This is a genomic window from Pseudomonas sp. P1.8 (assembly GCF_001269805.1).
Taxonomy (GTDB): domain Bacteria; phylum Pseudomonadota; class Gammaproteobacteria; order Pseudomonadales; family Pseudomonadaceae; genus Aquipseudomonas.
Genome location: NZ_LHVM01000010.1, coordinates 229,774 through 287,444, shown reverse-complemented (window position 1 = coordinate 287,444; position 57,671 = coordinate 229,774). Strand labels below are relative to the sequence as shown.

Sequence of the window (57,671 nt, the reverse complement as noted above, 5' to 3'; positions counted from 1 at the left end):
TCCCGTTGAAAGGCATACATCGGGTCGTAGTACTCACTCAGCAACCCTTCGATCCAGCCCCGGTGCAAATCCACCGCACCGCTGCGCCCCTGCTCGGCCAACGCCTCTTCCATCAAGATCAACATCCGTCGATGACGCTCACCGCCGAGGCGCTTCTGCACGTTGTTCAGGCTCTCCAGCAAGCGCTCAGAGAACAGCGCAAAGCCTTGATCGCCATGCACACTTATGAATTCGGCGCACAAGTCCACCACGTAATCGCGCAAGATCCGCTCGACCCGCCCTTCAAGGCTGTCTTCCAGCCAGACCATCGGAAATTGCTGCATGCCCTGATACAGCGGCAACGGCAACGCACAACTGCCGACGGCGCGGCTCTCGTCTTCGAGCACGAACTGCTCGATGCCCTGGGCACGCTTTTTCAGCACGTCCACGGCGAGGCGGTTCTCAAAATCGATGTTGGAAGGCTGTCCGGTGGCGCGCTTGCCGAAACTGGAGCCGCGGTGATTGGCGTGGCCTTCAAGGTCCAACCCGTTGCACAGTTGCGTCAGAACCTCGGTCTTGCCGGTGCCGGTCATGCCGCCCAGCAGGACGAAATCGCACTGGGCAACGGCTTGATCCAGCGTGTCGAGCAGGAACGTACGCATGGCCTTGTAGCCGCCACCAATGCGCGGATAATCGATACCCGCCTCGTCCCTGAGCCATTGCTGGACAATCTGCGAGCGCAGCCCGCCGCGAAAACAGTACAAATAGCCATCCGGATGCACCCGGGCAAATTCGGTCCAGGCCTGGAGGCGTTCGGCCTTGATTTCGCCGGACACCAATTGATGCCCCAGCGCAATGGCCGCCTGTTGACCGTGTTGCTTGTAGCAGGTGCCGATGCGTTGCCGCTCGTGATCGTTCATCAGCGGCAGGTTGACCACGCCGGGAAACGACCCCTTGGAAAACTCGACCGGCGCACGGGCGTCCATCATCGGCCGGTCGTTGAGAAAGATGTCGCGGTAATCGGTGTAGTCGGCAAACATCAAAACACCTCGACCGCGTTACTCTGTCGCTCGACCAGTTCGCCGATGGGCTCCAGGTTCAGGCCCTGTTCGGCAGCCACCGCGAGGAACTGCTCGTTGCCCTCGGGGGTTACGGCAATCAGCAAGCCACCGCTGGTCTGCGGATCGCAGAGCACGCGCTTGTGCAGCTCCTGAAGACGGCCGAGCTTGCTGGCATAACTGTCGTAATTACGCAGCGTCCCGCCTGGCACACAGCCTTGTTCGAGGTAGTACTCGACCCCCGGCAGGCGTGGCACGCGGTCATATTCGATACGTGCGGTGAGCTGGCTGCCGTCCGCCATTTCCACCAAATGGCCAAGCAGGCCGAACCCGGTGACATCGGTCATGGCGGTCACTCCGTCGAGTTTGCCGAAGCGGCTGCCGGGCTTGTTCAGGGTGCACATCCAGTCACGGGCCAGGCCGATGTCGGCATTGCGCAACTTGCCCTTCTTCTCGGCGGTGGTGAGGATGCCGATGCCCAGGGGTTTGGTGAGATAGAGCAGGCAACCGGCAGTGGCCGTGTCGTTGCGCTTCATGTGGCGCTTTTCCACCAGGCCGGTCACGGCGAGGCCAAAGATCGGCTCCGGTGCGTCGATCGAGTGTCCACCCGCCAACGGGATGCCCGCTGCGTCGCACACCGAACGCCCGCCGCGAATCACTTCCCGGGCAATTTCCGGTGCCAGCACGTTCACCGGCCAGCCCAGAATCGCAATCGCCATCAACGGATCACCGCCCATGGCGTAGATGTCGCTGATAGCGTTGGTGGCGGCAATACGGCCGAAATCGAAGGGATCGTCGACGATCGGCATGAAAAAGTCGGTGGTCGAGACCACGCCGCGCTCTTCATCGATGGAGTAGACCGCGGCGTCATCACGCGAGGCGTTGCCGACCCAGAGTTTCGGGTCCAGGTTCTGCGCCCCGCTGCCGGCCAGAATCACTTCCAGCACCTGTGGGGAAATCTTGCAACCGCATCCAGCGCCGTGGCTGTATTGCGTCAGGCGAATCGGCTCGCTCATCAGGGGTGCCTCATTGGGTCAATGAGGCCGATTCTAGCAGAGCGAGGCACGCCAAGGCGTTGCTCGCCCGCGCCATCTTGTGGGAGCGATCCTGCTCGCGAATGCGGTACCAGCATCGATGTGCCTGATACACCGCTTTCGCGAGCAGGCTCGCTCCCACAGGGTTCAAATCAGGGCAGCAGAATCACCTTGTCCCCGCGTCCCTGATTCACCTCGGCATAACGTTCCAGCCCTTCTGCCAATGGCGACTCCAGCAATCCTTGCGGCAACGGCAACAAGCCCTCATCGAAGAACTGGCCGAACTGATCAAGCATCGCCGCGCAAGCCTGCACGCCATACAACAATGTGTTGGTCCCGACTACCGAACCGCCCTTGCGATACAACCCCAGTGCCGGCAGTTGCACGTACCCGTCCACCGGCGCGGCGATGATCGCGATGCGGCCGAAGGTTGCCAGGGCCGCGACCGATGCGGGCAGCCAGAAACCGGTGGTGTCGAAAATCACCTCGGCGCCACCGGCATACACGGCGTTGACCTGCGCGCCAAGGTCTTCAGGCTTGTCCAGCTGGATCGTCTGGTAGCCCTGATCCTGCAAGTCTTTGACCTGCTCCGGTCGCCGCGCCGCTGCCAACACCGTGGCTCCCCGTACTTTAGCCAGCGCCAGTGCGGCACTGCCGACTGCCCCGCCGCCAATCACCAACAACTTCGTCCCGGTCGTTACCAGGCTGCGTTCCAGCGCATCCCATGCCGTGGTGTAAGGCACGCCAAGGCTGGCGGCCTGGGCGAAACTCAGCTGCGCAGGCTTGAGTGCGACGCCATTGGCCGGCAGTTTGACGAACTGCGCATGGGAGCCGTCGGCAAAAAAGCCCAGCTCCCGGCCCGTGCCCCAAACTTCCTGACCCAGTAACGCCTGCGGGCCTGCCACGACTACACCGGCAAAGTCACGCCCGGGAATGCGTGGCAACGTGGTGTAGGGAAAACGCCCCAGCACATTCTTTACATCGCTGGGATTGAGGCCCGCCGCCTTGATCTCGACCAATACTTCATCGGCGCCAGGAACGGGCGTGGCTACTTCAACGTAGCGCAAGGCCGAGAGGTCGCCGGTTTTGTCGAACTGCAATGCTTTCATGGCTATTTCCATCAAACAGGGATGCGCCGAGTCTAGAGACTGGCGCTGGCGTGCATCGGCCAAGTACTTCTGGATGTCGGCCAAAGCAGCCTGCCGGCACCTTCAGCCCTGGCGTTGCGCCGAGGAAAACTGCGAAGGCGCGACCCCCAGTTCGCGGCGGAACATGTCGCTGAAGCTGCTTGGCGAGTAGCCCAGCTCCCGGGCAATCACACTGACCGGCACGCCCTGAATCAGCTCGGCCACCGCTGTCACCAATTGCACCTGTCGCCGCCACTCGGCGAAGCCCATGCCCAGGCCGTCCTTGAACAATCGCGCCAGGGTGCGCACGCTGGCCCCGGCATTTTGCGCGTGTTGCTCAAAGGGTATGTCCAGCGACGGTGCGGCCATGACGGCCTGGCAAAGATTCATCAGCCGTCGGTCGGAATCGTCCGGCAGCGGGATGTTCAGCTGTGAGCGCTTCGCCCGCTTGAGCTCCAGCAGCGCCAGGCCAACCAACGCCTCGTAATACTCCGGTGAACCGTCATCGCCCTGCTCTACCAGCCCGACGATCAGCTCGCGCAGCAAGCCGCCGACCTCGATGACCTGAACACTGTCATCGAGCGTCGCCGCCAGTGTCGGGCGCAGGTAGATATTGCGCATCTGCAGGTCCGACACCACGCGAATGCCGTGGGCAATACCGGGTGGCAACCAGACGGCTCGCTGGGGCGGGACCACAAACGCTTCCTGCGGCGTCTCGACCCACATCACGCCGCTCATGGCATACAGTAACTGTCCCCAGACATGTTCATGGGGCTCGATGAACAACCCTCGCGGATAGGTGCGCGCCAGCGGTTGCACGGGCACGTCGGTGTCACTCAGGTCGGGTGGCGTGGCAAGGGCCATGGTCAATAATCATTGGGGCTGAAGGAGTCTGCATGGTAACGATGCACCCCGCTTGCCGCCAGCGACCGACACCGCCTGAAAATCCGAATGAATTTTCCGAGTGGCAAACGATCCTTCTATGTACAACAGGGAGGAACAGGGGCTTTATGAACAGCGCAAAACTTTTCGTCATTGAATACACCCTTCATGGCACGCCCAAGTCGTTCATTATCCGACTGGATAAAATGGACAACGCGGACGCCTGGCATTGGGCGAGCTGTGATGCGGGTGTGGGGCGCATCCCTCGCTTTGGCCGTGAAAAGGTGCAAAAGACCAGCAAGCCAATGGCGGAGAAATTCGGCGTGGAGAACGTCAAGTGGCGTCCGGCTAACTAGTGCCCGGCAGTCGTCGAAAAGTGGAACCTGAACAGGCTCCACTTTCATTCAGGCGGTCAGTGAGCACACTTGCATCCTTGATGGACACATTCCTCACCGTGCTCATGATGTTTGGCACAAGCTTCACAGCAATAGTGCTTGCCATGTCGCACGATCGGATGCTCACCGAGCTTGCAGTTGCATTTCGGACAGTCACAGGTGCGGTCATCGGTCATGGAGTCGACTCCTCTGGGTGGTGGTCGTCGGGGTCTCGACAATGCGACCCGTAGTACCAGTGTAGAAGTCAGGCGCCAACTCACACTTGGCGCACACTGCTGCGATACATGAACACCAAGGCCAGGCCAAGGCACACCATTGCAAGCATCCGACTGCCGGACAATTCAATCGGCGGGTTGCCCAGCCAACCAAAGTTGTCAATCAGCATACCCATTCCCAACTGCCCGACGATCACCGCGACGGTCGCCACCGCTGTACCCACTCGCGGTACCGCCCCGACCATTACCATCATGTAAACCACGCCGAACAGCGCCCCGCCGAGTTGCCATTTCGGCACATCCAACAGGCTCACCGCATGGGCCGGTTCGACAAACAGGATCAGCAACCCGGTGCTCACGGCGCCCACCACAAAGGTCAGCAAACTGCTTCGCAATACACCGACCGTTTCACCCAGTCGCCCATTGATCGCCGCCTGCACACTCAACACCGCACCGGCCGCAACCACCACAGCCAACAAAATAATCAGGTTCATCATCAACCCCGAGCAATCAGGACAAGAGCCGCGACAATCAGCAGCAAGGCTAGCCAACGTTCAGCGTTGACCTTTTTCCGGGGGGCGCCGAACCAGCCGAAGTGGTCGATCAACACACTTTTGCCGACTTGCCCGGACAGGATCGCAATCATGGTCATCGCGATGCCGATATGGGGCGTGGCCAAGGTCAGCACCACCACGTACATCGGCCCGAGGAATCCGCCAATCAATTGCCAGCGCGGCAATTCACTGAAGGCTGGACCGCGCTGCGGACCGCTGAACAGCAACAGTAAAAACAGAATCGCCGAGCCAACACCAAAAATGCTCAACGTGGCCCATAGATGCCCAACCTGAACCCCAAGAGGCCCGAGCAACCCGGCCTCTACCGACAACCCCATGCCGGCGAGGATCACCAGTGGCAACAGCAATAAGCGCAGACCGGGTTTGACGGCCGTTGCGGGCAACGTGTCGACCTCAATGGATGAAGAAGACTGCATGGGAAATTCCTGAGGAAGTGAACAATGGCGCGCATTATCGATTGGCATAGCTGTGCGATAAATGGGAGCATCCTGACAACACTTTTGCGTAACTCGCACAGCAGGAATGTTTATGCACGGCTTCAATGAACTGGGATTCAAGGCACTTCGGCTGTTCGTCGCGGTGCTCGATCAGGGCAGTTTTTCCGAAGTGGCGCGCCGCGAGGGCCTGGCGCCCTCTTCGATCTCTCGACAAATCCAGTTGATGGAACAGGCCCTGAACCAGCAATTGCTCTACCGCCACACCCGCGCCGTGACCCCCACCGAAGCGGGGCGCGTGCTCGGTCAACATGCACGACTGGTGCTGGTGCAATTAGAGGAAGCCGAACAGGCGCTGCAAGAGCAGCAAAGCGAACCCAGCGGACTGGTGCGCATTAATGCGCCGGTGGTTTTCGGCCAACGGCACCTGACACCGTGGCTGGGCCAGTTGTGTGAGCGCTACCCGAAACTGCAGCTGGATATCCAACAGACCGACCATTACGTTGACCCACTGCAAGAAGGCGCCGACCTGTTGTTTCGCATCGGTCCGCTGCACGACTCGAGCATGCAGGCGCGGATTCTGGCCCCCCATCGTTTTCAGGTGGCGGCAAGCCCCGCGTACCTTGAACGTCACGGCACGCCACAACACCCCAGCGACCTCCTCGCTCACCATTGCCTGGCCTACAAAGGCGCGACCGGGCAGCAACGCTGGTTTTTCCGCCAGGCTCAGGAATGGACGGCGTATTCGGTAAAAGGCCCGATCACCGGCAACCACGCCGACACACTGACCCAAGCCGCCGAACAAGGCCTGGGGCTGGTGATGTTTCCGTCATGGCTGATTGGCGAGGCGGTACGAGACGGCACGTTGGTACCGGTGCTGGAGGACTATCAGGTATCCAACAGTCTTGAACCGCAACAGATCGCCGTGCTCTGGCCGGGCAGCCGACGCTTGTCGGTGAAGGTCAGGACGGTGATCGATTTTTTTGTGGCGTGTTTTGGAGACATTCCGTATTGGGACAGACCCTGACGGCTATGCACATACCTGTAGGAGCGAGCTTGCTCGCGATTGCGGTCTGTCAGCGAATTAGCTGCTGACGGTTTCACCGCCATCGCGAGCAAGCTCGCTCCTGCAAGGTGGAACCGGGTTACAGGACCATCGCGGCCACCCAGCCGAACGCCAGCAATGGCAGGTTGTAGTGCAGGAATGTCGGGACCACGGTGTCCCAGATGTGGTGGTGCTGACCGTCGATGTTCAGGCCGGAGGTCGGGCCGAGGGTCGAATCCGAAGCGGGCGAACCGGCATCGCCCAGCGCGCCGGCGGTGCCGACAATGCACACGATCGCCAACGGACTGAAGCCCAGTTGCACGCACAGTGGCACGAAGATCGCTGCCAGAATCGGCACGGTGGAGAACGACGAGCCGATGCCCATGGTCACCAGCAAACCCACCAGCAACATCAACAAGGCACCCATGCCTTTGCTGTGATCAATGTACGAAGCCGACGACTCGACCAGCGTCTGAACGTCACCTGTGGCTTTCATCACTTCGGCAAACCCCGAGGCGGCGATCATGATGAAACCGATCATCGCCATCATCTTCATGCCTTCGGTGAACAGATCGTCGGTGTCGCGCCACCTCACGATGCCCGAGACCGAGAAAATCAGGAACCCGGCCAGCGCGCCGATGATCATCGAGTCCAGCAGCAGCTGAATGATGAACGCCGCGGCGATAGCCACGCCGGCGACAATCAGGCTCAGCGGGTTGTACTGCACCGCCACCTGTTCGACCTGCTCGATTTTCGCCAGGTCATAAACGCGTTTTTTGCGGTAGCTGATGAAAGCGATCAACAGGCCCGCCACCATGCCCAGTGCCGGGATGCCCATGGCGTGAGTCACGTTGATCCCGCTGATGTCGACACCGCTGCGGGCGACGTTGGCCAGCAGGATTTCATTGAGAAAGATGTTGCCGAAGCCAACCGGCAGGAACATGTAAGGCGTAATCAGACCGAAGGTCATGACGCAGGCGATCAGGCGACGGTCCAGTTGCAGCTTGGTCAGCACGTATAACAGCGGCGGCACCAGCAACGGGATAAAGGCGATATGTATCGGCAAGATGTTCTGCGAGGCGATGGCCACCACCCAGAGCAAACCGATCAACAGCCACTTGACCTGGCCGCCGCCCGTTGCGTGCTGGCGGTCAACCATCGCCAGGGCTTTGTCGGCCAGTGCATGGGCCAGCCCGGACTTGGCAATGGCCACCGCAAACGCACCAAGCAAGGCGTAGGACAACGCAACTGTCGCGCCACCGCCCAGCCCACCGTTGAATGCCTTGAGGGTCGCCTCGATACCCAGGCCACCGGTCAGGCCGCCCACCAGCGCGCCGACGATCAGCGCGATCACCACATGCACGCGGGACAGGCTGAGGACCAGCATGACGCCAACCGCGGCAATTACTGCATTAATCATCGTTACCTCTGGGCAAGCGAAAAGAGTCCGGCCGGCAGTCTGCGTGAGCCGCCAGCGGATTGAATAATGGGTTTTATTAGAGGGCGCGCACTTTGCCGCAGAGTGCACGCGGTGTCAAAGCCAACCCAATCCTCGTAGGAGCTGCCGCAGGCTGCGATCTGTTGATCTTTAGCGGTATCCAGAGAATTGACATCAAAAGATCGCAGCCTGCGGCAGCTCCTACGGGGGGAGATGGGATATTCGAGGGACGGCATAAAGAAAGCCGGATGACGGCCGTTACAGTGCAAAGTCTCAGATATTTATCGAATAAAGGACGCCTCCATGTCGCTCAGACAACTTTCCATTCAATGGAAAATCACCCTGCTGACCGGGCTCTGCCTGGCCGGTGTCGTGACCCTGCTGGTGGGTCTTTCGCTGTATCGCATGGAGCACAGCTCTGCGCTGGTGAAAGCCTCGAGCATGGAGATGCTGACCGACGCGGCCCAGGCGCGGATCGAGTCCCAGGGCGAAAACCAGGCGCTGGGCATTCGCCAACAATTCATGGACGCCTATCAGTACGGCCATGGCTTTTCACGGCAGGTGTTGTTTTTGCGTGATCAAGCCGAAAAACGCTTCCTCGATGCCTTCGACCTGCGTGAAGACCTGACCCGCCAGGTCAAGTCGGCCCTGCAAGCCAATCCGGAACTGCTCGGCCTGTCGCTGGTGTTCGAACCCAATGGGCTGGACGGCAAGGACGAACTGTTCAGCGGCCAGGCCGAACTGGGCAGCAATGACAAGGGCCGTTTTGCCCTGTATTGGTCACAGCCAACGCCAGGAAAAGTGACGTCGATGGCGCTGCCGGAATCGGACATGGCCGACACCCGCACCGGCCCCAGCGGCGAAGCGGCCAACGCCTGGTTCACCTGCCCACGCACAACGCTCAAGCCGTGCGTGATCGAACCTTACTTCTATGAGATCGACGGCCAGAACGTGCTGATGACCAGCATCGTCTTCCCGTTGTTGGTCAACGGCAAAGTCATTGCCTCGCTGTCGGTGGACATCAACCTCAACAGCCTGCAAACCCTCAGTCAGAGCGCGAGTAAAAAACTTTACGACGGCCAGACCAACGTCAGCATCATCAGTCCCGCCGGTTTACTGGCCGGTTACAGCCCCGACGCCGGCAAGCTCAGCCAGCGCCTGGATACCGTCGACAGGACCAGCGGTGCCGAGCTGCTGCGCCTGCTCACCGCCAGCAGCACAACCACCAGCCTGCACAGCAATCACCAACTGAAAGTACTGGCGCCGTTCCAGCCGATTCCGGGCGGAAAATCCTGGGGCGTGCTGCTCGACGTACCGGAGAAGGTCCTGGTCGGTCCCGCGCAAGTGCTGAAAAAGCAACTGGATGAAAGCAACACCGCCGGCACCCTGATGGAACTTGGCCTGGGCGTGCTCGCGGCGCTGATCGGATTGTTGATGGTGTGGTTAATGGCTCGCAGCGTCACCAAGCCGATCCTCGGCGTCGCGCACATGCTCGAAGACATCGCCAGCGGCGAAGGAGACCTGACTCGCCGCCTGGCCTATGACAAGCAGGATGAACTGGGCCAGTTGGCCGGCTGGTTCAACCGTTTCCTCGACAAACTGCAACCGATCATTGCCGACGTCAAACGCTCGGTTCAGGACGCACGTGACACCGCTGACCAGTCCTCCGCCATTGCCACCCAGACCAGCGCCGGCATGGAGCAGCAGTACCGTCAGGTCGATCAGGTCGCGACCGCGTCCCACGAAATGAGTGCCACCGCCCAGGATGTCGCCCGCAGCGCCGCGCAAGCCGCCCACGCCGCCCGCGACGCCGATCAGGCGACGCGCCAGGGCCTGACCGTGATCGACCGCACCACCGCCAGCATCGACAACCTCGCCGCCGACATGAGCGCGGCGATGGTCCAGGTCGAAGGCCTGGCAGCCAACAGCGAAAAAATCGGCTCAGTGCTGGAAGTGATCCGCGCCATCGCCGAACAAACCAACCTGCTGGCACTCAACGCCGCGATCGAAGCGGCCCGGGCCGGAGAAGCCGGCCGCGGATTCGCCGTTGTGGCCGACGAAGTGCGCAATCTGGCGCGACGAACCCAGGAGTCCGTGGAAGAAACCCGCGTGGTGATCGAGCAACTGCAAAGCGGCACTCAGGAGGTGGTGGGTTCGATGAACAACAGCCATCGCCAGGCCCAGGGCAGCGTCGAGCAAGTCGGCCAGGCCGTGACGGCGCTGCGCCAGATCGGTGACGCAGTCACGGTGATCAACGACATGAATATGCAGATCGCCAGCGCCGCCGAAGAACAAAGCGCGGTGGCCGAGGAAATCAACAACAACGTGGCGACCATTCGCGACGTGACCGAGTCTTTGTCCGGCCAGGCCAACGAATCGGCGCGGGTCAGCCAGTCGCTCAACAGTCTGGCCAATCAGCAGCAGAGTTTGATGGATCAGTTCCGCGTTTAAGCACCCGCAAAAACATCCCCTGTAGGAGCGAGCCTGCTCGCGAAAAACCCGAGGGCGCCGCGGGGAGTCAGATTCCCCGCGGTATTGTTGACGATTTCCACAAGCAAGCTCGCTCCTTCAGGTTTTTGTCCGCACTCAATGATGGCGAGTGGATATCTACCAGAACCTGATTAAGCTTCTAGGAACCTTGCAACGTTCCGAGGCGTCACTTGTCTGCAAGACTGGTAATCCGATGACATCAGCCCCAGGGCCAGGGTGCGGCAACAATTGAGAGGTGCTCCGGCCTAAAACAAGAACCACGGAGAACACTCATGGCGGCAATCGACAATACAACCACGGGCAGCACGCCCAACCGAGGGATGACCAAGGAGGAGCGCAAGGTCATCTTCGCCTCGTCCTTGGGCACCGTGTTCGAGTGGTACGACTTTTACCTGTACGGCTCACTCGCCGCGATCATCGCCAAGCACTTCTTCGCCGGCGTCAACGAGACCACGTCCTTCATCTTCGCCCTGCTCGCCTTCGCCGCAGGCTTTGCCGTCCGGCCTTTCGGGGCGATTGTGTTTGGGCGCCTGGGTGACATGATCGGCCGCAAACACACCTTCCTCATCACCATTGTGATCATGGGCGTATCGACGGCGGTGGTGGGCTTGCTGCCCGGCTACGCGACCATCGGCGTGGCGGCCCCGGTCATTCTGATCACCCTGCGCTTGCTGCAAGGTCTGGCGCTGGGCGGTGAGTACGGCGGCGCGGCGACTTATGTGGCCGAACATGCGCCCAAAGGCAAACGGGGGTTTTTCACTTCATGGATTCAGACCACCGCGACCCTGGGCCTGTTTCTGTCGCTGCTGGTGATCCTCACCTGCCGCACCGTTCTGGGCACAGAAGCGTTTGAAGCCTGGGGCTGGCGCATCCCTTTCCTGCTGTCGATCCTGTTGCTGATCGTCTCGGTGTACATCCGCTTGCAGCTCAACGAGTCGCCGGTGTTCCTGAAAATGAAGGCCGAAGGCAAGTCGTCCAAGGCACCGTTGACCGAATCCTTCGCCCGCTGGGATAACCTGAAGATCGTCATCATGGCCCTGCTCGGCGGCACCGCCGGCCAGGCCGTTGTCTGGTACACCGGGCAGTTCTATGCGCTGTTCTTCCTGTTGCAGACGCTGAAGATCGACCCGCAGACCGCGAACCTGCTGATTGCCGGCTCGCTGCTGATCGGCACGCCGTTCTTTGTGATATTCGGCAGCCTCTCCGACCGCATCGGTCGCAAGGGCATCATCATGGCCGGGTGCATCATCGCGGCCCTGACCTACTTCCCGATCTTCCATGCGCTGACTCAGTACGGTAATCCCGATGTATTCATCGCGCAGGAGAAGAACCCGGTCACGGTGGTCGCCAACCCCGATCAGTGCTCCTTCCAGTTCGACCCGGTGGGCAAGGCCAAATTCACCAGTTCCTGCGACTTGGCCAAGACCATACTGGCCAAACGGGCCATCCCCTACAAGAACGTGAGCGCCGAGCCGGGCACCGTGGCGCAGGTGCGCATTGGCGAGAAAGTGATCCAGAGTTTCGAGGGCACCGGCATGCCGGCCGCCGACTTCAAGACCCAAAACGACGCCTTTACCGCGACCCTCGCCACAGCGCTCAAGGAAGCGGGTTATCCCGAGAAGGCCGATCCGGCGAAAACCAACTATCCGATGGTGCTGCTGCTCCTGACCATCCTGGTGATCTACGTGACCATGGTCTACGGGCCGATTGCTGCCTGGCTGGTGGAACTGTTCCCGGCGCGCATCCGCTACACCTCGATGTCACTGCCTTATCACATCGGCAACGGCTGGTTCGGTGGCTTTCTGCCGACGGTGGCGTTTGCCATGGTGGCGGCCACGGGGGATATCTACTACGGCCTGTGGTATCCGATCGTCATCGCGGTGATGACGGCCGTGCTGGGGATTTTCTTCATGCCTGAAACCAAGGATCGGGAGATTCATCACACCTGAACCTGGCACAACACAGTTCACTGTAGGAGCGAGCTTGCTCGCGATAGCGTCGGCACATTCGACATTGATGTGACGGTCAGACCGCCATCGCGAGCAAGCTCGCTCCTACAGGTTTTGCGGTGCGGCTTCAGCCGCGTTTTGGCAACTCGATAGCCACTTTCAACCCACCCCACTCGCTCTCCACCAGCGATAACCGGCCGCCCCAGGTATCGACGATGTCGCGCACGATACCCAACCCCAACCCATGCCCATCGGTTTGCTCATCCAGCCGCGCACCGCGACTGAAGACTTGATCTCGACGGTCTTCGGGGATGCCCGGCCCGTCGTCTTCAACGCTGAGTTCAAACCCATCAGTCGTCTCGACAACGCTCAAACGCACTTCGGCATCCGCCCATTTGCAGGCGTTATCCAGCAGGTTGCCCAGCAGCTCCAGCAAGTCTTCGCGATCCCACGGCAACTGCAATCCGGCCGGCGCCCGGTAGCTCAGCGCCAGGTGTTCGCCATGGATCATGTTCAAGGTCGCGAGCAACCCCGGCAGTTCGGCGTCGCAATCAAACAGCGCGCCCGGCAGCGCATCGCCGGACAGCCGCGCCCGGTTGAGCTCGCGATTGAGCCGTTGCTGGACTTGCTCCAGTTGCGCCTGGAGGACTTTGCGCAGTTGTGGGTGAGCGTCGAGTTGCTCGCTGGAGGCCAGGCTCAACAACACCGCCAGCGGTGTCTTCAGGGCGTGACCGAGATTGCCCAAGGCATTGCGCGAGCGCTTGAGACTGTCCTCGGTGTGCGCCAGCAAATGGTTGATCTGCGCCACCAGCGGTTCCAGCTCCACCGGCACTTGATCATCGAGTTGCGAACGCTGGCCCTGTTGCAACTGGGCAATCTGCTCGCGGGCCTTTTCCAGCGGTCGCAAAGCGCGGCGCACGGTGAACCGTTGCAGCAGCAGAATCAGCACCAGCCCTGCCAGTCCGAGGGCCAGACCGAGTTGCTGCATGCGCCGGAAACTCTCGCGCACTGGCGTGTAATCCTGGGCGACGCTGATCGAAATCGACTGGCCAAGGCGCCGGTAGTCAGTGCGCAACACCAGCAACTGCTGCCCTTCCGGCCCCAGTTGCAGATTGCTGTGCAAGCCCGGCTGATCGAGTTTTGGCAACTCCTGATCCCACAATGAGCGGGAACGCCAATGGTTGTCGGCGAAATCGATGCGGAAGTAATGCCCGGAAAATGGCCGCTGGTAGGCCGGGGACAAGTGCCGCTCATCCAGCTGCAAGCCTTGCGGCCCACGCACCAGCGCCACCAGCAGGCTTTCGCTGTCGTTGCGCAGCCCGGCTTCGAGGTAGCGCTGCAACCCCATTTCGAACAGCCATGAACTCGATTGCGCCAGCACCAGGCCGACGATCACCATCACGCTGATCAGACCCAGACTCAAGCGCCGCTGGATTGATCTCACTGAGCCAGCCCACCGAACAGATAACCCTGGCCACGACGGGTTTCGATCACGCTTTTGCCAAGTTTGCGCCGCAGATGGTTAACGTGAACTTCCAGCACATTGGAGTCGCGCTCGGTTTCGCCATCATAAAGATGCTCGGCGAGATGGCTTTTGGAGAGGATCTGCTCCGGGTGCAGCATGAAATAACGCAGCAGGCGGAATTCCGCGGCTGTCAGTTGAATGTCGGCGCCGTCGCGGACAACGCACTGGCGACCTTCGTCCAGATGCAACCCGGCGGCCTTGAGGGTCGGCTGGTTGGCCTGGCCGTGGGAGCGGCGCAACAGGGCCTGAATGCGTAAGTGCAGCTCTTCGGGATGGAAGGGTTTGGTCAGGTAATCGTCGGCGCCAGCCTTGAGACCTTCGATACGTTCCGCCCAGGAGCCGCGTGCGGTAAGGACCAGCACCGGCGTCGCCAGTCCGTCCGCCCGCCATTGCGCCAGCACGTCCAGCCCCGGCACCCCCGGCAAACCGAGGTCGAGGATGATCAGGTCGTAGGGTTCGGTGCTGCCCTGATGCAGCGCATCGCGCCCGTCGGCCAGCCAGTCCACGGCGTAGCCCTGACGGTTGAGGCCGGCCAACAGTTCATCGGCCAGGGGGACATGGTCTTCCACCAGAAGCAAACGCATCGGTCAATCTTCCTTGTCTTTGATCAGTTGGCCGGTGGTGGCGTTGATGTCCAGTTCACGGACCACGCCTTCGGTGGTCAGTAACTCGACTTCATAAATGTAGACGTCGTGTTTCTCTTCAAGCTCGGCTTCCAGCAGTTTCGCGCCGGGGTAGCGGTCCAGTGCCTGTTGCAGCAATTGTTCCAGCGGCAGGATCACGCCTTGCTGACGCAGGCGCAAAGCTTCGTCCTGATCCAGGTCGCGGGCCATCACCACCGAGCAAAACGCCAGAAGCACCAGGGCGATTCGAGCGCCGGCACATCGCTTGGAAAAAAACACCTTCATTACGAATCCTGATGATCCTTGAGTACCAGCCCGCTGACCGCGTCTAATTCCACATCCCAGTGAATGCCCTGCGGATCGCGCAGCTCCACCTGATAGATGTACTTGCCGTACTCTTCTTCCAGTTCGGTTTCAGTCACGGTCGAGCCTGGGTGTTTGGCCAGTGCGGTGGCGTTGAGCTTCTCGAAAGACACAATGGTACCAGCGTCGCGCAATCTCAGGGCTTCATCGGGGCCGAGGTCGCGAGCATGGGCGACACTGACGGTCAGGCCGATGACGGACGCGGTGAACAGGGCAGTCAGGGTTTTCATGGGTATCTCCATATTCTTTTCGGTGTTGCGTACGCGAGCCACGTTAACTGGGTGAACTTAATTGAAACTGAATGGCCATCATTGGCCACCCCGCAAAACCTGTAGGAGCTGCCGCAGGCTGCGATCTTTTTCTCGAATTCACTTGAGTCGTCAGGCGAAACCTCCAAAGATCGCAGCCTTCGGCTGCTCCTGCACAGACACAGAGACCGGTATGACCGCCATCCACATCAAGTTTCCCTCCCTGACGCTCAAGGCCGGTCCTCGTGCCTTGGCGCGCATCCGTGAAAACGGCCTGAACGCTGCCGACGTCGGCACCCTGCCCGGCGCGGCGGGCGGGCCGAAGGCACTGGGGATTCAAGGTCTGGACCTGGCGCTGTTCGGTGAATGGCTGCCGTCGGCGCCACGGGAGCGTTCACTGATCGGTGCCTCGGTGGGTTCCTGGCGCTTCGCCAGCGCCTGCCTGCCGGACGCCGCCGAAGGCATCCGCCGTCTCGGGAAGTTGTATACCGAGCAGAACTTCGCCAAAGGCGTGACCATGGCGCAGATCAGCTTGAGTTCGCAGCGCATGCTCGATGACCTGCTTGAGGGCCGCGATGCTGCGATCCTGGACAACAACGATTACCGGCTGAACATCATGGTGGTCAAAAGCCACGGTTTGCTCGCGGACGATCATCGCGGCCGACTGGGCCTGGGCCTTTCATCCGTGATCGCCGACAACCTGCGCGGTCGCGCCCGCCTGGCCCGACACTTCGAACGCCTGATCCTCCATGACCCGCGACGGGCACCACCGGTTGAGGCCTTGAACGACTTTCCCTCGCGCTTCATCGCCCTCAACACCGGCAACCTGCGCCAGGCCCTGCTGGCCTCAGGCTCGATTCCGATGGTGATGGAAGGCGTGCGCGACCTGCCAGGTGCCGGCGCGGGCACGTTTCGCGACGGCGGTCTGCTGGACTATCACCTCGACCTGCCCTACAGCGGCAAAGACATCGTGCTCTATCCGCACTTCACCGACCGGGTCGTACCCGGCTGGTTCGATAAGACCCTGCCGTGGCGCCGCGCCTGCCCCAAGCGCTTGCAGAATGTGCTGTTGCTGGCGCCTTCGAAGGAATACCTGGCGCGCCTGCCCTACGGCAAACTGCCGGACCGTAATGACTTCAAGCGTTTCATGGGCGATGCCCCGAGCCGGCAGAAATACTGGCGCGTGACGATGGATGAAAGCCGTCGCCTGGGTGACGAGTTCCTCGAACTGGCCGCCAACGGTCGACTTGGCGAGCGCTTGCTGACCCTTTAGTCAGGACAAGCTGTTAAACTCGCCACCTGCCCGAATCGCTGCGGCGACGCCACCTCAACAGAGCTGAAAACACTGTGGAAATCTTCAAGGAATTTACGTTCGAATCCGCCCACCGCCTGCCCCACGTACCGGACGGCCACAAGTGCGGGCGCCTGCACGGTCACTCGTTCAAAGTGGCGATTCACCTGAGCGGCGATCTCGATCCTCACACTGGCTGGATTCGTGACTTCTCGGAGATCAAGGCGATCTTCAAGCCGCTGTACGAGCGCCTCGACCACAACTACCTGAACGACATCCCCGGCCTGGAAAACCCGACCAGCGAAGTGCTGGCCAAATTCATCTGGGCAGAACTCAAGCCGTTGTTGCCCGAACTCAGCGCGATCCGCATCCACGAGACGTGCACCAGCGGTTGCATCTATCGCGGCGAATAACCCGGCAAACAAACGCAATATCCCTGTGGGAGCGAGCCTGCTCGCGATAGCGTCGGCACATTGAACATCAATGTGACAGACAAACGCTTATCGCGAACAGGCTCGCTCCCACAGTCGTTCTACAGTGATCAATGTCACTGGCGGGGAACGCCGTAGTCGGGATAACGTATCGACTACACGATCTTCCAAAAGGACTCATCTCATGCACATCATCAACGCCCGTCTGCGCAACCAGGAAGGCCTGCATGAGTTGTACCTGGAGAACGGCCTGATCAGCAGCATCGCCCGCCAGACGGAGGCCCCGACCCTGGGGCCCGAAGATCTGGATGCCGGCGGCAACCTGGTGGTGCCGCCGTTTGTCGAGCCGCACATTCACCTCGACGCGACCCTGACCGCCGGCGAACCGCGCTGGAACATGAGTGGTACGTTGTTCGAAGGCATCGAGTGCTGGGGTGAGCGCAAGGTGACGATCACCGAGGAAGACACCAAGACCCGCGCCCGTAAAACCATCCAGAGCCTCGCCGCCCATGGCATCCAGCACGTGCGCACTCACGTCGACGTCACCGACCCACAACTGACGGCGCTCAAAGCCATGCTCGAGGTGCGCGAGGAAAACCGGCACCTGGTCGACATGCAAATCGTCGCGTTTCCCCAGGAAGGCATCGAGTCGTACCGCAATGGCCGTGAACTGATGGAAGAAGCGATCCGCATGGGTGCAGACGTGGTCGGCGGCATCCCGCACTTCGAGTACACCCGGGATCAGGGCGTGAGCTCGGTGAAGTTCCTCATGGACCTGGCCGAGCGCAGCGGTTGCCTGGTGGATGTGCATTGCGACGAAACCGACGACCCGCATTCACGTTTTCTTGAAGTGCTGGCCGAAGAGGCTCGCAGCCGCGATATGGGTTCGCGGGTCACCGCCAGTCACACCACGGCCATGGGCTCTTATGACAACGCCTACTGCGCCAAGCTGTTTCGCCTGCTCGGGCATTCGGGAATCAGCTTTGTCTCCTGCCCCACCGAAAGCATCCACCTGCAAGGCCGCTTCGACAACTTCCCGAAGCGCCGGGGCGTGACGCGAGTCAACGAGCTGCTGGAAGCGGGGATGAACGTGTGCTTCGGCCAGGACTCGATCGTCGACCCGTGGTACCCGCTGGGCAACGGCAACATTCTGCGGGTGCTCGAAGCGGGCTTACACATCTGTCACATGCTCGGTTACCGCAATTTGCAAAGCGCGCTGGACCTGGTGACCGACAACAGTGCCAAGGCCATGGCCCTGGGCGAGCGTTACGGACTGGAGCGCGGGCGTCCGGCGAACCTGCTGATTCTGTCCGCCGACAGCGACTATGAAGTTATTCGCAGCCAGGGTTTGCCCCTGTATTCAGTGCGCGATGGCAAGGTGTTGATGAAACGGACGATGCCGGTGGTGGAGTTCAGTGGTTTGAGCTGAGCTATGCATTGACTGGGCTGGCCCCATCGTCGGATCGCCGCCCGGAGCATGCTCACTCCTACAGGTTTTGTGACTGACACACATCCACTGTAGGAGCGAGCCTGCTCGCGATAGCAAACTCCAGGTCAATCACTCATTCGGGCCGTACCAAACAGGCTGACCCGACTCAACTCCCCCCGCTCCTCTTCCAGCAAAATCGGCGCCGTACCGCCCGGCATCGTCACCTTGATCTCACCCGCGCTGACCCAGCCCACCCGCCAGGCCGCACAGGCCACCGCGCTGGCGCTGGTCCCCGAAGATGCCGTCGGCCCCTCGCCCCGCTCGAATACCCGCGCGGCGATGTGCCCTTCGGACAAGCGCATTGCCCATTGCAGGTTGATTCCCGCCGGACACGGTTTGCCTGCACCGACCGGCATGGCGTAGGCAATCCGTGTCAGCCCCTCACCCAGTGCCGGCTCGCGCATCTGCTCGTTGCTCGGCAGATCATCGGCACTTTCCACCAGCGTCACGCAATGGGGATTGCCAACCCGCGCGAACTGACTGCACGACCAGGCACCGTTGAGCGCCGACAACTGTTCAACGTGGCTGAGTTCGCGACCGTTCAACAGCACTGTTTCAACCCCATGGGCACTGACCGCCGTCGGCCCGAAACCCGGTCGGCCCAGATCAAGCCAGAAACCGTTCACGCCGTCGACCTGGGCGGCTTTCACCGAGGTTTGCCCCGGTGACGGCGTATCGGCCTTGTCGTGATGAACCCTGAGTTCACAGCCTTCGTTCAACAACCCTTGATCGCTGAGGGCCTGGGAGAAAATCGTCAGCCCGTTGCCACTGCGTTCAGCGAAGGTCCCATCGGTGTTGACGATCAGCAGATCGAAGGGTGACGCGTTTTGAAACGGTCCGACCAGCAAACCATCGCTGCGATGTTCCTTGGCACCGGCCGGTTGCGTGCCGGGAGCCCAGCCACAGCAAGCCTCGATGGCGGCCAGCGCCCAGGTTTCACGCGACTGCGCTGCATCGCTGGCGTGGTCGGGCAAATCGATTCCCTGGCGGCGCAATTCATCAGGCGCCACCACGATGTAGATATTGCCCCGTGCATCGTATCTTTGCGCCATGACGCCCCCTACGTGTCATTGAATGGCCTCAACATATCGCGAAACAGACGGCGGCTGTGCAACGATGTCGCCCTGTATCACCGCGAAACCGCCCGGACAGAGATCGAACCTCGCCGTTCAATCCCTGTCCCTTGGGAACGCGACGTTTTTTGCCAAGGATTGATATGACCAGCCTCAACACCCAGACCACATTCGTTCCCGGGCGCCTGGAACAGATGTCCACGCGCATCGCGTTTTTTATCGCCGGGTTCGGTATCGCCGCGTGGGCGCCGCTGGTGCCTTATGCCAAGACCCGGGCCGCACTGGATGAAGGCACCCTGGGGCTGTTGCTGTTGTGCCTTGGCGTGGGTTCGATTCTGGCAATGCCGCTGGCCGGAATCCTCGCGACGCGCTTCGGCTGTCGGCGGGTGGCGACCGGTGGAACATTGCTGATCTGCGCCGCACTGCCACTGCTGGCGACGGTGTCGTCGATTCCGGCATTGATCGCGGCGCTGTTCATGTTCGGCGCGGGACTCGGCACGGTGGATTCTACGGTCAACCTGCAAGCGGTGATCGTCGAGCGCGCCAGTGGCAAGAACATGATGTCGGGCTTCCATGGCTTGTTCAGCCTGGGCGGGATCGTCGGCGCTGCGGGCGTCAGCGCCCTGCTCGGCCTCGGCCTTTCACCGCTGGGCGCAACGCTGGTGGTGATCGTGGTGTTGCTGATCGCGCTGACCAAAGCGGTCCCGCACATGCTGCCCTATGGCAGCGAAAGCTCGGGGCCGGCATTTGCCGTTCCCCACGGGATCGTGCTGTTTATCGGCGGGATGTGCTTCATCGTGTTCCTTGCCGAAGGCGCGGCACTGGACTGGAGTGCGGTGTTCCTGGCGCAGGAACGCGGCATCGACACCGCTTATGCGGGGCTGGGTTACGCGGCGTTTGCCCTGACCATGACCGCCGGGCGTTTAACCGGAGACAAGATCGTGCGACGCCTGGGCGCGACGCGGGTGATGGTGTTCGGGGGGTTGATTGCTGCGGCAGGACTGCTGTTGGCCACCTTCACGCCGAACTGGGAAGCCGCTCTGGTGGGTTATGCACTGCTGGGGGCCGGCTGCTCGAACATTGTGCCGGTGCTGTACACGGCCGTGGGCAAACAGACCGTCATGCCTGAGAGCATTGCCGTGCCAGCCATTACTACGCTGGGTTATGCAGGCATTCTGGCGGGGCCGGCGCTGATCGGCTTCATCGCCCATGGCAGCAGCTTGAGTTTTGCCTTTGCCTTGATGGCGTTGTTGTTGGTGGCGGTGGCGGTTGGCGGGAAGGTGTTGAAAGTCTGAAAAGCTTCGCCGGCAAGCCGGCTCCTACAAGGGATCTGTGTCGCAATCCAAACCTGCTCACACCCCGGGCGACTGTAGGAGCTGGCTTGCCAGCGAAAGCGGTGGGTCAGCCAACATTTTCGTCGGCTGTTAAGCCGTCTTCGCGGGCAAGCCCGCCACAAGGAACTGTGTACACCTGAGGGAGCGGGCGAAGGCTTTTAGAATCCGACACTGGCCTGCACAAAGAACGTGCGCGGCGCGCCGACGTACATGCCCGAGTTGTTGTCGCTGGAGCGGGTGAAGTACTGCTTGTCGAAGATATTCTTCACACCCGCGCCGAGTTTCAGGTTCGACACCTGCGGGCCGAAGTCATAGCCGGCCCGGGCGTTCCAGAGCACGTACCCCGGGATGTCGCCGAATTGACCGTCAGCCGTGCCTTCGGTGATGTAGTTCCCATTGAAGCTGCCGTCAGCGTTCACGCCGGTGCCCGGCGAGCGCTGCTTGGACTGAGCGAATGCATCAAGGTTGTAGGTCCAGCGGTTGATGTCGTAGCGCAGGCCTGCGGTGGCCACTTGCCGGGAGTAAAACGGCAGGTCACGGCCCTTGAAGCCCGGAATATCGCCTTCGTAGGTGGCGCGGGTGTAGGTGAAACCGGCATTGGCGGTGAGGCCGTCCAGCATCGGGTTCAGCGCGGCCATGTCGTAATGCACGGACGCTTCAATGCCTTGGTGCTTGGTCGCGCCCAGGTTGGTCCAGCCCACGTCGTTGCTGATGTATTGCAGCTCGTCGTCAAAGTCGATGTAGAACAGCGTCACTTCGCCGCCCCACACGTCATCGTTGTAGCGCGTACCGATTTCATAGGTCTTGGCCTTTTCCGGCTCCAGGCCGTTAGCCGTGTTGTCGCCGATACCGCCCTGACCCAACTGGAAATACTGCAGGGCGCCGAACGAAGTCTCGTAATTGGCGAAAAGTTTCCAGGCCTCGGACATGTGATACATCACGCTCAGGGCTGGCAGTGGCTCGTTGCTTTCGATGCTGCGCTTCTTCTCCTGCACCGGTTTTCCGGCGGTGTCGAGCACCGGACGCTCATGCCAGTCGGTGCTGATGTGCTCGAAGCGAATACCCGGCGTAACAGTCCAGTTGCCCACGTCGATCTTGTTGTCGATGTAGATCGAATTGGCCTCGGTGCCCCCTGTGCGGTCCTGATAGACATGGCCGTCCGAACCCGGACGCACGACGGGCTCGTTGTTGACCAGTGCCACACGGCTGGCCTCCTCGTGCATGCCCTCTTTCAAATAGCGATAACCGACGCTGACTTCCTGGGTGGTCGGGCCCACGTCAAAAATGTGCGACACGCGAGGCTCGATACCGAAGGTGTAATAGGTGCGCGGGTAAGAACTGAGGGTCTTCAGGTCACGGGCGGCGATGGTGCTGCCGCGAAAGCTGTCGGTGTAGTAAGTCAGCACTTCGGCCTGGGTGCGATCATCGATCTGCCGCGTCCACTTGAACGACACATCCTTGCGGCGGCCGCTGAAGTTGTCGTAGTCACGCACAGACTGGAACGGATCGGCGTCGTACTGCGCCTGGGTCAGGCCGCCGGGCATGTCGGCCTTGGCGTCGTAGTAGTGGAAATTGAGGCTGAAGTCGTCGTAATCAGTGGGCGCCCAGTGGGTCTTGAGGATCACGTCGTCGATGTCGTTGCCGTTGTTGCTTTCACGGTAGCCGTTGCCGTTCACGCCTGAGTACAACAGCGCCACCCCCATGCCGTTGTCGGCGGTGCCGCCCATGAACGCGGTGTCGATGTGCTTCCAGCCACCGTGCTGGGAGGTTTCCATTGTGGTGCCGATTTCCGCAGAAGCTTGCTGCGGAATCGCACGGGTCACGAAGTTGATCACGCCGCCAACGTTCTGTGGCCCGTAGCGCACGGAGCCGGCGCCACGTACCACGTCGATGCTGTCGAGGTTACCCGAGGAAATCGGCGCCATGGACAGTTGCGGCTGGCCGTAAGGCGCAAACGCCGCCGGGATGCCGTCGATCAGCACGGTGGAGCGTGGCGACAGGCGCGACGTCAGGCCGCGCACGCCCACGTTCAGGGAAATGTCGCTGCCACCGGTGCCGTTGGCGTCCTGCACCTGCACGCCCGGAACGCGCTTGAGCACGTCGCCGACGTTCATCGCGCCCTGCTCGACCATGGCCTCGCGGCGAATCACCGTCCGTGCGCCCGGATGGTTTTGCACCACAGCGGCATCGGCATCGCCGAGCCAGTCACCAACCACTTTGATGTCAGTCACGCCCAGTTCCAGTGGACCGTTGGCCGCCGAGGTCGTTACCGGCATCAAAGTCACTGAGCCTTCATCGATCTGGTATTGCAATCCGCTGCCTTGCAGCAGCTGACGCAGCGCTTCTTCCGGAGAAATATTACCGTCCACCGCCGGCGCCTGCTTGCCGGCCACCAGATCAGGGCTGAAAAACACCTGAAGCGAAGTCTGCTGGCCCAACTGGCTCAAGGCCTGCCCCAGCGGTTGCGCCGCAATGTGGATCGCTTCGCCAGCATAGGCCTGAGGCAGCGCGAAGTTGACCGCCAGCGCAAGGGCCAAGGGCAACCAGGTGGGTTTGTTGTTTTTAGCGGTGGATTTCTTCACGTCGAACGTAGTCCTGTGGATCGCAAGAGTGTGCGCATTGTTAATGCAAACCAGTTGCAGTTGAACAGGAAGACGATGAACTCGAAAAAAACCTGAATTTTATTTTGAGATTATTTCCTGGCTGCCGTCATCGAGGGTGTGCACGGCCACCGGCAGGATGTTCGGCAAGGCCTTGAGCAGCGCGTCGGTGTTGTCGGATTTGAACACGCTGGTCAGGCGCAGATTGCCCACCGCCGGGTTGCCGACCTTCAGTGGCTTCTGGCGATAACGCGAGACCTGCTCCACGACGTCGGCCAGGCTGGCGTTGTTGAACACCAGTTTGCCGCTGCGCCAGGCCGTGAGTTCGGCCGGGTTGACCGCGTAAGCGGCCGCGACCTTGCCTTGGGTGTCGACATGGGTGCCAAGGCCTGCAGTGAGATTGATGAAATCACTGTCGGCGGCTTCACGTCCCTGAACCTTGACGGTGCCCTGCTCCACGACAACCCGGGTATCGCTGTTGCCTCGGCGCACATCGAAGCGCGTACCGGTGACCGTGACCATGCCGCTCCCGGCCTCGACCACAAAGGGCCGGCTGGTGTCGTGCTGAACGCTGAACATCGCTTCGCCTTCGGCCAACTCGACGCTGCGACGATCCTCTTCAAAGCGCACCTGAATCCGGCTGCGGCTGTCGAGGTCGACCACCGAGCCATCCGGCAATGCCACTTGACGCCGCTCGCCCAAGGCTGTGGAAAACTCGGCGGTGTAAGGGGTTGGGCGATTCAATCCACTGAACAACCCCAGCCCGAGGGCCACAGCCAAAACACTCGCCGCCACCGCGTAACGCAACACTGGACGACGCTGGCGACGCTCCGGCGGCGGTTCACACAAAGCCCGCAACCGCGCGGCCGGCACCAGGTCGGCGGCTTTCCACAAACCCTGGAGCAGATCGAATTCGGTTCGGTGCTGGGGATGTTCGTCCAGCCAGTCCTGGAACCGGCGGCGCATATCGACATCGACGACAGGCTCCTGCAACCGCACAAACCACTGCGCCGCCTCATCGCGAACCGTTGTTTTCCCGCACGCACAATCACGAGTATCCATCATGGAAGTTCCTGTTTGGCTGGGTAAGGGAATTCACGCCGCGTAAGGGCGTAGGAGCTGCCGAAGGCTGCGATCTTTTGATCTTCAGCGATTTCAATGCCGCCAAAAGATCGCAGGCTTCGCCAGTGCCTACACAAGCCACCGCATATCATGATTGCAGTCCTTCAAGGCGGTCGCGCAGATGCCGCAGCGTGCGGATCATATACTTTTCCACCATGTTCTTTGACAGTCCCAGGCGTTCGGCGATTTCAGCCTGGGTCAGGCCTTCGATTTTCTGCCAGACAAACACCTTGCGGCAATTGACCGGCAGCTCGGTGAGCGCCCGTTCGATGGAGTCGGCCAACTGGATCGCCTGCATGAAATGCTCCGGGTCGCCGTTGGGCGACTCACTGAGATCAATCGCCTCGGACTCCATGGCGCCCCGTCGATCCTCGCGCCGATAACCATCGACCGCGATATTGCGCGCGGTCTGGTGCAGATACGCCCGTGGTTGCTCCACCTTCGCCGAATCCGACTCGAGCACACGCACGAAGGTGTCGTGGGCCAGGTCCTCGGCCTGCTGACGATTTCTCAGGCGACGGGTCCAGGTGCCAACCAACTCTTCGTAATGCTCGAAAAAGCCGTGTCTGCGGGGCAACTTGAGGGTCATTGCAGTGTGCTGTGAGGACGGGGCGCGAATAGTAATGCTTCCTATTAACGCGAAGCAATGACTTGCGGCCCATTGGCCCCACACTTTGTCTGCTTGCCATTGCGCCATCCGTCAGCAAAGCTGGATGACGGCACAGAAGCAAAGAAATCTGGCAGGCATTCAAATGCAGTCATTGACCGGTTGTAACAAAGTGCAGGAATGCCCGTACCCGGCTTTTCCCAGGATCTCCCACATGTTCAGCTCCAAAGCGTCGCCCAAAAGATCACCCTTTGCCCGGCTCGCCCTGGCTATCTCCCTGAGCGCCATCGGCCTGCCTTTCTGGGCAAGCAATGCCCAGGCCCACGGCGGTCACGCCGAAATGGTGCCGCTGCAAGCAGGCCTTGAGGAGTTTGGCGCCACGGTGAAGTGGGACGACTATGCCAATCTGTTCACCATCGCCAAGGACGGGGTCTACCTCAAGGTCAAGCCGAACAGCAAAGTGGCCATGCTCAACGGTAAGCGTATGGAGCTGACGGTGCCGGTGGTGTTCAAGGACAAGACGGCCTTCATGTCCAAGGACTTCATCAATCAGGTGTTCCAGTCCGGACTGGACACGACCTTTGTCGTCGAAACCCGCCCCAGCCCGCTTAACCCGCTGAGCGCCGCTGAAATCACGGCAGCGGTGGACATCGTCAAGCAATCGGAAAACTACAAGCCCGGTTTTCGCTTCACCGAAATCTCGGTCAAGACACCGCCGAAGGATCAGGTGTGGAATTTCGTCTACACCGGACAAAACGTCACGCAGCCGCGCCAGGCCAATATTGTGGTGCTGGACGGCAAGCATGTGATTGAAGCGCTGGTAGACCTGGACAGCAAACAGCTCAAGTCCTGGAAGCCGATCGAAGGCGCCCACGGCATGGTGCTCCTGGACGATTTCATCGCGGTCCAAACCGCCGTGGAAACCAGTCCGGAATACGCGCAAGCCCTGGCCAAGCGCGGCATCAATGACGTGAAAAAAGTTGTAGCCACGCCGCTGACCGTCGGCTATTTCGACGGCAAGGACGGCCTGGCCCAGGACAAACGCCTGCTGAAAATCGTCAGCTACCTCAATGTCGATGACGGCAACTACTGGGCGCACCCGATCGAAGGTCTGGTGGCGATTGTCGATCTGGAACAGAAAAAACTGATCAAGATCGAAGACGATGCGCTCATTCCGGTGCCGATGAAACCGACGCCGTATGACGGCCGCGGACGCAAAGGCGTGGCGGTCAAGCCGCTGGAAATCACCGAGCCCGAAGGCAAGAACTACACCATCACCGGCAACAGCATTCACTGGCAGAACTGGGATTTCCACGTTCGCCTCGACTCGCGGGTCGGGCCGATCCTGTCCACCGTCACTTATGACGACAAGGGCAAGAAACGCAAAATCATGTACGAAGGCTCGCTGGGCGGCATGATCGTGCCTTACGGCGATCCCGATGTGGGCTGGTACTTCAAGGCGTATCTCGATTCCGGCGACTACGGCATGGGCACCCTGACCTCGCCGATTGCCCGTGGCAAAGACGCCCCGGAAAACGCCGTGTTGCTGGACGCCACTATCGCCGACTACACCGGCGCACCGACCGCGATCCCGCGCGCCATGGCGGTGTTCGAACGCTATGCCGGCCCGGAATACAAACACCAGGAAATGGGCCAGCCCAACCTCAGCACCGAGCGTCGTGAACTGGTGGTGCGCTGGATCAGCACCGTCGGCAACTACGACTACATCTTCGACTGGGTCTTCCAGCAGAACGGCACCATCGGCATCGACACCGGGGCGACCGGCATCGAAGCGGTCAAGGGCGTGAAGTCCAAAACCATGCACGAAGACACTGCCAAGGAAGATACCCGCTACGGCACCTTGCTGGACCACAATATCGTCGGCACCACGCACCAGCACATCTATAACTTCCGCCTCGATATGGACGTGGACGGCGAGCAGAACTCGCTAGTTGAAGTGAACCCGGTGGTGTTGCCCAACGACCGTGGCGGCCCGCGCACCAGTACCATGCAGACCGACACCAAAGTGGTCACCACCGAGCAGCAAGCGGCGCAGAAATTCGACCCGTCGACCGTGCGCCTGCTGAGCAACCCCGGCAAGGAAAACAAGGTAGGCAACACCGTTTCCTATCAGCTGATTCCGTATGCCGGCGGTACGCACCCGGTGGCCAAGGGCGCCAACTTCGGCAAGGATGAATGGCTCTACCATCGCCTGAATTTCATGGACAAGCAGTTGTGGGTGACGCAGTACAACCCTGAGGAAAAATACCCGGAAGGCAAGTACCCGAACCGCTCGGATAAAGACTCGGGCCTGGGGCAGTTCACCCAGGACAACCAGTCCATCGAGAACACCGACGACGTGGTCTGGCTGACCACCGGCACCACCCACATCGCCCGTGCCGAGGAATGGCCGATCATGCCGACGGAGTGGGTGCATGTGCTATTGAAGCCGTGGAACTTCTTCGATGAAACGCCGACCTTGAACCTCAACGCACCGAAGTAAACACAAGAAGCTCGCAGCCTTCGGCAACTCCTACAGGATCGGGTTTCCACACCGTCAATGTAGGAGCTGCCGAAGGCTGCGATCTTTTAAGGCCGAAAGAACAACACAAACCTCAAGGCCGCCTTCGCCAGCAAGCCGGCTCCCACAGGGTCAAGCAGCGTCAGGCAAACAATCACGCATGCCGCTTGCGATACTCCCCCGGCGCAATGCCGAAGCGTGATTTGAACGCCGTGGAGAAGTAGCTCGAATCGGAAAACCCCCACGAATACCCCAGCACCGACAGCTTCTGTTCCTTGCCCAAGCCACGCAGGGATTCGGCGCACAAGTCCAGGCGGCGGTTCTTGATGTAACGCGCCACCACCAACCCCTTCCTGGCAAACATCCGGTACAGGCCACGGGTGGACATGCCGATTTCACGCGCCAGCCACTCCGGGCACAACTCTTCGGAGCGAATGTTCGCGTCGATGAAGCTCAAGGTCTTGCGGAAGAGGCGCTCATGCGCATCGGTGCACTCTTCGCCCTGACTGATCGCCGGGCGCAGCAGACTCACAATCGCTTCCAGGGTCGCTTCGCTTTCCTGCCGGGTCAGGTGCTGCTGGCGGGTAGCATCGAGGATCAGTCGGTGCGACAACATCGCGATGGGGGATGACGCGGCAATCCGGTGACCGCACTTGACCTGGTTGAAGCGCAGGGTTTGTTCGACCACTTGATGCGGCAGGATCAGCGACAACTGTCGGGAGTTTTCGCTGTAGGTGAAATCGCTGGGCCGTGCGGCATCGATCAGTGTGATGTCGCCGGGCGCCAGCAACACCTTGTCGTCACCCTGGGCCATGCCCGCCGAGCCTTCGAGCTGGAACACCGCAAAGTACTTGCCGCCCTCGCCCGCCGCGACTTCCTGGGGTGTGCGAAACAGTCGGGCCTGGCACACGTCGACGAAACTGAGCCTGAGCGCGTCGCTCTGGTATTCGCGGATGCGCCCGGCAAACTCGCTACCCAGGGGCTGTGCGTTGAAGGCGCCACAGATCTGGTTGATCTGATGGATCCATTGATCGAACCCATCATGGCGCTGTGCAGTGGTAAAAATCATGTCAGGCCTCACGCAGGCTTATTTTTATTGTCTACGTCAATCCACACGACATCGGGATGCTTCAAGTCTCCTGAACCGCACCGCTCCCTGAACAATGACGTGTTACTTCAGTCCGCCGAAACGCCGATAGAAACTTTCACCGACATCCGGTAGCGGACCATCGGCCGTTTCCAGTGCGCTGTTGAGCCACTCTTCGGCCTTGGCGTAAATCAGACGGTAAATGTTGCGGCACAACTGCCGGGCGGCGCGGCCTTCCCAATCGCCGGGCAGCAATTCATCCGGCAGTTGCGGGTCGCGCAGCAGCAGTTTGCGGTATTCGTGAATCAGCAGGATCCGCGCCAGAAAGCAGTCGGCCGGTTGCAGGTTTTCCTGTTCGCGAAGTGCCTGCCACAACGGACGGAACAGCTGGATGAACTCGCTGTAATGGGTCGCCAGCTCTTCGATGTTCCAGCTCTCGCGCACTTGCAGGCGCAGCGCCTTGGAGGCCAGTACGTCCTGGGCGGTGGTTTCGAAAACGATGGTGTCTTCCTGGGCGCCGAGGTCGAGCAGCGTCGCGTTGACGTCGGAACGATCGCTGCGCGGGCACGCCAGCACCACCGGCGAAATCGCGCCGAAGCCTTGCCATTCCAGCTCCTCGCGCACTTGCTTGCGCTTGTCCGGGGTCAGTTGCGACAGCATCACCAGGCACCAGGAACCATCCCAGGCCGGCATCGTCGTGCTGTAGACCCGCTTGAAGGCCTTGTCGAAACGGCGACGGCCGGTGCCCGTCAGGCTGTAGTAGCTGCGACGACCGACTTTTTCGGCGGTCAGCCAGCCTTCCTTGGTCAGGCGGAAAATCGAGGTGCGGATCAACCGTTCATTGATGCCGATCGGTTCGAGCAGCTGAATCAGGCTGCCCAGCCAGACAGTGCCGCCATGGGGTTCGATGGCATCCCCGTACAACGTGATGATCAAGGAGCTGGCGCGGATCGGCGTCTGCTCCTGGAAGCGGGTAATCAGATGGTTCAAGGGCGTCAGGGACGACATGGGCGTTCCGTGCGAAAAAAGAAAAGGAATATACCGAAAGCCAACTGGTTAAGACCAATCCCTTGTAGGAGCCGGCTTGCTGGCGATGGTGTGTCAGTCGACACCAAGGTAGCTGACACAGCTTCGCCAGCAAGCCGGCTCCTACTGGGGCTCTGTGTTCACAGGCTGCTGCCTTTGGGCCGCAACCCGCTGTCACTGATCCGCGGGCGATCCGGCTCCGGTTCGCTCAACGGTTCGCAGACGTGCATCTGTGTCAGGCAACGCTGGGCCAGTTGCTGATACTCCCGGGTGCCAGCCAGCTTCCACGCGACTTCCTGATCGCTGAGGGTGCGTTTGACGCTGGCCGGGGCGCCCATGACCAGCGACTGCTCCGGGCATTCGAAACCGGCCTTGACGAAGGCAGCCGCCGACACGAACGAGCGTGCGCCAATCCGCGCGTTGTCCATCACCACCGCATTCATGCCAACCAACACGTCGGCCCCGATCCGACAACCGTGCAGCACCGCGCCATGGCCGATGTGGCCGTTGCGTTCGACCACGGTATCGCTGTCGGGAAAACCGTGCATCACGCAGGTGTCCTGCAGGTTGGCGCCTTCCTCCAGCACGATCCGCCCAAAGTCACCGCGCAAGCTCGCCAGCGGCCCGACATAACAATGCGGGCCGATGATCACGTCACCGATCAACACGGCGGACGGATGCACATAAGCACTCGGGTCAACCACCGGGGTCAGGCCATCAAGGCTGTAGCAGGTCATGGACGGCTCCTTCACAAAGCGATGCGGATAATGACTCATTTTGTATCACATCACTTTTAACATCACAAAGATTAAAAAGCGTATCACTTGAAATGCACCTTTCCGACGAATGCCAATTCGCCCCAAAAACCGCCATAAACCCCAATATATTCAGGACCAAATCCACTAAATCCACCCCTTCAACAGGCCACAATGAAATACAAACACCCCCCAATAAGACACATTAAATACATTTCAGCATTGCTTTTACGTATCACGTTATAGCTATACTTCGGCAAAACCGGCCCCTGCGGCCGATCCAATAACGAGCCGGCGCCACGCCGAGCGTGAACCGTGAGAGCATCGCCATGCCTCTGACCCTTGCCGTCGAATTGATCGAGCCTGGCGTCCGCCTGATTACCCTGCAGCGCCCGCAAGCCCTGAACGCTCTGACCACCGAGTTACTGGGCGAACTGGCCACTGAGCTAAGCACCGCGCAGGCCGACCCCGACACCCGCGCCGTGGTCCTCACCGGTAGCCGCAAGGCCTTCGCCGCCGGGGCTGACATCAAGGAAATGGCCGAGCGCAATCTGGTCGGCATCCTCGACGACCCGCGCCAGGCTTCGTGGCAAACCATCACCCGCTTCAGCAAACCGCTCATCGCCGCCGTCAACGGCTTCGCCCTCGGTGGTGGCTGCGAACTGGCAATGCACGCCGACATCATTATCGCTGGCGAAGATGCCCGCTTCGGGCAACCGGAAATCAACCTCGGGATCATGCCCGGCGCCGGTGGTACCCAACGCTTGCTGCGCGCCGTCGGAAAATCCATGGCCATGCAGATGGTCCTGACCGGCGAGGCAATCGACGCCCGCCAGGCCCAGCGCGCCGGGCTGGTCAGCGAAGTGACGCAACCGGAATTCACCGTCGAGCGCGCCCTGTACATCGCCCGCAGCATTGCGGCCAAGGCACCGCTGGCAGCGCGCCTGGCCAAGGAAGCACTGCTCAAGGCCATGGACACCGACCTGGCCAGCGGCCTGCGTTTCGAGCGTCACGCCTTCACCGTGCTGGCCGGCACCCGCGACCGCGACGAGGGCATTGCAGCCTTCCAGGAAAAGCGCAGCCCGACTTTCACCGGGCAATAAAGCGGCCAACGACATCCGAATTCGAACGACTGCCAAGAGAACGCCAAGACCATGAACTTCGAACACATCCTGTTTTCCATCGACGCCGGCGTCGCCCTGCTCAGCCTCAATCGGCCGGAGCAGCTCAACAGCTTCAACACCCAGATGCATGGCGAAGTCAAAGAAGCGCTCAAGCAAGTGCGGCAGAACCCGGACGTGCGTGTGTTATTGCTGACCGGTGAAGGCCGCGGCTTCTGCGCCGGCCAGGATCTGAGCGACCGCAATGTCGCGCCGGGCAGCGCCGTGCCGGACCTGGGCGAGTCCATCGAGAAGTTCTACAACCCGTTGATCCGCCAACTGCGCGACCTGCCAATGCCGGTGATCTGCGCGGTCAACGGCGTTGCGGCCGGGGCTGGCGCCAACATTGCGCTGGCTTGCGACCTGGTGCTGGCGGCGCGTTCGGCGAGCTTCATCCAGGCGTTCTGCAAGATCGGCCTGGTCCCTGATTCCGGTGGCACCTGGACCCTGCCGCGCCTTGTCGGCATGGCCCGCGCCAAGGCATTGACCCTGCTGGGCAGCCGTCTGAGCGCCGAACAAGCCGAGCAATGGGGCTTGATTTACCAGTGCGTGGACGACGCCCAATTGCGCGACGAAGCCTTGAAACTGGCCCGCCATCTGGCGACTCAGCCGACCTACGGCCTGGCGCTGATCAAACGCAGCCTCAACGCCAGCATGAGCAACAGTTTCGACGAACAGCTGGAGCTGGAACGCGACCTGCAACGCCTGGCCGGGCGCAGCGAGGACTACCGCGAAGGTGTCGGCGCCTTCATGGAAAAACGCACCCCAAGCTTCAAGGGACGCTGAGTCATGACCGCACTGAACATTTCTGCACGCATTGCGGTGATCGGCGCCGGCGCCATGGGCGCGGGCATTGCCCAGGTCGCGGCACAGGCCGGGCACCCGGTGCTTCTGCTGGACAATCGTCCCGGCGCTGCTGCGCAAGCGATTGAAGGCATCGACCGGCAACTGGGCAAACGAGTCGAGAGCGGCAAGCTGTCGGCCGAATCGCGCAGCGCGACGATTGCACGTCTGCAAGCGGCGCAGGCCATCGAAGCCCTGGCCGATTGCGACCTGATCATCGAAGCCATCGTCGAGAACCTTGAGGTCAAGCGCGCCCTGTTCCGCCAGCTCGAAGCCATCTGCGGCAAGCATTGCATCCTCGCAAGCAATACCTCTTCGCTGTCGATCACCAGCATTGGCGCACAACTCGAATATCCAGAACGCCTGCTCGGCCTGCACTTTTTCAACCCGGCACCGGTCATGGCGCTGGTGGAAATCGTCTCCGGTCTGGCCAGCGATCCGGCACTCGCCGAATGCCTGTACGACACCGCCAAGGCCTGGGGCAAAAAACCGGTGCACACCCGCTCCACACCGGGCTTTATCGTCAACCGCGTGGCACGGCCGTTCTATGCCGAAAGCCTGCGGATGCTTCAGGAAGGCGCGGCCGACTGCCCGACACTGGATGCGTTGATGCGCGAGGCCGGCGGCTTTGCCATGGGCGCCTTCGAGCTGACCGATTTGATCGGCCACGACGTCAACTACGCCGTGACCTGTTCGGTGTTCGATGCCTATTACCAGGACACTCGCTTCCTGCCGTCGCTAATCCAGAAAGAGCTGGTGGACGGTGGACGCTTTGGACGCAAGAGCGGTCAGGGCTTCTACAGTTATGCACAGGGCGCGGTGCGGCCGCAGCCTGCCGAAATCAGCAGCGATGCGGCCATCCAGGCTTGCGTGATCGAAGGTGATCTGGGCATCGCCCAAGGCCTGATTCCACGCTTGCAGGAACACGGCATCGAAATCATCCGGCGTGACGGGCAAGGCTTGCTGCGAGTCGGCGATGCCGTAATGGCCCTGAGTGACGGGCGCATGGCCTGCCAGCGCGCCAGGGAAGATGGACTGCGCAACCTGATCCTGCTGGATCTGGCGGCGGATTATGCACAGGCCAAACGCATCGCCATCAGCCACTCGGCTGGCATCGATCCGGTCGCACTCGAACAAGGCGTCGCCCTGTTGCAGCGGGCTGGTTGCAAAGTCAGCCTGCTCAGTGACAGCCCTGCCCTCGCCGTCCTGCGCACCGTGGCGATGCTCGCCAACGAAGCGGCCGACGCGCTGCTGCAAGGCGTGGCCTGCGCCGCCGACATCGATCTGGCGATGCGCGCCGGGGTCAATTATCCACAGGGGCCGCTGGCCTGGGCCGATGCCGTCGGCCTGCCGCACATTCTTCAAACCCTGGAAAACCTGCAAGCCAGTTACGGCGAAGAACGCTACCGGCCGTCGCTGCTGCTGCGCCGTCGCGTCGCCGAAGGGAGAAACTTCCATGACTAACCATGAAGCCATGACGTTGGCCAGCGAATGCGCCCAGGCCTTGCTCCAGCGTGACGCCGCCAGCCTGGGGATGGGCATGCGCCTGCTCTCGGCCGGTCCCGGCTGCGCCCGCGTGGGCATGACCGTGCGGGCCGACATGGTCCAGGGCCACGGCACCTGCCACGGCGGCTACCTGTTCGCCCTCGCCGACTCGGCATTCGCCTTTGCCTGCAACAGCTACAACGAAGCGACCGTGGCCATTGGTTGCAGCATCGATTACATCGCCCCAGCTCGCCTGGGCGACACACTGAACGCCGACTGCATTGAACAAAGCCGCTCCGGGCGCACCGGCAACTACGACGTACGCATTGAAAATCAGCAGGGCCAGTTGATCGCCCTGTTCCATGGCAAATCCTACAAAGTGCGCGGCCCGGTGCTGACGCGGGAGAATCCGAATGAATGACGCCCTGATCATCGACGCAGTCCGCACCCCGATTGGCCGCTACGCCGGCGTCCTGAGCGGCGTGCGTGCCGACGACCTCGGCGCGGTGCCGTTGCGTGAATTGCTGCGCCGTCACCCGCAAGTGGACTGGAGCAGCGTCGACGACGTGATCTACGGCTGCGCCAACCAGGCCGGCGAAGACAACCGCAACGTGGCGCGTATGTCGGCGTTGCTGGCCGGGCTGCCGGTCAGTGTGCCGGGCACCACCCTCAACCGCCTGTGCGGCTCCGGGCTGGATGCCATCGGCACCGCCGCCCGGGCCATTCGCAGCGGCGAAACCGGGCTGATGCTGGTGGGCGGCGTTGAATCCATGTCCCGCGCACCGCTGGTGATGGGCAAGGCCGAGCAGGCGTTTTCCCGGTCGGCCGAGATCTTCGACACCACCATCGGCTGGCGCTTCGTCAACCCGCTGATGAAAAAGGCCTACGGCATCGACTCCATGCCGGAAACGGCGGAAAACGTCGCCGCACAATTCAACATTTCCCGAGCCGACCAGGACGCCTTCGCCCTGCGCAGCCAGCAACGTGCTGCTGCCGCCCAGGCCAATGGACGCCTGGCCAAGGAAATCGTCGCGGTGGAAATTCCCCAGCGCAAAGGCCCGGCCAAAGTGGTCGAGCACGACGAACACCCGCGCGGCGACACCACCCTTGAGCAACTGGCCAAACTCGGCACGCCATTCCGCGAAGGCGGCAGCATCACCGCCGGCAACGCTTCTGGCGTTAACGACGGCGCCTGCGCGCTGCTGCTGGCCAGCCCCGAAGCCGCCAAACGACACGGATTGACCGCCCGGGGCCGCGTTGTCGCCATGGCCACCGCTGGCGTCGAACCACGGATCATGGGCATCGGCCCAGTCCCGGCTACGCGCAAAGTGCTGGAAGTAGCCAACCTGAGCCTGGCCGACATGGACGTGATCGAACTCAACGAAGCCTTCGCCGCCCAAGGCCTTGCCGTGTTGCGTGAACTGGGCCTGAGCGACACCGACCCGCGAGTCAACCCCAACGGCGGCGCCATTGCCCTGGGCCATCCATTGGGCATGAGCGGCGCGCGCTTGGTGACCACCGCCCTGCATGAGCTGGAGGAACGTAATGGCCGCTACGCCCTGTGCACCATGTGCATCGGCGTCGGCCAAGGGATCGCGCTGATCATCGAACGTCTATCCCACTAAAGAATCGCGATTCCCGAGGAGCCGAGAGGTATCCTTGGGACATGCACTCAAAGCCCTTGTGCAAAAGGGCTGGAACACAAAAACAATTCGAGTGAACACATGAACATGCCAATAGCCCAAGCAGAGCTCAATCCTGTGCTGGACCCGCTGGAAACCGCCAGCATCGACGAGCTGCGCCAGCATCAGCTGGAGCGCCTGCGCTGGAGCCTGAACCACGCCTACAACAACGTGCCGCTGTACCGTCAGCGTTTCGATGCGCTGGGCGTGCACCCGGACGACATCAAGTCCCTGGACGACCTGGCGAAGTTCCCCTTCACCACCAAGTCCGACCTGCGCGACAACTACCCCTACGGCATGTTTGCCGTGCCGATGAACGACATCGTGCGCCTGCACGCGTCCAGCGGCACCACCGGCAAACCGACCGTGGTCGGCTACACCCAGAACGACATCGACACCTGGGCCAACGTGGTGGCGCGTTCGATCCGCGCCGCCGGTGGCCGCCGTGGCGACAAGGTGCACATTTCCTATGGCTACGGCCTGTTCACCGGTGGCCTCGGCGCCCATTACGGTGCCGAACGCCTGGGCTGCACGGTGATCCCGATGTCCGGCGGCCAGACCGAAAAACAGGTGCAGCTGATCAAGGATTTCCAGCCGGACATCATCATGGTCACGCCGTCCTACATGCTCAACATCGCCGATGAAATCGAGCGTCAGGGCATCGACCCGCACAAACTGGCCCTGCGTCTGGGCATCTTCGGCGCCGAACCCTGGACCGCCGAACTGCGCAGCGCCATCGAGAACCGCCTGGGCATCACCGCCCTCGACATCTACGGTCTGTCGGAAATCATGGGGCCGGGTGTGGCGATGGAATGCGCCGAAACCAAAGACGGCCCGACCATCTGGGAAGACCACTTCTACCCGGAAATCATCGACCCGATCACCGGCGAAGTGCTGCCGGACGGGCAGATGGGCGAACTGGTGTTCACCTCCCTGAGCAAAGAAGCCCTGCCAATGATCCGCTACCGCACCCGCGACCTGACGCGACTGCTGCCGGGTACTGCACGGCCGATGCGACGCATCGACAAGATCACCGGGCGCAGCGATGACATGCTGATCATCCGCGGCGTCAACGTGTTCCCGACGCAGATCGAGGAGCAGGTACTGAAAGTCAAACAACTTGCCGAGTGCTACGAGATTCATCTGTATCGCAATGGCAACCTGGACAGCGTTGATGTGCATGTCGAACTCAAGGCTGAGCACCAGCACCTGAGCGATGAACAGCAGAAGGCTGTTTGCGGGGAGTTGAGCAAGCACATCAAGACGTACATCGGGATCAGTTCACGGATCGTTTTGCAGCCGCTCCATTCGATCAAGCGATCGGAAGGCAAGGCTTGCCACGTGTTGGATAAACGTCCTAAAGCATGACTGCTGCACCCCTTATTGCCCCGCTTTTGCGGGGTTTTTTTTGGATTCTGGCGGGTGTTGTCAAGCCGGCTCTCGCTCTTGCTGGGTAGCGAGCTCAGCCTCGCGTTTGGCGATGGCGGCTTCCAGTTCCGGGGAGCGTTTGGCCCATTGTTCCGGGGGGAGTGGTTTGGACCATTCGATGATGTCGGGGTGGCTCAACGCGGGTGGCGGTGACAATTTCCACGCTTGCAGCATCATTGCCAGCGGTGCCCCGAACAGTACGGCGCCGATGATAAGCCACAATGCCTTGTCAATTTCCCAGGCTGCCAGATGTTGTCTGATGCCATTCAAGTAGTCACAGAAAACACCCCAGAAAACATTCCTTCCACGCAGTCTCTCTCGCTCCCCTTCAAAATCATTGGTTAACGGGAGAACTTGCAGCCCGATCTCCATGTAGCTGCGCATGCACTCCCACAACGCCATCGCCGTGGTGCCGCCGCCGCAGTGGAAGCCCAGCGAAAAGTGCTTGTTGTCTTCCTCGGCGTGGGGATCCGGATTCTCGAAGCCGATGACCAGCAAGCCCATCGTGTTGCGGCCAGCCTGGCTGACGGAAGAGTGCTGAGTGGCGGCGGCGGTCACGCTTTCCCAGGGGGCGAGCCAGTATTCGCCGTTATCGCGTGGGACACAGACTTCGCGGCGTTGGCGGTTGAAGCGTATGGGTAGGGGGACTTCGCGGAAGAGGCCTTGGATCAGAAACAGCGCTGGGATGCCAGTGATGATTGAGCCAGCTATCAATATGTCTTGGCTAAAATCTCCAGAGGCGATATTTCGTGTGAAGTACGCCATGATTAAAAACAGCATCACCATCGGCCATAGCACCATTACCGCCGAACCGATGCTGTAGTTGCCGACATCCAGAAACACCTCGTTCTTGCGCCAGATGATGTTGAGCACATCACACGGCTTTTCTCCGGTAGGGATGGGCAGCGGCGCCAAATAATCATTGCGCGACAACAGCCGTTTTTTTGTGGTGCCTGCCTCGGGCGTGCTCATGGTTTGTCCTTGGGTTGCAGGTAAGAGGCGCCGGGATGATCTTCGCCGAGCCGGTAGCGCGGGACACGATCCAGCTCAGGCGTCGGGTCGTTCCGCAGCGCGATCACGCCGGTGCTGTCGCTCAAGGTAAAGGCCAGCCCTGCTTCGCCACCGATGAAGGTCGGGGCGCCGAGCATGGCGAGGAGTGGCGTGCGATAGCGCAACCGCAGGGAAACGCTGCCGGGCAACCGGCCTTGAGGATTTGTCGTCACGCCGGCTCTCGCTCTTGCGGGCTAGCGAGCTCAGCCTCGCGTTTGGCGATGGCGGCTTCGAGTTTCGGGGAGGGTTTGGCCCATTGTTCCGGGGGGAGTGGTTTGGACCATTCGATGATGTCGGGATAGAGCAGGTCGGGCGGTGGGTACAGCTTTTTCCTTTGCAGATAGGTGGCGAGAGGAGCATTGAAGATGAATACGCCGAACACGCCCTCCCACAACAGCGTCAAAATCCAACCGCGCTCTTTGGCCTTGTCGCTCATGTAATCGATGTAGTAGCGCAGGTTCGCTCCCGAGTTGAGCGCAGCCGCCTCCGGCGCTGCTGCCGGCCCGATCTCCATGTAGCTGCGCATGCACTCCCACAACGCCATCGCCGTGGTGCCGCCGCCGCAGTTGAAACCCAGCGAAAAGTGCTTGTTGTCTTCCTCGGCGTGGGGATCCGGATTCTCGAAGCCGATGACCAGCAAGCCCATCGTGTTGCGGCCAGCCTGGCTGACGGAAGAGTGCTGTGTGGCGGCGGCGGTCACGCTTTCCCAGGGGACGAGCCAGTATTCGCCGTTATCGCGTGGGACGCAGACTTCGCGGCGTTGGCGGTTGAAGCGTATGGGTAAGGGGACTTCGCGGAAGAGGCCTTGGATTACCAAACAGATAGGAATGCCCATAATAACTGCGCCCAATATCAAAATCTCTTGACTGAATTCAATGTCGAGATTTCGAGTAAAAAAAGACATGGCTAAAAACAGCATCACCCCCGGCCAAATGGTCATCACCGCCGAACCGATGCTGTAGTTGCCGACATCCAGAAACACCTCGTTCTTGCGCCAGATGATGTTGAGCACATCACACGGCTTTTCTCCGGTAGGGATGGGCAGCGGCGCCAAATAATCATTGCGCGACAACAGCCGTTTTTTTGTGGTGCCTGCCTCGGGCGTGCTCATGGTTTGTCCTTGGGTTGCAGGTAAGAGGCGCCGGGATGATCCTCGCCGAGCCGGTAGCGCGGGACACGATCCAGCTCAGGCGTCGGGTCGTTCCGCAGCGCGATCACGCCGGTGCTGTCGCTCAAGGTAAAGGCCAGCCCTGCTTCGCCACCGATGAAGGTCGGGGCGCCGAGCATGGCGAGGAGTGGCGTGCGATAGCGCAACCGCAGGGAAACGCTGCTGGGGGTTGTGCCCAAGACATCGCGTAGCGCCTTGAAGGGACCACTCAGGCGCAGACCCTGACCGTCCTTGAACGGTATCCACTCGCAAACGCTGCTGACCAGCCAGTGCGGCGTCATGTCCCGCCAGGGACGCGGCGGCTTGAAATGTTGGTTGGGGCTGTTCTTGATCAGATGGCGGTAAGCCTGGGTATCCACGGGATCACCGATCATGCTCAGCTCCAGGTAGGCACTGCCGGGCTCGGCCCCCGGTAAATCGATGGTCAGGGCCTCGATGGCGCTGACGAAGGCAAGGCCCGACGCGCCACTACCCAGGGTCGATTCCGTGCTGCTTTGCATGCTGACCCGAGGTGCATACAGGATGAAGTACAGCCTATCGAGTTCTTCCTCTTGGGCTTTGGGTGCGATGGGGGCCAGGTCAAGCGCCCGGGCTTTTGACCAGCAACAGAAGTTGAGGAAGTTTTGCAGCGGGGTTTGCTCGAACACCCAAGTGATCAAGTGCAGCACGCCCAGCACGGCAATCAGCCAATTCAACGGCCCCAGGTACAGCGTGTAGCGCAAGATGGCGGTTTCGACGGTTATTGAACCTGCCAAGGCGCGGGCAGTGTAGCCAAACCCTAACAACGCTTGGGCGCCAAAGGCCGCGATTTGTCCACCGACTACGCTCTGGCGCATCTCCAGCCATGGATCGACCCGGCTTTGGGCGTTTTCCAGCTGTACTTGCAGAGACCTGAACTCTGCGAATGCTGCACCGCCAGATAGCCCACCAATCACCCCACCAAACAACGTAAGCATCGGCGCAGTTGAACCAAAGAAGTGAAACCTATCCTTCCCCAACCCCTTCCGCACCTGATGATCAATCACCGCCACCAACGCCGCCCCCGCATACAACGTCGCCGACACCGTGTCATACATCCGTCGACTGTCCATCCCCTCCACCACCCCAGCCTCGCTCAAATAGTTCTGCGCATTCAGCACGTTCAACAACAACGCCGCCACTGGCACCACGCCGCCGCTGTTGGCCACCGCCGGCGAGTTGACGATCCGCTCCACCCGCCCGGCCCCAATGGCCTTGCCGGTGGTTTTCACCCAGCCGTCCAACGCGTCGGCCTGTTGTCCCAGCAGTTTCCACAGCTGCCGGCTCCCTTCGACGCCGAACTGCAAGCGCGCATCGCTGCCCAGACGCGCGGCGACGAAAATGCCCAGCCAGGCATTGCTGAAGGCTTTATCGCCTTTGAGCACCAGCAAGGCCGCCGCGAGCCGCTTGACCAGCACGCTCCACGCGCTGCCGACGTCACGGGCCATGGCCGCGATGTCGTGCAGGATCGGCTTGCTCAATGGCGCCAGCGCCAGGTGCGTGGCATTGAGGTTGTCGTCGGCCAGTGCCGCCATCAGTTCGCCCAGGCGGCTGACGTTATTGACGGCGGCGTCGATCGTGGGTGTCCATGCGTTGAACAGGTGCGTCAGCGCACCAACGTCCGCCGCGCGCACATAGTCGGCGTACTGTTCGGCCCCCTGGGCGCGGATGCATTGGGCGGTCAGGCAGCCGGTGGCGAGTTCGGTCAGCCACTGGCGGGTCTCCAGGTCGTCGTAATCGACAAACCAGGTGCCGCTGCGCGAGCGTTTGAGGTACTGGCCGCGGTCGGCGAACAACGCGGTGTGACGCTGCTCGATCTGCTGGTAGTGCGCCGGCGCGGTCTCTTCGAGCCAGGTGTTCATCGCCTTGAGGTCGATGTACTCGCTGACTTTATCACTCAAGAAATGGTTGTTGAGGTTGGCGTGCTTTTGCGCGCGGTACTCGCGGACGACGAATTCCGCTTCGGTGTACAAGTCCGCCGGAATAAACGCCCGCACCGGGGCGACGATGGCGGCGATGCGCGCATCGCGGGCGGCCGCCTCGGCCTGTGTGGGCTGGCCGCCGTACTGGCGGGCACGGGTTTCGGCCTTGAGTTCCTCATCCAGCCGGTGCTGGGCCTTGAGCATCACCTCGCCCTGCTCGGGCGTGAGGCTGATGTCGCGATCCTTGTATCGGTAGCTGAGCGTGCCGGCCAGCTCGGCGCCGTCTTCGCTGATCAGGCTGCGAATGAACCCGCCGATGCTCAGGCGCAAGTTGTTGTCGCCCAGCCACTGTTCGTGACGCGCCTCCAGCCACTCTTGCTCATGGTTGATGTCCCGCAGCACGCCCAGATCGTCGTCCAGGCAGGCGAACACGCTGAACAAGGGCCCAGCCTGGGATCTGGCGCGGTCCAGCCAGTCCCGGGTGCCCTGCCCGTCCCACGGCTCGGCACTCCACTGACCCGGCGGCTGATCGCTGGCGTCGGGGTACTCGGCGAGGATACGTTCGCGCTCACGGGCGCGGTGCATGGCGTCGGTGTAGGCCTTGATGTTGGCCGGGGTCGGGGCTTTCATCGCCGTGGCGCCCAGCGCGCCGGTGTCTTCACCGCCCTGTTTTTGATCCGCTTTCATCGACCGGGCATAGGTGTCCGGGATGAGTTCGGCCAGCACTTGATCGGCGCTCGCCAGCGGCGGGCAATGGGGCGCTTGCAGCTCGTCGGCCACCGTGCGCAAGGCCACGTGGCGCATGTGCGCTGCGCGCTGGGCATGGCTGTCGCTCAGCGACTGGCAGTGCTCGGCGTTCAGCGGGAACTCGCTGTAGAGCATCCAGGCGTCGTGGATTTTTTCCAGGGCCAGCCCCGCCACGTTACCCTTCTGCAAGAGGGTCGTCTCGTCCTCCAGCGCTTGCTCGCTGAGCAAACCATCTGCCGCGACCGCATAGCGTTTCAACGGACCGTTGTTTTGCCACAGGTAGAGAAAACCGGCCCGCAGGCGCCGTGTCGCCAGGGGATGACTCTGCGTGCCAACCCCGGGCTGGCAGCAGGCCTGGGTGGCGTTTTCTTCCCCCAGGGCATAACGCACCGGCACCACGAACAGTACCGGCTGGTGGGCCGGGCAAGGGGTCAAGGGGCTATTGATATCTTCATGCGGCATCGCCTTGGCGGCACGGTCGGCCTGTGCCAGGCGATCGACCATCGCCAGTCTATCTGCGCTCATACAGCTCCTTTTCGGCAATGTTGGCCGGCGCGAACCAGGTTTGTCCTGAATCTCTGAAAGGAGACAAACACAATGCCCAAGCCATACCTAGCCTGATCAAGTTCGAATTGCGGAGCACGCTAACAAAGCGGAAAAAGATTTGATGTAGGACAGATCTGAAAATGCAGATGGCTGAAATGCTTTGCCTTTTGGCTCGCACAAAAGCAAACGCCCCGAACAAGTCGGGGCGTTTGCCTGGGCCTTCATCCGTCTGGTTTTAAACAGACAGTGGAGGCGAGTTCAACACAAGCAGCTCAAGCGCTATCAGTAAGCCTTGCCTGTCTTGTAGAAGTTCTCGAAGCAGAAATTGGTCGCGTCGATGTAACCTTCAGCGCCGCCGCAGTCGAAACGCTTGCCTTTGAACTTGTAGGCCATCACACAACCGTTCTGGGCTTGTTTCATCAGGGCGTCGGTGATCTGGATTTCGCCACCCTTGCCTGGCTCGGTCTGTTCGATCAGGTCGAAGATGTCCGGGGTCAGGATGTAGCGGCCGATGATGGCCAGGTTTGACGGTGCATCTTCAGGCTTTGGCTTTTCAACCATGCTGTGGACACGGTAGATGTCGTCGCGGATCATCTCGCCAGCGATCACGCCGTACTTGTTGGTCTCTTGCGGGTCGACTTCCTGGATGGCCACGATCGAGCAGCGGAACTGCTTGTACAGCTTGACCATCTGGGTCAGCACGCCGTCACCGTCGAGGTTGACGCACAGGTCGTCCGCGAGCACCACGGCGAACGGTTCGTCGCCAATCAGCGGACGGCCAGTCAGAATCGCATGGCCCAGGCCTTTCATTTCGGTCTGACGGGTATAGGAGAACGAGCACTCGTCGAGCAGCTTGCGAATGCCGACCAGGTATTTTTCCTTGTCGGTGCCCTTGATCTGGTTTTCCAGTTCATAGCTGATGTCGAAATGGTCTTCCAGGGCGCGCTTGCCACGACCGGTGACGATGGAGATTTCGGTCAAGCCCGCATCCAGGGCCTCTTCAACGCCGTACTGGATCAGTGGCTTGTTCACCACCGGCAGCATTTCTTTAGGCATGGCTTTAGTCGCTGGCAGGAAGCGAGTACCGTAACCGGCTGCTGGGAACAAGCATTTCTTGATCATACAAAATCCTTAGTTTGATGGTCCATTTGAATCCGAAACATTTTAATATGTCCGTTAGAACCTTACAATATTTCACGCCAACTAACGTCCATTTAAATCAGAACGTGTAGCCAGCGAGACCCACTTCAAGATTTTTCCGGCGCCTGCGCTTTCGCTAAATGGGACTACTCACCCACTACCCCCTCATTAAATTTTTTGCTGCCCGCCCCTCTACAAAAACCGACTCAAAAAATAACTTTTCTCCCAAACCAATACGCTGATTTCAAAAAACCCAAAGTGAGCACTGTTTAACTACGAACAGCGTTCACGATGTATTTACGCTTTTTGTTTGTAGGATCAGCAATCTGCTTTAATAAATCCTCTCCGCAGACCTTGGCAAAATCTTTGAGATATCCGTGCGCCGGCGACTCCACATGAGCACTCAATGCAGCTATAAAATCACGACACTTTGTATATTTTGCAAACTTCAAACTGCGAACCAATTGCAAAATCCTGGCATCAGGCTTTTCTTCTAGCATATTAAGAAAAATAGAAAAAATATGCTCTTCCGCATCAGGACAGTACTTTACTAACAACTCTATAGACTTCTCAGAATCAGGCCAGTCTCGCCTTGTAAAAAGTCGCGTTGAACTACCACCCACAATGGAAATATTAAAGTCCTCGGAAAAAGTGTCTCTCCACTTTGTTTTAACCGTAAAGACATGCACAGTGCTACTCAACGGCTTTGTGGCAACAACTGTTTCCTTACCTGTAGAGCCCATCACTCTAATTTTTACGCTCTCACTTGAGGCCAGATCGTAAACAACGCCAAATATCCAATCCTTGTTTACAGAAATCAAGTCTACTCGGGCGCCATCAACTTTAGCCCTCAAAACATCAAGATTCTGTCTAACCCCGTTCATATACCGAACAACGGTCGAACTTTCTATTTCTGCACCCATTCGCTCGTGCGTTTGATTATGAAACTTATCGAATTCCGCGATATTTTTCAGCTCTTGATTTGCGCGGTCTGCTTTTGGCAGGGAGCGTCTCCTTGTCCACTCTTCTCTAGACTTTGTGTAGTAGTGATGCACCACTGCACGCCCCATGGAAGATCCCTTCAACTTGATCGGCATCGACTGATTCCAATCAGCAACTGCCAATGTATTATCGAGATATGCGCCTGACAACAAATCACAAATATGCGTACGCATATTGTAAGTATTTTTCGGAGAAAACATTGTCTTCACAACAGTAGATGGTTTTTTGTCGCACTTTTTAAAGCGATCGACAACCAATCCACCCGATGACTTTTCAAGTCCACTAGAACCAAATATTAGCCAAGGGAACGCTATAGCGCCAACATTGCCATGTTTGTGTTCAGCTTCAGCAAGAAGCTCTTTAACGGTACCGTTTTCGACAACCAGGAATTCATCAATATCGCAAATCAGAACATAATCATAATCCGATGAAAACTCCTCAATAAAATGACCATAGGCATCTCGCTGAGGGGGTATACCATCGCGTCTCGGCCAATGAACTCGAGTCATCTCGCCGATACCATGAAGCGCTGTCAATAACTCTGACGTACCATCATCACTAACATTATCGTAAATATATACAGAGTCAAAACCGATAACTTTGTAATATGAGATCCATTCTTCGACATAATCAATTTCGTTTCTACAGATCGCGCAAACAGCAATTTTCAAAATACGTACCTCGTTTCAAATAATCAATTCAAACAACAGATTTAAATTAATTACAAATCAACCACTTTTATTATTAAAAACCAATACGAAACCATTCATCGCACCCGCCATCACTCCCAGGCAGCAGGCTCGATTAGGCGCTGCGTGAAAAACTTAGTCGTTTGCTCTTTGTAAGCAATGTCCGCAGCGCTGCCATCGCCATCATTAAAGCAAAGCAGTTTGTATTTGTATGCGTCCTTACCTACTACTTGCGCCACATTGCCCGGGCGCACGATCAAGCTACTTGCGACCCCCTTAACGGCTCGCCCGCTTGCATAGGCATAATGATGATAGAAAAAAGAGGTCAAGTTGATATCTTCAAGGGATCGACGTTTAGCGTGCCGCGTAGCGTCCATAGCGTCAGAGAAGTTATCTTCAATCTCTTTCAATACAGATTTTTTCAATGAATACGGTACATGTCGATGCAAGCACCTGGCTTCATACTCCGCATATGCCAGTTTCAACAGATTTTTGGAGTTATTGGCTGCAGCCAAATAATCCAACGACTCATCCCTGCCCGCTTTTGAGTCCACCATACCATAGGATTCAAAATAGGCTACTGACCGCCCGATATCATCAAAAAAATCACTCGGCAAACAAGGTTGACCTAGTACAAAATCGTCATTGAGATATAAGAAATTTTCTGAAAGTTCAGGAATACGATGCAAACAGCACTCAATAGCATGTGAGTTAAACGTTGGAAGCATTGAGTCTACCGGAAATATATCCTCGTGTTTAACCCATACAATTTTAGGATGTTTTTTCAACCACTCTGGCTGACTGCAGTTAGAAACAATAAAAATGCGATTCAACCAAGGCGCATACTTATTCAAAGATCTTAGAGAGTACCGCAACTCGTCATTTGAAGTGTATCTGTCCGGATCAAAATCATCGTTAGGAAACGTCGACAGCCAGAAGTTTTGCCAGTCTTCATCGGCGTGGTTTACCCATGTATAAACCGCATCTATTGGACTCGTATATCCACACCCCGTTGGTGCCCCAGAATAAATAGCATCAAGCTCTTTTACCTGGAACTTCTTAATCAATGCTTTGGAGGATCGAACATTTGCAAAGCCTTCAGCATCGATATCATATTGATATATGCGAAGCACATACAAGACGCCTAACTGATTACTCATCTCCAGAACAAAATCTGGTCGAGAACCAAGTTTCTCGACGACACCACGAACATCGACTCTTTCACCAACCTTAGACCTGTAACTGTACGCTCCGCCCATTGTATAGACGGTCACATTCATCGATAAAGACTCTTTCAGTACCGCTACAAAGCTAATTAAACGATATAGATAACCTGACCAAATCAAAATGCTGTTTTTATCACTTCCATCTTCTGCCCCATACGCTGCGCCCATCGACCTGCGCAAATATTCTTGCACTCCAATCTGATGAATAATTTCAAGATCTATTAGCGCAGGCATTGTCACTGCATCCGTTTTTGCAGAAACAGCTACTTCCAACCCATTAAAAACGCGCTTCCTGAACATGTCATAGAAAAACAGATTCGGATCTTTTATAAATTTACGAAGCTTCTTGAACCGCTGAACATTATTCATTTAATAAGAACCTTAAACGCCGCCGAAAAGTGTCAAATCTGTCGACATGACCAGGCTTATTATCAAAAAGAATGCCGTAATCGCTTACGTCAATATTTTTATCCGCGCACATCTGGGCAAACAGTGAAATCAACGTGGGATCACCAACCACCTTTCCAATGGCTTTTTCTTCATGTAGCGAAACAAATAATTCGTAATTTTTCTTTCGCGCTGCCTGATAACCCTCAACATCAACTTTCTCATGAAAGACGTGAAACGCCACATCTTTTTCCAACAAAGCCTCAAAACAGCTTTCCCCGAGATAGCGTCGAAAACCACGGGCAAAGAGAGGAGACCTCGCTGTTTTGTCCAGCAACAAATCCGGCGCCCTATGCAGACTCCCATGAACCTCAGCCAGTCGCATCATGAAGTCAAAATCTTCATAGCCATGGCCTGAAAAAGCTTCATTGAATCCACCAACGAGCGGGTAGTCTTTACTGCGCATTATGATGACAGATGAGGGGCTTGCCAGATGAAGGAACTCTTTACGCGAAAAGTTAAAAAAAAGTTGAGTCAGCTGTTTTACATTAACTTTTGATCGTTTCAGATCACTGGACCCTTTTTTCGTAAGGTACAGACACGGCAACATGTAAAACGGTCGCTCTCGAGATTCAACCTTAGCCCTGTACTTTTCAATAAGCGCGAAATCAGGCCAGATATCTACATCTAACAAGGTTAGATAGGCATCTTTAACATGCTTGAACGCTTCATTACGCAGCAATGCCGCATTCACGTTTCCCGTGTAGAAGGGTTTCGAAACAGCAAACGCACCTTCGCACCTGCCAATGACGAGCCTGAACAGCTTATCCACCCACAGGCCGCGATCATTGTGAGCAAAGATGACTTTTACGTTTGAGCGATTTGCAGCCACGGCCATCTGTCGCGCCTTGGAAATGATGTCCAAGGGGCGGTGCATCAGATCCAGCGGCACGATGGCCGTGATGTTGTGTTTGGTTGCGTCTGACAATGTTCAGCACTCGATGGTCTTGCTTGACCGACTAAAATCCCACCCCCCGCGCCCTCATCATTGAGTTTGCGGAGTCAAATATTTTTCGGATCAGTCAAATATCTCGACAACCCCAACCACTTCACCGCTTGTATCGTCCGTCACCGGTAATGCGCGGATTTTGTGCTCCAGCATGTACGCCTCTGCCTGGGACAGTTGCGCAGAGGCTTTTACGGTGTGCGGGCTTGATGTCAGGAACGCGTCGACGTTTTCGTTGACGACACCTGGATTGCCTAACAATGCGCGGCGAAGGTCGCCGTCCGTGACGATACCGACGAGTCTGTCGCTTTCCATGACCAGGGCAAGCCCGAGGCGGCTAGACGTCATGACTAACAGGCAATCATGGAATGAGGTATCACGGGTCACTTTCGGGATGTTGGTGTGCATCACGTCACTGACACGGGTCAGCAGTTTGCGACCGAGGCTGCCACCGGGGTGGTAGCGCGCGAAGTCCATCGGTTTGAAGTCGAGCGCTGCAATCAGCGCTACAGCAAGCGCGTCTCCCATGGCCATGGTCGCCAACGTTGAAGTCGTCGGTGCGAGGTTGTTGGGGCACACTTCACGATCCACGGAAATATCGAGCCAGATGTCGGCGTGCCTGGCCAGGGTCGATTGGCCGTTACCGGTCATGGCGATGATTTTGTTGCCAAAGGACTTAAGGCTCGGGATCAACTTGACGACTTCTTCGGTTTCCCCGCTGTAGGAGATCAGGATTAGCACATCACTTGGCTTGAGCATGCCGAGATCGCCATGGAAGGCTTCTGCCGGATGCAGGAAGAGGCTCGGCGTACCGGTTGAAGCAAATGTAGCGACCATCTTCTGACCGATCAGTCCGGACTTGCCCATGCCGCAGACGGCCGCACGCCCCTTGCAACCCAGAATGAGCTCCACAGCACGCTGGAATTCACCGTCAAGACGCTCTGCGAGTTGGCTGATAGCTTGCGCTTGAGCGCTGAGTGCATCTTTAGCAATTGGGAGGTGGTTCATGGGAAAAACATGGGTCCTTGGTTAAGTGGCGCGCTTACAGGGAGGTAGGCGAAGCGTCCAACACCTGATTCAGTAAAGTGCCCAGCCGAAGTCCGGCATCGGTCAGTCTTGTCTTGACCACCGGGGATATGTCTTTCAAATAGGTTTTCGGCAACCTCATCATCGACTTTGAGTCAGCAAGTTGCAGGTTGTCGCTGTAGATATAGCGTCTGGCAATTTCATGACTTTCCATTGCCCATTGTTCGGGCGTGCCCTGAGAAACGTTCGGGCTTGCGGCCAGTAGAGCGGCTGCCAGTTCGGCAGGAGGCATCTTCAACGAACGGACGGAAATGGTGTCCCAGACCTTGTGCAGCGTGTACTCGCGTTTTCCGAACTGGACCTTCACACCGCCGGTTTGCTTGATGGCATGCAGCGGCTGGTGGATGTCGCCGACGTAGTGCACGACGAACTTCAGAGCCCGCAATCGATCAGAAGCTGGAGCGTCCTTTTGCCCAAGGATGGCTTCATATCGCTCTATCCCATAAACCACGCATTTGCGTTTGTGACCGCAGTCACGTTTTGGCTCATACACAGTGGCACTAAAAGGCATACGAACGGTGTGGCTGATCAGCCCGGGTTCCGTCCCCCTTATCTGATCTGCCCAAGTGGCGATGTCCCCCAGGCTGGTTGCGCCTTCCTGCGCCAACAGCTGTTGAATTTCGGCTTTAGCCACCGGGTCCAGCCTGGATTCAGCGATCAGGGCGACGGTCTTGTGCCCTTCGATACCCCAAGCCAAAACGCTTGACGCATGCATGCTCAAGAGGCTGAAAACGATGTGCTTAATACTTAACATTGACCTTCCTTGACTCCTTTACATGATCGACAGGCAATTGACCTGCCAGCTGGCCGATTCATGAAGGTAGCGATCGCTCCTTGATTCGAGTGGCGCGTATGTTAACGGTTGAGCCGTCAGCAGGGAACTTTGATGTGCGCGCATCCGATCAACGCATAGCAATGATCCTGTCTTCACCATGACAATGGTAATCAGAAGTCAGAGTCCGTAATATCGCGCCTCGTTTGATCGACCAATACTCTTTTCGGGCACAGCGTGCTCCGGGAACGACTTGCTTTTTCCGATCAGAATTCGAGCGGTTGTTCACAGTTGGAGCCCATGGATACCGAATCAGAGAAACAAGGGATGTTTGCTCGCAACAATGTCTTCTGGTGGCGTCAGGCCACTCTGGAAAAACGTTTGAGCCATGTGCTCGGTTTCGCGCTGGATGAGTACAGCATCACCACCTCGGACCTGGCCTCCAATGCCTCCTTCGTCAATCATGTACACCACCATTGCCTGACCCATCGACAGACGGGCGCCTCGCTGGATGTCGTAGAAAAATCGATTCGCAAATTGTTTGGCATCTCCAGCCTTGAATCGCGCTTCCATCGCGAGGGCAATGTGCTGGCCAACAGTACCCACTTCCGACACCCGCAATGCCTGGGTGTTATCGAAACCCCTTGGGAAAGTCTGGTCTTCACACGCTTTGTCCGGGGAAAACCACCTCGAATGGGCAAAATAGCGACGCAGCTTGGATTGGGCATCGCAGAAATAGAACATCTCACCAACCTGCACCTACAAGCTGGAAATTGGGCACAACGCTACCGTTTTTGGGAAATGGATTTTTTTCGCCCGTGGTATTTGTTGCGTTGGCGCTTCAATTTTGTGCGATACCTGCCTTCTCTCAACGAGCTGCCCCCCGACGACGCACGCTTTCAGGGACTTCATGAGCGGCTATCAGGGTTGGAACTCGCGTTGAAACTCGCAAAAAAACGCGCAAGTAATAGCCAGCGCTGTTTTTGTCATATGGATTACCTGGCCAAGAATTTCTTTTCTTCGCCAGAAGGCTTTCAGATGATCGACTGGAGCGAGGTGAAAGTAGGTCGGATCGGGTTTGATGGAGGTGCGTACCTAAGTGCGATTTTCCGCCAGGTAGACATGGCACGCTTCACAAAAATCCGCAAGTACTTTTTACGGTCCTATATTGCTGCGCTGGACAAGCGATTCGATGAACAGAGTGCATTGCACAACATGGATTACTTTTTCCTGCAGAACTCCCTCTGGCATTTCCTGCGACCCAAAACAATTGCCGATTATCAGCAACGCGGCAAGCTGGATCTGTTGCACCAGAAATACGAGTACTTGTTGGCACAGGGTGCTCTTTTAGGCAGGGCATGATGTAAGGGCGGGTTCGCTGGCAAGCAAGCGCTTACGAAAAGCGAGATATTGTCAACCTCGTTGGCAACCGCCAAACGCACCGCTCATCGGAGTATTTGCTCCGGTAATCGCATTGAGATTGAGCACCCACAAAAGAGGTGAAAAACCTGTAGGAATAATCCTATTTTTATCGGTAGCAAGCTGCCATTTGTATTATCATCTGCGCCAAATTCTACCGAGCATTTCCGTCAGGTTCGCATTGATCGCGCCTGGCTGGATACGTGCGCCTGTTTATGGATAACCGCTGTTTTTTATGGACAATGTCGCTCCATCGCGTCGCTCTTTGTTGATTCTGTCCAAAGGTGCGCAACAGATCTCCACCCTTCCCGCGTTGCTGCCTGAGTATCGGCTGCTGTGTGGATCGGTGCGCGATATTGGCCAGGCCGATGAAGTTCTTGCCTGGGGTCGCAAGCCTAGCGCCTTGCGTGCGGAGGCTGCCGGCGTTGAGGCCGGGTTGCCATTGCTCACGGTGGAAGACGGTTTTTTGCGCTCAGTGGGCCTGGGAGCCGATGAGCCGCCGTTGTCGCTGGTCGTTGACCCCCTTGGCATTTATTACGATGCCAGCAGTCCTTCTCGCCTCGAACAGTTGATCCCGGTTCCGCTCACCGAGGCTCAGAACCTGCGTGCCCGTGCCTTGCAAGCCAGTTGGTGCGAGGAGCGGGTGTCCAAATACAACGGCGCCCGCATCAAGGCTCTCGACTTGCCGCAGCCCTGCGTGCTGGTGGCGGATCAGACACGCGGTGATGCATCGCTGCAGGGTGCCAGCGCTGCCGACTTTGAGCGCATGCTCGACGCGGCGCTCGCCCGCCACCCGCAAAGCACCGTGGTTGTGAAGGTTCATCCCGATGTGGTGGCAGGGCGCAAGCAAGGCCACTTCGACCTGGTGGCGCTGCGCAAACACCCTCGTGTGAGGGTGATTGCCGAGGATGTGCATCCGGCGGAGTTGTTGTCCGGCGTGCAGGCCGTGTACGTGATGACCTCGCAACTGGGTTTCGATGCGTTGTTGTGGGGCGTGACGGTCTACACCTTCGGCATGCCGTTCTATGCCGGCTGGGGCTTGACTGTCGATGCCCTGCCCGCCCCCGAACGGCGCCAGCGCGTAAGCCTTGAACAATTGCTGCACGCGGCGCTGGTGGAATACCCGCGCTATGTCGACCCGGAGACAGGGGCGCCCTGTGAGCCCGAAACCGTTCTGAAGTGGCTGGGCCTGCAACGACGGATGCGCAGCCGGCTGCCTCAGGACCTGCAAATGGTTGGCTTCAGCAAGTGGAAGCAACCGTTGGTGCTGGATTTTTTCAATGGTTCAACGATTCGTTTCCTCGGTCGTTTTTCCCGTCGCCGTATCGACCCGATCATCACTTGGGGTTGCCAGCACGACGTGCCATTGACCAGGAAAATCGACAACCACCTCGGCCGCGTCGAAGACGGTTTTCTGCGTTCCGTCGGCCTGGGCGCGAAGAAAACCCGGCCGTTGTCCTGGGTCTTCGATGACCTGGGCATCTATTACGACGCGACCCGGCCTTCGCGTCTGGAACACCTTTTGCAGAATGAACCGTGCCCGCCCGGTCTGTTGCAGCGGGCAGCGGCGTTGCGTGAGGCAATCTGCACGGCCGGCGTGACCAAGTACAACCTGCCGGGCTCGACGTGGAAACGTCCGGCCGGTGTCGAGCGGGTGATTCTGGTGCCGGGCCAGGTGGAATCGGACGCTTCGATCCGTTATGGGGCGCACCGGATCCGCCGCAACCTTGATTTGCTCAAGGCGGTGCGCGAGCGCCATCCGATGGCGTGGCTGTTGTACAAGCCGCACCCTGAAGTACTGGCCGGCACCCGCGAGGCCGGTGAACACGAAGAACGCACCAGCGATTGGTGCAACCAGGTGGTGGGCGATGTGCCTTTCCACGAATTGCTGTCCGAGGTCGACGAGGTGCATGTACTGACCTCGCAATCGGGCTTCGAGGCTTTGTTGCGCGGGGTTCCGGTGACCACCTACGGCCAGCCGTTCTATGCCGGCTGGGGGCTGACCCGGGATTGCGACTTGAGTGCCGATGTCCAGGCGCGCCGCAGTCGGCGCCTGAGCCTGGATGAACTGGTGGCCGGGACCCTGATTCGCTACCCGACCTACGTAAGCCGAATCACACGAAAATTCACCACCCCCGAACGCACGCTAATCGAGATTCAGAACTGGGATGAAGTACCTACGCAAGGAAGAACGCCAACATGGCGAGAGATGATTCAGCGTTTGCTCCCTACCGCTTTGAGAACACTGCCAGGGAAGTCGTAGTGCCGGTAGAGCGTTCCAGGCGTGTGGTGTCGGTGAAACCACGCAACTCGTTCCTGTTCCTGCAGGGCGTCAGTTCGCCGTTTTTCTCGCGTCTGGTGCAAGCACTGCGGACCGAGGGGCAATTGGTCAAATCCGTCAATTTCAATATGGGCGACCTCCTGTACGGCAGCGGCGCGCGCGTGTTTTATTCGGCGCGGCCCGAGCAGTTGATGAACTTCTACAGCGATTGCTTCAAGTCTGACCACATCACCGACGTGGTGCTGTTCGGCGATTGCCGTCCGGTGCATCAACCGGCGGTGGAGCTGGCCAAGTCCCTGGGTATTCGCGTGCACGTGTTCGAGGAAGGCTACTTCCGCCCGTACTGGATCACCCTTGAGCGCAACGGGGTGAACAATCACTCGCTGCTGCCCCGGGATCCGGAGTGGTATCGGGAGGTCGGCAAGTACATTCCGCGTTACCACAACGGCAACTCGTTCCGCCTGTCCTTCGCTTCACGGGCCTTTCATGACGTGATGTACCACGTCGGTGGCGCGTTGAACAAAGCCGTGTTTCCCCATTACAAGACTCACGCCCCGTTCAACGCGGCCGTGGAATATGCGGGTTACATTCGCCAGGGGCTTCGCCTGGTCAGTGCCAAGGGGCGCGATTCCGAGGTGATCAGTGAGGTGGCGCGCAACCGCCATCGCACCTTCCTGTTGCCGCTGCAGCTGGACAGCGATGCGCAGATCCGCGATCACTCACCGTTCAAACACATGAAGGATGTGCTCAAGCATGTGATGGGCTCGTTCGCCCGGCATGCCGGCAGCGACGCGCGACTGGTGGTCAAGAACCATCCGTTGACGCCGGGGATCATCAATTACCACCGCATCACGCGACGCATTGCCCACAAGCTCGGCATCGCCGACCGTGTGGACTTCCTGGAAAGCGGGCACATGCCGACACTGTTGTCCCATGTGGCCGGCGTGGTCACGGTCAACAGCACCGTGGGCGGTTCGTCGCTGATGCACAGCGTACCGACCATTGCTCTGAGCGATCCGATCTACAACCTCAAGGGGCTGACGCACCAGAGTGGCCTCGACGAGTTCTGGAACTCCCCGGAGCCACCCGACTCCACGCTGTTCCAACGCTTTCGCAGCACAGTCATTCACACCACGCAAGTCAACGGCGGCTTCTATACCCGCTGTGGCATCGACATGGCGGTGAACAACTCCCTGGAAGTGTTGATGGCCAAGACCTCGAAGATTGAACAATACCTATGACGCTGCAAAAGTCTCCACGCTGCATTCTCATCACCGGCGCCACGGGTGGAATTGGTGGCGCCCTGGCGCCCGCCTACGCGGCACCGGGGGTGACTCTGATCCTGCAGGGCCGACGTCTGGACCGCCTGGAAGAAATGGCCGCGCAATGCCGCGCCGCCGGCGCCCGGGTGTTGCTGAAAGCGCTGGATGTCCAGGACCTGGATGCCCTGCGCAGCTGGATCAGTGAGATCAGCGTCAGCGAGCAACCGGACCTGATCATCGTAGGTGCCGGGGTCAATACTTCGACCGGTGAAAATGGCGAAGGCGAAGTCTGGGAGCTGTCCCGGGCGCTGATCGAAATCAACGTACTGGCAGCGCTCGCCACGGTGCAGGCTGCCCTGCCGGCCATGCGCGCACGCAAGTCGGGGCAGATCGCCCTGTTCAGTTCGCTGGCCGGGTGGCGCGGCTTGCCGGCCACCCCGAGCTACAGCGCCAGCAAGGCGGCGATCAAGGCTTATGGTGAGGCCATGCGCGACCTGGTGGCGGTGGATGGGGTAAAGATCAACGTGATCATGCCCGGCTATGTCGAATCGAAAATGTGCTTTGAAATGCCCGGTCCGAAGCCTTTGCTCTGGACGCCGGACAAGGCTGCCCGACGAATCCGGCGCGGCCTGGCGGCGAACCAGGCGCGCATCAGTTTTCCCTTCCCGCTGAACCTTGGATGCTGGGCTCTGGGGGTCATTCCGCCACGGCTGTCTTCGATCATTTTGCGGTGGCTGGATTACGGTGCCTGATTTGTTGAGTAGTGCTTTTGTTCTGGTGGTTGTGCTTGGTTTTTGCCTTTCCTGCGCTTTCGAACTGTTGCTGATACCTCGTCCCGGATGGCGTCGCCCATTAGGCAGCTGGCTGCTTCATGCAGGCGCCTGGGTTTTCGCGGTGGGCTTGCTGTACCTGATCACCGGGCGCGCCTGGTTCAGTGCGGTGAACGTACTGGCCCTGTGGCTATTGATCGTGCTGGTCAGCAATGCCAAATACCATTCGCTGCGCGAGCCTTTCGTGTGCGCCGACTTCGAGTATTTCAGCGATGCCGTGCGCTTTCCGCGCCTGTATTTACCCTTCTTCGGCATCGGCAAGGCCATAGGCCTGGCGCTGCTGTTTGTCGTTTATCTGGCCTGCGGTTTGTATTTCGAACCTGTCGGCGCCGATGCCCGCGTCGTTGCGTCGAGCGCCTTGTTGTGTGGATTGGCCTTGCTGTGGCTCGGCAGCCGAAAGCCTTTGCAAGCGACCTTTGACGCCAGCCTTGACCTGGTTCGCTGGGGTCTGGCCGCGAGTTTGTGGACCTATTTTTTCGCCGCCCGGCGCCCTGTGTCGCTGGCGCAATTGAACTCGCCATTCGCAGAGGATCAGGCACGACCCATGATCGATGTCACCCTCGCGGATCTGGTGTCGGTTCAGAGCGAGTCGTTTTTCGATGCCCGCCGTTTGTGGCCCGGCATTCGGCCGCAGGTCCTGGGCCACTTCGACACCTTGCGCAGTGAAGCGCGGGCACAAGGCCGATTGCAGGTCGCGGCCTGGGGTGCAAACACTGTGCGCACTGAGTTCGCGTTTCTCACCGGCATCAAGGTGGACCAGCTCGGCGTCCACCGCTTCAACCCCTATCGCCATCTGGCGCGTCAAGGCGTCGCCAGCATCGCCCTGGCACTGAAACGCCAGGGTTATCGCACGGTGTGCGTGCATCCCTATGCAGGCAGTTTTTATGGTCGCGACAAGGTGTTGCCGGCGTTGGGTTTCGATGAGTTCATCGATGTGCGCAGCTTCACTGAACAACAGAAGGCCGGCCCGTTTATCGGCGACTGCGCCGTGGCCGACAAGATCACCGAGCTGCTCGATGCCCCTGGCCGTACGCAGCCGCTGTTCATCCATGCCATCACCATGGAAAACCACGGCCCATTGCACCTTGAGACGGTCGAAGCGGCCGACCTCACGCAATGGTTCGACCGTCCCCTGCCGGACGGCCTGCGCGACCTCGCCCCTTACGTACGCCACTTGAGCAACGCCGATCGCATGCTTGGCCAATTGCGCGGGCACTTTCTGGCGCGCGGTACGCCCACCGGGCTGTGTTTTTTTGGCGACCATGTGCCCATCCTGCCCGACGTTTATGGCGTCCTCGGCGCGCCGGATGGCGACACCGAGTACTTCATCTGGTCCAACACCGCGCCGACCGGCAGTCCGCTCGCAGACCTGGGGGTCGAGCAACTGGCCAAGGCGTTTGTCGATCAGTTGGCACCCGCGTAATGACTCAGACCCGTAGTGAACCTTTGCAGATCGCCCTCGCCTCCAGCAACTCGGTGCGCGACCCGGCGATTGCAAAATGGATCACCTCAGGCCGCGGTTCACTGGCATTCATGCTCGGAGACGAGGATTGTCGCCATCGCCTGTTGGCGGACGGGATCAATTGGGACCGGGTGCTGGTTGCCTATCGAGGGGATGCCGCTATTGGCTATGCCGCCTTCAAGCACCTTCGGCGCGGACCGTTTTCCCCTGGCATGCAGCCATTCGTGCGTGAGTTCGGCCGGCTCGGTGGCGCACTGCGCTATGGCATGTTTGCTGTCAGCGAATGGCGCGAGTGGCACTTCGGATTTTATCTGTATGGCTTGCGCGTTCGCAAAATCGCCCGC

50 protein-coding genes and 1 pseudogene (2 of these 51 only partly in view) are annotated in these 57,671 nt (G+C 59.3%); 22 read left to right on the top strand and 29 right to left on the bottom strand.

Features of this window, described 5'->3' with window-relative positions; translation table 11 throughout:
- The 4 genes from mnmH to AD668_RS09820 all read right to left on the bottom strand — a co-directional run.
- Positions 1-1,019, bottom strand: partial view of a tRNA 2-selenouridine(34) synthase MnmH gene (gene mnmH / locus AD668_RS09835; protein ID WP_053157679.1) — the 5' portion only. 85 nt of this gene lie to the left of the window's left edge; only the first 1,019 of its 1,104 coding nucleotides appear in the window; the start codon lies at positions 1,017-1,019; its stop codon lies beyond the left edge, outside the window.
- The gene (selD, locus tag AD668_RS09830; RefSeq protein ID WP_053157676.1) at positions 1,019-2,053 is read right to left on the bottom strand and encodes a selenide, water dikinase SelD; all 1,035 of its coding nucleotides are present in this window, start codon (positions 2,051-2,053) and stop codon (positions 1,019-1,021) included. The genes mnmH and selD overlap by 1 nt, the downstream gene beginning before the upstream one ends.
- A gap of 170 nt (positions 2,054-2,223) precedes the next feature.
- On the bottom strand, positions 2,224-3,180 hold the full coding sequence (locus tag AD668_RS09825) for a zinc-binding alcohol dehydrogenase family protein (RefSeq protein WP_053157673.1): 957 nt from the start codon (positions 3,178-3,180) through the stop codon (positions 2,224-2,226).
- Positions 3,181-3,282: 102 nt separating this feature from the next.
- Positions 3,283-4,062, bottom strand: coding sequence for a helix-turn-helix domain-containing protein (locus tag AD668_RS09820; RefSeq protein ID WP_053157670.1), 780 nt, complete (start codon positions 4,060-4,062; stop codon positions 3,283-3,285).
- Positions 4,063-4,208: 146 nt separating this feature from the next.
- On the opposite strand from AD668_RS09820, the gene AD668_RS09815 reads away from it, so the two are divergent.
- The gene (locus AD668_RS09815) at positions 4,209-4,436 is read left to right on the top strand and encodes a DUF6555 family protein (RefSeq protein ID WP_053157668.1); all 228 of its coding nucleotides are present in this window, start codon (positions 4,209-4,211) and stop codon (positions 4,434-4,436) included.
- Positions 4,437-4,492: 56 nt separating this feature from the next.
- Here AD668_RS09815 and AD668_RS28685 read toward each other — a convergent pair whose 3' ends face one another.
- The 3 genes from AD668_RS28685 to AD668_RS09805 form a co-directional block, all read right to left on the bottom strand.
- On the bottom strand, positions 4,493-4,651 hold the full coding sequence (locus tag AD668_RS28685; protein WP_082344443.1) for a metallothionein: 159 nt from the start codon (positions 4,649-4,651) through the stop codon (positions 4,493-4,495).
- An 80-nt stretch (positions 4,652-4,731) separates the two neighbouring features.
- A complete protein-coding gene (locus tag AD668_RS09810) occupies positions 4,732-5,187 on the bottom strand; it encodes a DMT family transporter (RefSeq protein WP_172681813.1) in 456 nt (151 codons plus the stop codon).
- Complete coding sequence (locus tag AD668_RS09805) at positions 5,187-5,681, bottom strand: DMT family transporter (protein ID WP_053157665.1); 495 nt, start codon at positions 5,679-5,681, stop codon at positions 5,187-5,189. Before AD668_RS09805 ends, AD668_RS09810 begins: the two co-directional genes overlap by 1 nt.
- Positions 5,682-5,793: 112 nt before the next feature.
- Between AD668_RS09805 and AD668_RS09800 the strand changes: the two genes are divergently transcribed.
- Complete coding sequence (locus tag AD668_RS09800; RefSeq protein WP_053157662.1) at positions 5,794-6,726, top strand: LysR family transcriptional regulator; 933 nt, start codon at positions 5,794-5,796, stop codon at positions 6,724-6,726.
- 118 nt (positions 6,727-6,844) lie between these two features.
- Here AD668_RS09800 and AD668_RS09795 read toward each other — a convergent pair whose 3' ends face one another.
- Positions 6,845-8,161: a Na+/H+ antiporter family protein gene (locus tag AD668_RS09795; RefSeq protein WP_172681816.1), complete on the bottom strand. Its 1,317-nt coding sequence runs from the start codon at positions 8,159-8,161 to the stop codon at positions 6,845-6,847.
- A gap of 324 nt (positions 8,162-8,485) precedes the next feature.
- Here AD668_RS09795 and AD668_RS30315 point away from each other — a divergent pair.
- The 3 genes and pseudogenes from AD668_RS30315 to AD668_RS09785 all read left to right on the top strand — a co-directional run.
- Positions 8,486-9,775, top strand: a pseudogene (locus tag AD668_RS30315) (HAMP domain-containing protein); the annotation flags it as partial.
- A gap of 102 nt (positions 9,776-9,877) precedes the next feature.
- On the top strand, positions 9,878-10,633 hold the full coding sequence (locus AD668_RS30310) for a methyl-accepting chemotaxis protein (protein ID WP_371259782.1): 756 nt from the start codon (positions 9,878-9,880) through the stop codon (positions 10,631-10,633).
- A 311-nt stretch (positions 10,634-10,944) separates the two neighbouring features.
- Positions 10,945-12,621: an MFS transporter gene (locus AD668_RS09785; RefSeq protein ID WP_053157653.1), complete on the top strand. Its 1,677-nt coding sequence runs from the start codon at positions 10,945-10,947 to the stop codon at positions 12,619-12,621.
- Positions 12,622-12,748: 127 nt separating this feature from the next.
- Here the strand turns inward: AD668_RS09785 and AD668_RS09780 are convergent, their stop codons facing one another.
- From AD668_RS09780 to AD668_RS09765, 4 genes are read right to left on the bottom strand one after another with little or no spacing between them, the layout of a single operon-like run.
- Complete coding sequence (locus AD668_RS09780; protein WP_053157650.1) at positions 12,749-14,065, bottom strand: sensor histidine kinase; 1,317 nt, start codon at positions 14,063-14,065, stop codon at positions 12,749-12,751.
- Positions 14,062-14,730: a response regulator transcription factor gene (locus tag AD668_RS09775; protein ID WP_053157647.1), complete on the bottom strand. Its 669-nt coding sequence runs from the start codon at positions 14,728-14,730 to the stop codon at positions 14,062-14,064. The genes AD668_RS09780 and AD668_RS09775 overlap by 4 nt, the downstream gene beginning before the upstream one ends.
- A gap of 3 nt (positions 14,731-14,733) precedes the next feature.
- Entirely contained in the window at positions 14,734-15,054 is a 321-nt protein-coding gene (locus tag AD668_RS09770) for a PepSY domain-containing protein (protein ID WP_053157644.1), read from the bottom strand.
- Positions 15,054-15,362: a PepSY domain-containing protein gene (locus AD668_RS09765; RefSeq protein ID WP_053157641.1), complete on the bottom strand. Its 309-nt coding sequence runs from the start codon at positions 15,360-15,362 to the stop codon at positions 15,054-15,056. Before AD668_RS09765 ends, AD668_RS09770 begins: the two co-directional genes overlap by 1 nt.
- 211 nt (positions 15,363-15,573) lie before the next feature.
- Here AD668_RS09765 and AD668_RS09760 point away from each other — a divergent pair, with 211 nt between their 5' ends.
- From AD668_RS09760 to codA, 3 genes are all read left to right on the top strand, one after another.
- Positions 15,574-16,653 carry a hypothetical protein gene (locus AD668_RS09760; RefSeq protein ID WP_053157638.1) on the top strand — a complete coding sequence of 360 codons (1,080 nt, stop codon included), beginning with the start codon at positions 15,574-15,576 and terminating at the stop codon, positions 16,651-16,653.
- 74 nt (positions 16,654-16,727) lie between these two features.
- Entirely contained in the window at positions 16,728-17,084 is a 357-nt protein-coding gene (gene queD, locus AD668_RS09755) for a 6-carboxytetrahydropterin synthase QueD (RefSeq protein WP_008056290.1), read from the top strand.
- A 202-nt stretch (positions 17,085-17,286) separates the two neighbouring features.
- On the top strand, positions 17,287-18,531 hold the full coding sequence (codA, locus tag AD668_RS09750) for a cytosine deaminase (protein WP_053157635.1): 1,245 nt from the start codon (positions 17,287-17,289) through the stop codon (positions 18,529-18,531).
- Positions 18,532-18,656: 125 nt separating this feature from the next.
- Here codA and AD668_RS09745 read toward each other — a convergent pair whose 3' ends face one another.
- Positions 18,657-19,643: a DeoR family transcriptional regulator gene (locus AD668_RS09745; RefSeq protein WP_053157632.1), complete on the bottom strand. Its 987-nt coding sequence runs from the start codon at positions 19,641-19,643 to the stop codon at positions 18,657-18,659.
- 164 nt (positions 19,644-19,807) lie between these two features.
- Here AD668_RS09745 and AD668_RS09740 point away from each other — a divergent pair, with 164 nt between their 5' ends.
- Entirely contained in the window at positions 19,808-20,959 is a 1,152-nt protein-coding gene (locus tag AD668_RS09740; RefSeq protein ID WP_053157629.1) for an MFS transporter, read from the top strand.
- Between the two features lie 197 nt (positions 20,960-21,156).
- Here the strand turns inward: AD668_RS09740 and AD668_RS09735 are convergent, their stop codons facing one another.
- The 3 genes from AD668_RS09735 to AD668_RS09725 all read right to left on the bottom strand — a co-directional run bounded on the left by AD668_RS09735 (position 21,157) and on the right by AD668_RS09725 (position 25,309).
- Positions 21,157-23,580, bottom strand: coding sequence for a TonB-dependent receptor (locus AD668_RS09735; protein ID WP_053157626.1), 2,424 nt, complete (start codon positions 23,578-23,580; stop codon positions 21,157-21,159).
- 99 nt (positions 23,581-23,679) lie between these two features.
- Entirely contained in the window at positions 23,680-24,663 is a 984-nt protein-coding gene (locus AD668_RS09730; RefSeq protein WP_053157623.1) for a FecR family protein, read from the bottom strand.
- Between the two features lie 145 nt (positions 24,664-24,808).
- The gene (locus AD668_RS09725; RefSeq protein WP_053157620.1) at positions 24,809-25,309 is read right to left on the bottom strand and encodes a sigma-70 family RNA polymerase sigma factor; all 501 of its coding nucleotides are present in this window, start codon (positions 25,307-25,309) and stop codon (positions 24,809-24,811) included.
- A gap of 232 nt (positions 25,310-25,541) precedes the next feature.
- Between AD668_RS09725 and tynA the strand changes: the two genes are divergently transcribed.
- Complete coding sequence (gene tynA / locus AD668_RS09720) at positions 25,542-27,830, top strand: primary-amine oxidase (RefSeq protein ID WP_053157617.1); 2,289 nt, start codon at positions 25,542-25,544, stop codon at positions 27,828-27,830.
- A 172-nt stretch (positions 27,831-28,002) separates the two neighbouring features.
- Here the strand turns inward: tynA and feaR are convergent, their stop codons facing one another.
- The 3 genes from feaR to paaY all read right to left on the bottom strand — a co-directional run bounded on the left by feaR (position 28,003) and on the right by paaY (position 30,698).
- Complete coding sequence (gene feaR, locus AD668_RS09715) at positions 28,003-28,917, bottom strand: transcriptional regulator FeaR (protein ID WP_053157613.1); 915 nt, start codon at positions 28,915-28,917, stop codon at positions 28,003-28,005.
- A 102-nt stretch (positions 28,918-29,019) separates the two neighbouring features.
- Positions 29,020-29,943, bottom strand: a complete 924-nt coding sequence (paaX, locus tag AD668_RS09710) for a phenylacetic acid degradation operon negative regulatory protein PaaX (protein WP_053157610.1) — start codon at positions 29,941-29,943, stop codon at positions 29,020-29,022.
- A 158-nt stretch (positions 29,944-30,101) separates the two neighbouring features.
- Positions 30,102-30,698, bottom strand: a complete 597-nt coding sequence (gene paaY, locus AD668_RS09705; RefSeq protein WP_053157607.1) for a phenylacetic acid degradation protein PaaY — start codon at positions 30,696-30,698, stop codon at positions 30,102-30,104.
- 347 nt (positions 30,699-31,045) lie between these two features.
- Here paaY and paaF point away from each other — a divergent pair, with 347 nt between their 5' ends.
- The 6 genes from paaF (at position 31,046) to paaK (ending at position 37,254) form a co-directional block, all read left to right on the top strand.
- Positions 31,046-31,819: a 2,3-dehydroadipyl-CoA hydratase PaaF gene (gene paaF / locus AD668_RS09700; RefSeq protein ID WP_053158000.1), complete on the top strand. Its 774-nt coding sequence runs from the start codon at positions 31,046-31,048 to the stop codon at positions 31,817-31,819.
- A 51-nt stretch (positions 31,820-31,870) separates the two neighbouring features.
- Entirely contained in the window at positions 31,871-32,662 is a 792-nt protein-coding gene (gene paaG, locus AD668_RS09695; protein WP_053157604.1) for a 2-(1,2-epoxy-1,2-dihydrophenyl)acetyl-CoA isomerase PaaG, read from the top strand.
- Between the two features lie 3 nt (positions 32,663-32,665).
- Positions 32,666-34,183 (top strand): 3-hydroxyacyl-CoA dehydrogenase PaaH, encoded by a 1,518-nt coding sequence (gene paaH, locus AD668_RS09690; protein ID WP_053157600.1) that lies wholly within the window; start codon positions 32,666-32,668, stop codon positions 34,181-34,183.
- Positions 34,176-34,625 carry a hydroxyphenylacetyl-CoA thioesterase PaaI gene (gene paaI, locus AD668_RS09685; protein ID WP_053157598.1) on the top strand — a complete coding sequence of 150 codons (450 nt, stop codon included), beginning with the start codon at positions 34,176-34,178 and terminating at the stop codon, positions 34,623-34,625. Before paaH ends, paaI begins: the two co-directional genes overlap by 8 nt.
- Complete coding sequence (pcaF, locus tag AD668_RS09680; protein WP_053157595.1) at positions 34,618-35,829, top strand: 3-oxoadipyl-CoA thiolase; 1,212 nt, start codon at positions 34,618-34,620, stop codon at positions 35,827-35,829. The genes paaI and pcaF overlap by 8 nt, the downstream gene beginning before the upstream one ends.
- Positions 35,830-35,928: 99 nt before the next feature.
- Positions 35,929-37,254, top strand: a complete 1,326-nt coding sequence (paaK, locus tag AD668_RS09675) for a phenylacetate--CoA ligase PaaK (protein WP_053157592.1) — start codon at positions 35,929-35,931, stop codon at positions 37,252-37,254.
- 60 nt (positions 37,255-37,314) lie between these two features.
- Here the strand turns inward: paaK and AD668_RS09670 are convergent, their stop codons facing one another.
- The 10 genes from AD668_RS09670 to AD668_RS09620 form a co-directional block, all read right to left on the bottom strand.
- Positions 37,315-38,286 carry a hypothetical protein gene (locus AD668_RS09670; RefSeq protein WP_053157589.1) on the bottom strand — a complete coding sequence of 324 codons (972 nt, stop codon included), beginning with the start codon at positions 38,284-38,286 and terminating at the stop codon, positions 37,315-37,317.
- Positions 38,283-38,537 carry a hypothetical protein gene (locus AD668_RS09665; protein WP_053157585.1) on the bottom strand — a complete coding sequence of 85 codons (255 nt, stop codon included), beginning with the start codon at positions 38,535-38,537 and terminating at the stop codon, positions 38,283-38,285. Before AD668_RS09665 ends, AD668_RS09670 begins: the two co-directional genes overlap by 4 nt.
- Positions 38,534-39,475, bottom strand: coding sequence for a hypothetical protein (locus tag AD668_RS09660; protein ID WP_053157582.1), 942 nt, complete (start codon positions 39,473-39,475; stop codon positions 38,534-38,536). Before AD668_RS09660 ends, AD668_RS09665 begins: the two co-directional genes overlap by 4 nt.
- Positions 39,472-42,744 (bottom strand): toxin VasX, encoded by a 3,273-nt coding sequence (locus tag AD668_RS09650; RefSeq protein WP_256220609.1) that lies wholly within the window; start codon positions 42,742-42,744, stop codon positions 39,472-39,474. The genes AD668_RS09660 and AD668_RS09650 overlap by 4 nt, the downstream gene beginning before the upstream one ends.
- A 303-nt stretch (positions 42,745-43,047) precedes the next feature.
- Entirely contained in the window at positions 43,048-43,887 is an 840-nt protein-coding gene (gene galU / locus AD668_RS09645; RefSeq protein WP_053157579.1) for a UTP--glucose-1-phosphate uridylyltransferase GalU, read from the bottom strand.
- Positions 43,888-44,174: 287 nt separating this feature from the next.
- A complete protein-coding gene (locus AD668_RS28680; RefSeq protein WP_172681812.1) occupies positions 44,175-45,578 on the bottom strand; it encodes a glycosyltransferase family 2 protein in 1,404 nt (467 codons plus the stop codon).
- Positions 45,579-45,688: 110 nt separating this feature from the next.
- Complete coding sequence (locus AD668_RS09635) at positions 45,689-47,191, bottom strand: stealth conserved region 3 domain-containing protein (RefSeq protein ID WP_156322323.1); 1,503 nt, start codon at positions 47,189-47,191, stop codon at positions 45,689-45,691.
- Positions 47,184-48,197, bottom strand: a complete 1,014-nt coding sequence (locus AD668_RS09630; RefSeq protein WP_218187253.1) for a galactosyltransferase-related protein — start codon at positions 48,195-48,197, stop codon at positions 47,184-47,186. Before AD668_RS09630 ends, AD668_RS09635 begins: the two co-directional genes overlap by 8 nt.
- A gap of 90 nt (positions 48,198-48,287) precedes the next feature.
- Positions 48,288-49,223, bottom strand: coding sequence for an SIS domain-containing protein (locus AD668_RS09625; protein ID WP_053157572.1), 936 nt, complete (start codon positions 49,221-49,223; stop codon positions 48,288-48,290).
- Positions 49,224-49,257: 34 nt separating this feature from the next.
- On the bottom strand, positions 49,258-50,055 hold the full coding sequence (locus AD668_RS09620; RefSeq protein WP_053157569.1) for a S1/P1 nuclease: 798 nt from the start codon (positions 50,053-50,055) through the stop codon (positions 49,258-49,260).
- Positions 50,056-50,373: 318 nt separating this feature from the next.
- On the opposite strand from AD668_RS09620, the gene AD668_RS09615 reads away from it, so the two are divergent.
- The 6 genes from AD668_RS09615 to AD668_RS09590 all read left to right on the top strand — a co-directional run.
- Positions 50,374-51,435, top strand: a complete 1,062-nt coding sequence (locus AD668_RS09615) for a phosphotransferase (RefSeq protein ID WP_082344441.1) — start codon at positions 50,374-50,376, stop codon at positions 51,433-51,435.
- 292 nt (positions 51,436-51,727) lie between these two features.
- Positions 51,728-53,755, top strand: coding sequence for a capsular polysaccharide biosynthesis protein (locus tag AD668_RS09610; RefSeq protein ID WP_053157566.1), 2,028 nt, complete (start codon positions 51,728-51,730; stop codon positions 53,753-53,755).
- Positions 53,755-55,014 (top strand): capsular biosynthesis protein, encoded by a 1,260-nt coding sequence (locus tag AD668_RS09605; RefSeq protein WP_082344440.1) that lies wholly within the window; start codon positions 53,755-53,757, stop codon positions 55,012-55,014. Before AD668_RS09610 ends, AD668_RS09605 begins: the two co-directional genes overlap by 1 nt.
- Positions 55,011-55,787: an SDR family NAD(P)-dependent oxidoreductase gene (locus AD668_RS09600; RefSeq protein ID WP_053157564.1), complete on the top strand. Its 777-nt coding sequence runs from the start codon at positions 55,011-55,013 to the stop codon at positions 55,785-55,787. The genes AD668_RS09605 and AD668_RS09600 overlap by 4 nt, the downstream gene beginning before the upstream one ends.
- 142 nt (positions 55,788-55,929) lie before the next feature.
- Positions 55,930-57,288, top strand: a complete 1,359-nt coding sequence (locus AD668_RS09595; RefSeq protein WP_256220606.1) for an LTA synthase family protein — start codon at positions 55,930-55,932, stop codon at positions 57,286-57,288.
- A protein-coding gene (locus tag AD668_RS09590) for a GNAT family N-acetyltransferase (protein ID WP_053157561.1) crosses the window boundary here: on the top strand, positions 57,288-57,671 show its 5' portion. 231 nt of this gene lie beyond the right edge of the window; only the first 384 of its 615 coding nucleotides appear in the window; the start codon lies at positions 57,288-57,290; the stop codon falls past the right edge of the window. The genes AD668_RS09595 and AD668_RS09590 overlap by 1 nt, the downstream gene beginning before the upstream one ends.

Bases quoted from the DNA above. Each gene is read 5' to 3' on its own strand.
- paaK (WP_053157592.1), top strand. From the start codon at position 35,929: ATGAACATGCCAATAGCCCAAGCAGAGCTCAATCCTGTGCTGGACCCG.
- AD668_RS09740 (WP_053157629.1), top strand. From the start codon at position 19,808: ATGACCAGCCTCAACACCCAGACCACATTCGTTCCCGGGCGCCTGGAA.
- codA (WP_053157635.1), top strand. From the start codon at position 17,287: ATGCACATCATCAACGCCCGTCTGCGCAACCAGGAAGGCCTGCATGAG.
- AD668_RS09820 (WP_053157670.1), bottom strand. From the start codon at position 4,062: ATGGCCCTTGCCACGCCACCCGACCTGAGTGACACCGACGTGCCCGTG.
- AD668_RS09725 (WP_053157620.1), bottom strand. From the start codon at position 25,309: ATGACCCTCAAGTTGCCCCGCAGACACGGCTTTTTCGAGCATTACGAA.
- pcaF (WP_053157595.1), top strand. From the start codon at position 34,618: ATGAATGACGCCCTGATCATCGACGCAGTCCGCACCCCGATTGGCCGC.
- AD668_RS09775 (WP_053157647.1), bottom strand. From the start codon at position 14,730: ATGCGTTTGCTTCTGGTGGAAGACCATGTCCCCCTGGCCGATGAACTG.
- paaF (WP_053158000.1), top strand. From the start codon at position 31,046: ATGCCTCTGACCCTTGCCGTCGAATTGATCGAGCCTGGCGTCCGCCTG.
- AD668_RS09815 (WP_053157668.1), top strand. From the start codon at position 4,209: ATGAACAGCGCAAAACTTTTCGTCATTGAATACACCCTTCATGGCACG.
- AD668_RS09620 (WP_053157569.1), bottom strand. From the start codon at position 50,055: ATGTTAAGTATTAAGCACATCGTTTTCAGCCTCTTGAGCATGCATGCG.
- AD668_RS09730 (WP_053157623.1), bottom strand. From the start codon at position 24,663: ATGATGGATACTCGTGATTGTGCGTGCGGGAAAACAACGGTTCGCGAT.
- AD668_RS09745 (WP_053157632.1), bottom strand. From the start codon at position 19,643: ATGGCGCAAAGATACGATGCACGGGGCAATATCTACATCGTGGTGGCG.
- paaX (WP_053157610.1), bottom strand. From the start codon at position 29,943: ATGTCGTCCCTGACGCCCTTGAACCATCTGATTACCCGCTTCCAGGAG.
- paaI (WP_053157598.1), top strand. From the start codon at position 34,176: ATGACTAACCATGAAGCCATGACGTTGGCCAGCGAATGCGCCCAGGCC.
- AD668_RS09785 (WP_053157653.1), top strand. From the start codon at position 10,945: ATGGCGGCAATCGACAATACAACCACGGGCAGCACGCCCAACCGAGGG.
- AD668_RS28685 (WP_082344443.1), bottom strand. From the start codon at position 4,651: ATGACCGATGACCGCACCTGTGACTGTCCGAAATGCAACTGCAAGCTC.
- AD668_RS09610 (WP_053157566.1), top strand. From the start codon at position 51,728: ATGGACAATGTCGCTCCATCGCGTCGCTCTTTGTTGATTCTGTCCAAA.
- AD668_RS09805 (WP_053157665.1), bottom strand. From the start codon at position 5,681: ATGCAGTCTTCTTCATCCATTGAGGTCGACACGTTGCCCGCAACGGCC.
- AD668_RS09600 (WP_053157564.1), top strand. From the start codon at position 55,011: ATGACGCTGCAAAAGTCTCCACGCTGCATTCTCATCACCGGCGCCACG.
- AD668_RS09800 (WP_053157662.1), top strand. From the start codon at position 5,794: ATGCACGGCTTCAATGAACTGGGATTCAAGGCACTTCGGCTGTTCGTC.
- galU (WP_053157579.1), bottom strand. From the start codon at position 43,887: ATGATCAAGAAATGCTTGTTCCCAGCAGCCGGTTACGGTACTCGCTTC.
- AD668_RS09635 (WP_156322323.1), bottom strand. From the start codon at position 47,191: ATGAATAATGTTCAGCGGTTCAAGAAGCTTCGTAAATTTATAAAAGAT.
- AD668_RS09770 (WP_053157644.1), bottom strand. From the start codon at position 15,054: ATGAAGGTGTTTTTTTCCAAGCGATGTGCCGGCGCTCGAATCGCCCTG.
- paaY (WP_053157607.1), bottom strand. From the start codon at position 30,698: ATGACCTGCTACAGCCTTGATGGCCTGACCCCGGTGGTTGACCCGAGT.
- AD668_RS09625 (WP_053157572.1), bottom strand. From the start codon at position 49,223: ATGAACCACCTCCCAATTGCTAAAGATGCACTCAGCGCTCAAGCGCAA.
- AD668_RS09825 (WP_053157673.1), bottom strand. From the start codon at position 3,180: ATGAAAGCATTGCAGTTCGACAAAACCGGCGACCTCTCGGCCTTGCGC.
- AD668_RS09765 (WP_053157641.1), bottom strand. From the start codon at position 15,362: ATGAAAACCCTGACTGCCCTGTTCACCGCGTCCGTCATCGGCCTGACC.
- AD668_RS09650 (WP_256220609.1), bottom strand. From the start codon at position 42,744: ATGAGCGCAGATAGACTGGCGATGGTCGATCGCCTGGCACAGGCCGAC.
- AD668_RS30310 (WP_371259782.1), top strand. From the start codon at position 9,878: ATGGAGCAGCAGTACCGTCAGGTCGATCAGGTCGCGACCGCGTCCCAC.
- AD668_RS09670 (WP_053157589.1), bottom strand. From the start codon at position 38,286: ATGAGCACGCCCGAGGCAGGCACCACAAAAAAACGGCTGTTGTCGCGC.
- AD668_RS09615 (WP_082344441.1), top strand. From the start codon at position 50,374: ATGGATACCGAATCAGAGAAACAAGGGATGTTTGCTCGCAACAATGTC.
- AD668_RS09660 (WP_053157582.1), bottom strand. From the start codon at position 39,475: ATGAGCACGCCCGAGGCAGGCACCACAAAAAAACGGCTGTTGTCGCGC.
- paaG (WP_053157604.1), top strand. From the start codon at position 31,871: ATGAACTTCGAACACATCCTGTTTTCCATCGACGCCGGCGTCGCCCTG.
- feaR (WP_053157613.1), bottom strand. From the start codon at position 28,917: ATGATTTTTACCACTGCACAGCGCCATGATGGGTTCGATCAATGGATC.
- AD668_RS09810 (WP_172681813.1), bottom strand. From the start codon at position 5,187: ATGATGAACCTGATTATTTTGTTGGCTGTGGTGGTTGCGGCCGGTGCG.
- tynA (WP_053157617.1), top strand. From the start codon at position 25,542: ATGTTCAGCTCCAAAGCGTCGCCCAAAAGATCACCCTTTGCCCGGCTC.
- AD668_RS09760 (WP_053157638.1), top strand. From the start codon at position 15,574: ATGACCGCCATCCACATCAAGTTTCCCTCCCTGACGCTCAAGGCCGGT.
- selD (WP_053157676.1), bottom strand. From the start codon at position 2,053: ATGAGCGAGCCGATTCGCCTGACGCAATACAGCCACGGCGCTGGATGC.
- paaH (WP_053157600.1), top strand. From the start codon at position 32,666: ATGACCGCACTGAACATTTCTGCACGCATTGCGGTGATCGGCGCCGGC.